Genomic DNA, 57,671 nt, shown 5'->3' with positions numbered 1-57,671 from the left:
GCTAACGGTATTAAAGCCAGGCGTAACAGAGCTTGAGATGGCACTTGAGATGGAAATCTTCATGCGTAAAAACGGCGCAGCATCAAGTTCCTTTGATACGATTGTTGCGTCAGGTGAACGCTCTGCGTTGCCACATGGTGTAGCAAGTGAACGTGTCATTGGAAGCAATGAGTTTGTGAAAATGGATTTTGGTGCGTTGATGATGAACGGATATTGTTCTGATATTACGAGAACTGTCGTGATGGGAGAACCAACCGCTAAACATCGTGAAATCTATGACATTGTGCTGGAGGCCCAACTACATGCACTAGATCAACTACGTCCAGGGATGACTGGTCGTGAAGCGGATGCACTATGCAGAGATATTATTAGTCGTTATGGCTATGGAGATCAATTTGGTCATAGTACGGGTCATGGACTCGGAATGGAAGTTCATGAAGCACCAAGATTGTCTAAGCTGAGTGATACCATTTTAGAGCCTGGTATGGTTGTTACTGTGGAACCAGGAATTTATATTCCAGGTTTTGGTGGCGTGCGGATTGAAGATGATGTTGTCATCACCGAGTCAGGAATGCGTAGACTAACCGAATCGAGTAAAGAATTTACAATTATTAAATAACAACAATAGTTAATCTAATAACATATGTTGGTTAAATTATTTCAGGGAGGTTCTCTTATTGATTTCAGTTAATGATTTTAAAACAGGTTTAACAGTAGAAGTAGATGGTGATATTTTTACAGTTCTTGATTTCCAACACGTAAAACCAGGTAAAGGTGCGGCATTTGTTCGCTCTAAATTAAAAAACCTTCGTAATGGTAACACCGTGGAAAAAACTTTCCGTGCAGGTGAAACGATTGGACGTGCAATAATTGAAAACCGTGAGGTACAATACTTGTATGCAAGTGGTTCTCAACATGCATTTATGGATAACGAAACTTATGATCAATTTGAATTAAGCGCGGACCAATTAAAATGGGAGCTTAATTTCTTAAAAGAAAATATGAATGTTAAAATTGTTAGCTATCAAGGCGAAATTCTTGGTATTAACCTTCCTAACAGTGTTGAATTGGCAGTTGTTGAAACAGAACCAGGTATTAAAGGAAATACAGCAACGGGTGCAACTAAAAATGCTAAAGTAGAAACAGGCTTAAACGTACAGGTTCCTTTGTTTATTAATGAAGGTGATGTGCTTATTATTGATACACGTGAAGGCAAATACGTTTCTCGTGCATAGGAAGTAAAAGCTTTGGTCATCCTCCTCCATCTTTTGCGGATGGAGGAATTTTTTTTGAAAATGATTAACACAGGTTCATGCTTTCGTATTATACTAGTTTAAAGCGTTACTTAACTAAGCGTATATTTGTATTGGGCAATGATGATTAGGAGGGTCTAACTTGGCTTTATATGTTATGAAGTTTGGTGGTAGCTCAGTAGGTACTATAGAGCGGATGAAACGAGTAGCAGAACGTATTGTTGAAAAACAAGATGAAGGACATCAGGTTGTTGTTGTTGTATCTGCTATGGGAGATACGACAGATGATTTAATTGATCAAGCAAAACTACTGAACGCAGAGCCAATGGCGCGTGAAATGGATATGCTGATGACGACAGGCGAGCAAATTTCAATGTCTTTACTATCCATCGCAATTGGTGCTCTTGGACGTCAATGCGTTTCCTATACAGGTTGGCAAGCAGGCTTTCGTACAGAGCCAGTTCATGGCAAGGCACGGATTACAGATATTGTGCCAACTCGCGTTGTATCAGCACTTGAAGGTGGTAACATCGTTATCGTTGCCGGCTTCCAAGGCATGACGGAGGATGGAGAAATTACAACGTTTGGCCGTGGTGGCTCAGATACAACTGCTGTTGCACTAGCTGCTGCAATTTCGGCTGACTTCTGCGAAATTTATACAGATGTAGATGGCATATATTCTACAGATCCACGTATGGTTCAGCATGCACGTAAGCTCAAGGAGATTTCTTATGATGAAATGCTAGAGCTTGCCCATCTAGGTGCGGCTGTGCTTCATCCACGTGCTGTGGAGTATGCGAAGCATCATCAGGTCTGTCTCGTCGTAAGATCGAGCTTTAATCATAATGAAGGTACTGTTGTGAAGGAGGAAGTTAGTATGGAGCAAGGCGTTGTTGTTAGTGGGATTGCATATGATAAAAATGTAGCTCGAATTAGCATTTTGGGGGTTTCCCATGTTCCGGGCGTACTTGCCAAGGTGTTTGGCTCTCTTGCAGAAGCGGACATCAACGTAGACATTATTGTACAAAGTGGAGACTTGGAAGGTAAAGCTGACTTCTCCTTTACGACCACGCTATCCGACCGCAAAAAGGCACTTGAAGTGATCCAAGGTATTGCATCAGAGGTTAATTTTAGCGAAGTGACTTCTGAAGAGGATTTGGTCAAAGTTTCCATCGTTGGTGCAGGCATGATTAGTCATCCAGGTGTGGCTGCACAAATGTTTGATGTCATCTCCAAGCAAGGCGTTAATATTAAGATGGTGAGTACTTCTGAAATTAAAACATCCTGTGTTATTGAAAGTGATAAACTAAACGAGGTTGTTATTGCACTTCATACGGCTTATGGATTGGATTCAGAGAGTGAGGCATATGTTGGTGGGCCTAAGGATCGCCGTTAGTTAGACTGGTGAATTATAGTTAAAGAGATAAAGGCGCTCACACAGAAGGTTCTTACGATTTCATTAACAGATATTCTTTTGAAAAGTGTAGCTCTAAATAAAATTATGGTTGCAATAATGGAGATGGAAGCTACGAAACAGAGGGTTCTTACGATCGTTCTTAAAACCAGATTCCTTTTACACAACTTAATGGTTGCAATCCGGTTTTAAATACGAACGTTTCACTTCTCCAGAATCCCTCTGTTCCTTCGCGAGTTAGGGTATATTTTGCAACTATTAATTTTAATAAATGAGCCACTACATTAAGATGAGAAATCTATTTTTAAAAGCAAGTTTCTCCAGAATCCATCTGTGCTCGCTTTGTATCTCATAGAAGTAAAATATAATTTTGAGGTCGCCTAAAGAACGGCGAACCTTATAAAAAGGGATTTTATTATTAGTGAATAATAATGAAGTTCCTTTTTTTTGTTCGTATTTGTTGTACAAGCAGGTTTAGTTTTAATTACGAATGCCCGATTTTCCACAATCTCCTTGGGCTTGCTTCGTATCTCATAGAAGTAAAGATAATCTCGAGGTTTGCCTTTTGGAAATGGTGAACCTCATAACATGGCACCACATTATTATTAAACAATAATGTGGTGCTTTTTTGGGTTTCCCCCAATTATAGCAAAGTAAAATTAGCGAAGAGGCAGAGGGATTGTGGAGAAGCGGAGCGTCCACCTTTAAAATCCTGATTTCTACATCTCTATAAGTACAAACAAAGAAATCAGGATTTAAGAGTGGTCGAAGCAACCCTCTGACTTGCAGCTCTTTGCTTAAAATAAGTCTCTTAAATTTACATATTGCTAGATTTAGAGTCATAAACGCGAAGTACAAGCATACAAATGAGATATAACCAAACATTATTTATCTAGTTTTGGTTGGAAGCTTAAAGTATAGGGGGAAAAATGATGAGCCTAAGCTGGTTATCCTTGTTTCCCGATCACATCCAGAGTATGCTTCGTTCTCTTCCCTCTTCGCTTTTGGATGAAATTGAGGAGATTCGTCTTCGAGAGGGACGTGCCCTTGAGGTGAATGCGGGTGGACACTTTTATTATTTGACAGCAAAAGGAGAGGTGACATCGAAGCCAGAGCATGCATATCGACCCAGCCGCAAGGATAGTAATACCCTGCTTGATCTCATTACCAATCATTCTTTATACACGATGGAGGAGGAACTAAGACGGGGATTTATTACCATCGCAGGGGGTCACAGAGTTGGTTTATCTGGTAGAACAGTTCTAAGCGGCGGACAAGTTGCTCATTTGCGAGATATTAGCGGCTTTAATGTCAGAGTGGCAAGAGAAGTGCAGGGGGTGGCAGATCATTTACTCCCTAAGTTGCTTGATTTTAAGCAGAAAAGCATCAATCATACTTTAATTATTTCACCCCCACAGCAAGGGAAAACAACGATGATTCGTGATTTGGCTCGTCAAATCAGTTATGGAACTTGGCGACATCCTAAAGCACAGTGGCAAGGGCTTAAAGTAGCGGTCATTGATGAACGTTCTGAAATTGCAGGCAGTAAACGAGGTGTTCCTAGCTTTGATGTTGGGCCAAGAACTGATGTAATGGACGGTTGTCCAAAGGCTGAAGGTATGATGATGATGATTCGCTCGATGTCTCCAGATGTACTCATTGTAGATGAAATTGGGCGCAAAGAGGATATTGAGGCTCTGATTGAAGCATTACATGCTGGAGTACGAGTCATTGCTACTGCACACGGTTCAAGTGTGGAAGAGCTACAAACAAGACTTAAAGCTGTTTCAAGCTTAGGAAGTGACTTTTTCAAAGCTTATGTGGTCCTTAGCCGCAAGGGAAAGGCGATTACGTACAAGCTATGGGATGACAAGGGTAGAACGATGCTGAACTATGACGATGTGCAAAGAGGCAAAGAATATTATGGCTAAAATGATAGGGGCTACATTAATTATTTTGGCAGCAACATTGGCAGGCTGGTATAAAGCACGACAATATGCCAACAGACCAAGGCAAATTCGCCAATTAATCGTAGCGTTAAAACGCCTAGAGACAGAAATTATGTATGGCTTTACACCTCTACCAGATGCACTCAGGGTCATTGCCAAGCAGCTAAAACCTCCGCTACAAAGTATTTTCGAGCACGCAGCGGGTGGGATGGATAATCACAATTCAACAGCACAACAAAGCTTGCATACTGCAATTTCACAGTATTGGGGACACACAGATATGAGGTCAGCTGAAAAAGAGATTATGGTTCAGCTCAGCTATACCCTAGGTACAAGTGATCGAGCGGATCAGGCAGGACATATTACTGCGGCAATCTCTCAATTGCAGCATGAAGAGCTTCAGGCTCGTGATGAACAAGTGCATTATGAAAAAATGTACAAAAGCTTAGGATTGTTAAGTGGAATTTTAGTGGTCATTTTGTTGTACTGACCTCCACATTTTACATCCTGACTAGATGGTGAGGTGCCAAACAATGAACATTGAAGTAAACGCAATATTTCAAATTGCAGGAATCGGCATAATTATAGCGATGATCCATACCGTATTGAAGCAGATGGGCAAAGAAGATATGGCACATTGGGTTACACTCATTGGTTTCGTTGTTGTCCTATTTATGGTCATACGAATGCTGGACAGCTTGTTTCAGGAGATTAAATCAATTTTCTTGTTCCAGTAGGTGGATAATCAGTGGAAATGATTCAGATTGTTGGACTAGGCTTAATTGCGACAATACTCATTTTAGTAATAAAAGAACAAAAGCCGTTATTTGCCTTTCTGCTTGCGATGTGTACAGGCATCATCATTTTTTTATACTTGGTCGAAAAAATCGGTGGCATCATTAGTGTATTGCAGAAGCTAGCTGAATCAACTGGGGTTAACATGGTTTATCTCAAAACCATTCTAAAAATAATTGGAATTGCTTATATTGCTGAATTTGGTGCACAAATTGTACGAGATGCTGGACAAGAGAGCATAGCCTCAAAGATTGAGTTAGCAGGAAAGGTGCTTATTATGGTATCCGCTGTTCCTATAATCAGCATCATAATCGAAACAATCATGAAGCTATTGCCTACCTAGAAGGGGATGAGGTAATGAAATTATGGAAAACGAAGCAGCTTCATTTACCACTACTCTTGATTATTCTAGGTGCATTAACACTATCATTGCTACTCCCCTTTCAGGTAAATGCAAAGGATACAGATGGAAAAGAAGTGAATTGGAAAGAACGACAAAGCAATGAGCTAAAGACAGATGAAGTTGAAACCTACTGGGATAGCTTGATGAAGGAATACGGTGGTTTTTTCCCTGATCAGCAGCTCCCTTCATTTAAAGACATGTTGATTAAGGAAGGTCAAGGATTTGATTTAAAGTCAGTTTTTTCTGGCTTGATGAAATATATGTGGCATGAGGTGTTATACAACGGTCATATTCTTGTCACCATCATTTTATTGTGTGTGTTCAGTATGATCCTTGAAACGCTACAAACCGCATTTGAACGTAAGCAAGTTAGTAAGGTTGCCTACTCCATCTGTTATATGGTTATTTTGGTGCTTGCTATCAATAGCTTTCATGTTGCAATTTCTTATGCTAGTTCAGCGATAAGAGCTATGGTTGATTTTATGATTGCGATGGTGCCGCTGCTGTTTATGCTCCTAGCTTCGATGGGCAATGTCGTAACGGTGACGATTACACATCCCTTTGTCGTGTTTATGGTGCATACCGTAGGAACATTAGTACACACCATTATTTTTCCATTGTTGTTCTTCTCGGTTCTCCTTCATATCGTTAGCTCGCTGTCAGACAGGTACAAGGTGGATCGGCTTGCTGATCTACTCAAAACAGTCAGCATGGGGTTGCTTGGAGTTTTGCTTACGGTTTTTTTAGGAGTAATTTCGGTCAGAGGGTTTACAGGCTCAGTTACAGACGGAGTGACACTTAGAGCTGCGAAATATTTAACTGGAAACTTTGTTCCAGTCGTTGGCAAGTTATTTGCAGATGCGACGGATACAGTAGTATCCGCTTCACTGTTAGTCAAAAATTCAGTCGGAATTGTTGGCGTCATTATTTTGTTGTTCTTATGTGCTTTTCCAGCCATCAAGATACTAATTTTAGCACTAATATTTAATCTAGCTGCTGCTGTGTTACAGCCACTTGGTGATTCTCCAATTCTAACTTGCTTAGAAACCATCGGTAAAAGTATGGTGTACGTATTTGCGGCACTTGCCGCGGTTGCGATGATGTTTTTTCTAGCCATCACGATTATGCTAACCGCCGGAAATATTACGGTGATGATGAGGTGAGCAGAAATTGATATAGTGTCGCTTGTTTAGGGATGGTGAACGTTATGACCTTGCTTTCACAATGGCTAAAAGAAATTATTTTTATCATCTTATTTGCAGTATTTATTGAACTATTGTTGCCTAATCGTTCAATGGAACGATATGTAAAATTTGTGATTAGCTTATTGATTCTGCTGACCTTACTGTCACCGATTATGAAGTTATTTACAGATCAAACAGAGAAAAAAATTGAAGTTGCTTTAACCGGTGGATTTGATGAGGAAGATGGGAATGTACAGGCAGAGACGAAAAAGATTTTAGCTGAGGGGAATCAACTTCAGAAGAAACGTGAGCAAGAAGTTATGGCTTGGACAGGGGAAGAAATTGCAAGGCAAATGAAGGAGCAACTCAAAAATGTGACAGGGCAACCGATTAGCCGAGTAGCAGTAGGATTAACAAACTTAGGAAATAAAAAAGAAACAACAATTACCTCAATCGAGGTAGTGATGGGGAGCAGTCTTCAGGTACAATCTGAGCCGATAGTCGAGCCAGAGCAGTCCAAACAGTCAAGTCAGCCAAATCAGCCAAATCAGTCAGAGCGCTCAGAGCAATTAGAACAACCACAACAATCAGAGTCATCAGAAATAACAGGGGGGGCAACTCAAAACACTTCGCCAGACAAAATACAAAGTGTAGAGATTCCTGCAGTTAAGCAAATTGAAATTGATATTAGCTCATCTCAAAAAGATGAGAATGCTGGAGAACACAAGAAAGAACAAAGACATAACAAGCCATTAACTATTAATCAAGATCAAGGCACTAATCAGGGCACTAACGATGAAAAAATGAAGCAGATGAGCGATAAAATAAAAAGCTTTTTACAGGAGCAATGGGGGATACAAAGAAACGTCATTTCTGTTGTGGTGGATGAGGCAAATTTTAAGGAATAAGGAGGTGATTTGATGCCAAAGTGGTGGAATAAGCTAGAAGCATTTATTAGCTCAGGAGGAAAAAATGAAAATGGAAAAAGGAAACTAAATACATTCCGTTTGCTTATATTAATCGCCTTAATTGGTATGGCTATTATGTTATTTAACTCCTTTGTTCATGTGAAAAAGATAGATCCAGAAGGAGAAGGACGAGAGCCGCCGGTGCTTCAAAATATAACAACCCCTAATTTAAGTGATGCTGATACGAGTACAAGTCCTTTTGATGATATTGAGCATTCGCTCGAAAATAAAACAAAAGAAATTTTGGAAAAAATAGTAGGTGTAGGTGCAGTGGATGTTCTTGTCACAATTGATTCTACTGAAGAAGTCATTGTCCAACGTAATGTTAAGGACAGTCAAGAGGTGACGGAAGAAACAGATGCAGGTGGAGGAAAACGCAACATTACGCAATACACAAAAGACGGACAAATCATGACTTATGAGGTATCAGGTAATCAACAGCCGATTGTAACTAAAAAGGTAAAGCCTAAGGTTCGTGGTGTGTTGGTCGTAGCTAGAGGAGCAGAAAATGATACGGTAAAAGGTCTGATTGTAGATGCAGTTGAAAAAGGATTGAATGTTCCAGCCTTCAGAATCTCTGTTGTGCCTAGGAAACAATCACAATAAAACAAAGAAATTAAATAAAAGGATTCTAAGGAGGAAGTATAGTTATGAAATCTAAAAGACAAACAATTTGGTTGGTATCCATGCTTAGCTTAATGGTCATTTTATCTGCTTATTATTTGTTTACAGAGGATTCAAGCCAAAATGCTTCAAAACCAGTAGAGGGCGAGCAAGTTGTGAACATGCAAAATCCAACAGACCTGAAATTGTTCCCAGATTCAGCACCATCTAGTCAAGATGTTACCATTTCTGAAGTAACGTCTGAAAATGGTTCTTCTACAGGTGCAATTAAAGATGACAAAGAGCAGCCACAAACTGAAGTAAAGGATAATAATGAACCATCAGGCGAAAAAGAACAAACAGGAGAGAAACAACAAAACGGACAAGTGACCGAACCACAGGTCAAAGATGAAGATGTTTTAAAGCAGCTTGAAAGCCAAGGTACAACTAAACTAGATCAACTTACCGCTTATCAGCAAGAAAGAAGTCAAACCAATGCTAAAAGAGTAGATGAGCTTTTGAAAAAAATTAATGATGGAAAATCACTAGATGAGTCAGCAGTTGCTCAAAAGGAACTAAGAGTGTTAGAGGAAAATGAAGAAAAAATTAATGGTATTGAAGAGCGCCTACAACAACAATATGCAAATGCTGTAGTTACTGAGGACAATAATCAATATAAGGTCGTAGTCGCAAGTGAAAAGCTTGAAGCAAAAGATGCAGTAAACATCGTAGACCTTGTTATTAAAGAATTAGGTGTTTCTCAAGATAAAGTAAGTGTGCAATATGTGAGTAAATAATAAATAAATAATAAGCATGAGGGGGGAGAGTACATTACGGAAACGTGTTCGTTCCTTAGTGACTCTCTTCTTTTCTTTTAAAAATGTCTAATTTTAAAGGGTGCAGGTCATTTCCCAATTGAATCACCTGGATTAGAGCAGCTTAATAAAGCTGTGCTTTCGTTTTTGCAAAGGATTGAGCTTGGTGAGTTTTCAAATATGTCTTAGTACGTATAGAATGCTCCACTCTTTCTATTTTGATTGATTGTGATATAATACATAAAGTTATGTTACAAAAAAGGCCAAGGCTTTGCTGATTTAAAGCTGAAGGAGTGAATAATAATATGCTAAAGCTAAGTGAAATTAAAGAATTGATTGAATTAGTAGACAAATCAACATTACAGGAATTGGAAATTGAAAATGAAGGAAGTCGCTTGAGTATTCGCAAAGCTTCTCCGCAATTTGCGCCAGTGATGACACAACCGATGGTGATGTCTCCCTCAGCAGGTTTAAATATGCCTGAGGTCACTGTGAGCGAAGTAAATACAAGTGGCAGTGCAGGGGAAACGACTGTAGCAACTCCAGACACCTCTCATTTACATACCATTGTTTCTCCGATGGTAGGTACTTTTTATCGTTCATCTTCACCTGATGCAAATCCTTTTGTGAATATCGGGGACAAAGTAGGAGACAAAACGACGGTATGTATTATTGAAGCCATGAAATTAATGAATGAATTAGAAGCTGAAGTGAAGGGCTCCATAGTTGATATTCTTGTGGAAAATGGTCAGCTTGTAGAATATGGACAACCTCTATTTCTGGTGAAACCGGAGTAATTACCAAGGAGGGTGTGTAAACAGATGAAATTTCAGAAATTGTTAATTGCCAATCGTGGCGAAATTGCAGTTCGTATTATCAGGGCGTGTAGGGAAATGGGGATTTCCACTGTTGCAGTATATTCAGAGGCTGACCGTGACTCCTTACATGTTAAATTAGCGGATGAGGCCTATTGTATTGGACCCACCTTATCTCGTGACAGTTATTTAAATTTAACAAATTTGATGAGTGTTGCCACTTTAACCGAATGTGATGCTGTCCACCCTGGTTATGGGTTTTTGGCTGAAAATGCTGACTTTGCTGAAATCTGTGCTTCCTGCAATATTACTTTTGTTGGACCTTCCCCTGAAGCGATTACTAAAATGGGGGATAAGGCAGTAGCTAAGCAAACGATGCAGGAGGCAAATGTTCCGGTTATCCCTGGTTCAGATGGCTTGATTCAAGATTTGGATGAAGCTATTATGATTGCAAGACAAATTGGATATCCTGTCATTATTAAGGCAACTGCTGGTGGTGGCGGTAAAGGAATTCGTATTGCTGAAAATGAAGAAAGCTTAGTGAAGCAGATTGAAACTGCTCAGCAAGAAGCTCAAAAGGCATTTGGTAATGCTGGTGTTTACCTAGAAAAATACTTGACTGGAATGAAGCACGTTGAGATCCAAATCATTGCCGATAAGCATGGTAATGCGGTGTATCTCGGTGAGCGTGATTGCTCCATTCAACGTCGTCGCCAGAAGCTAATTGAGGAAGCTCCTTGTCCTGTTCTTTCTGCTGAAAAACGTAAGGAAATGGGAGAAGCAGCTGTTAGAGCGGCTTTGGCGGTAGACTACTCTGGAGCGGGTACACTGGAGTTTTTGCTTGGACAAGATGGACAGTTTTATTTCATGGAAATGAATACTAGAATTCAAGTTGAGCATCCCGTAACTGAAATGGTGACAGGAATTGATCTCATTCAAGAAATGATTTCTGTTGCAGAAGGCAACCCACTTTCCTTTAGTCAAAATGAAGTTGTGCTAGATGGATGGTCGATTGAATGTCGTATTAATGCAGAGGATCCATTCCGTAACTTTATGCCTTCTCCGGGTAAAATTGATTTTTACCTTGCACCTGGTGGTCCAGGAGTACGAGTCGATAGCAGTGCATATCCAGGGTACACGATTTCTCCTTATTATGACTCAATGATTGCGAAGCTGATCGTATGGGGAAAAACGCGTGAAGAGGCGATTACAAGAATGAAGCGCGCCTTAGCTGAATTTGCGATTGAAGGCATTCATACTACGATTCCGTTTCACCAGAAATTGCTTGAGCACCCTGCCTTTTTAAGTGGTAATTTCGATATTAAGTTTTTGGAAGAAAACGAAATTTAGAAAAAACCTCTTGGTTTGTCATAATGAACCTGAAATGATATAGTATGTATAATAAGTGCGCTTGTCTAAGAAGGATTTGTAAAGTCTAGCGTCATACTTATTGAGAGGTGGATGATTGAAATGAGTACAGTATCTACTGAATTTGAACGTACAGACATTGGTGAAATTCAGATTGCACCTGAAGTCATTGAAGTGATTGCTGGTCTTGCAACCGTCGAGGTAAAAGGCGTTGCTGGTATGAGTGGTGGCTTTGCAGGTGACATTGCTGAGCTTCTTGGCCGTAAAAATTTGGCTAAAGGGGTAAAGGTTGAGGTAGGACAACGTGAAGCGGCTGTAGACGTTTCTGTCATTATTGAGTATGGAAATCGAATCCCTGAGGTAGCAACTGAGATTCAACGTAATATTAAACGCTCGATTGAAAATATGACTGGACTAAATGTGATTGAAGTGAACGTACATATTCATGACGTGATCTTCAAAACGGCTGAAAAGATCGAAGAAGCAGAAGTAAACCACAGGGTAAAATAAATGAATGCATCTATAAACCCCCGACCTTGAGTCAGGGGTTTACTACACTTTTCACTTGAACTAATGAAGGAGGCTTTACCTCTCGTGGCTAAAATTGTAGATCGATTGTTGCTTTTCCTTTACAGCTTATGCATTGGAGTCATCTCGATAGCAGCAATTCTTTTATTAACTAATGTTGTGACTATATCCTATGAATCAAGTTCAAAAGATCCTGTGTTTGTTGGGATGATTGCAGCAGCTTCTGTACTGTTTTTGCTTAGCTTACGTTTCCTGTACATTTCTATTAAGCGTGATCGTAATGCTGGTAATTCCATTGATCAACGTACAGAATATGGAGATATTCAAATTTCGGTGGAGACGATTGAAAACTTAGCTTATAAGGCAGCGGCAACTGTACGTGGGGTGCGCGATATTAAGACAAGAATTCGTATCACTGAAGCAGGGCTTGAGATCAAAGTAAGAGCATTAGTGGATGGAGAAACCCCTATTCCTGACGTAACAGAGGAAGTACAAAGACAAGTGCATGATTACGTTAAAACAACGACAGGTATTCCTGTTGCTTATGTATCTGTATTTATTGCTAATCTTGTGCAATCATCCCCGATGATTAAAAGTCGGGTTGAATAGGAGTGAATCACCCTATGTTATGGAGGCAAATTAAAGAAAGTGGCTTAGGCCGTCTAATCGGGCTTGGCGCTGGATTGTTTTTCTTCCTTATTTATGTCTTTTTTGGATTTTGGAACATGCTGTTTTGTGCCCTGCTATTATACATTGGTTATATAGTGGGTAAACGTAAGGACTTGGGCGAAGAAAATCTAATTTCATTGGGCACAATACGGAATTGGTTAGAGAGACGCTATCGTCCATTTAAATAATTCCTGTGATATGCTTTTTCCTAAAAAAGAGCTATGCTTTTAATTTGCCCATTTTGTGGAGAGAGTATGTCAGAGGATTTTTTTGTCTTTAATCTCTAGCATTTTTGCACACTATCAAGGAGGATTTACATGAAACGACGGTTAGCAAGAGAAATTGCGATACAAAGCTTATATCAAATGGAAATGAATGAAGTGGAAGCAGAGGAAGCCGTAGTGATGCTCCTTACAGAAGCATCTGAGGAAAATGAGTCCCAGGTTGAATTGTCTGATGTAAGTAAAACAAAGGAATTTGTACTTGAGCTTGTTAATGGGGTTGCGAATAACAAACTCGCGATTGATGAGCTATTAGTGGATTACTTACAAAATTGGAATTTAGATCGTTTATCTAAAGTAGACCGTCAAATTTTAAGACTAGCTGTTTATGAAATGGTATTTCGGGACGATGTACCGGGCAAGGTTGCTGTTAACGAAGCAGTAGATTTAGCGAAGCATTTTGGCATGCCAGAGTCAGGTAAGTTTGTTAATGGTGTGTTAGGTAAGCTGATTGGGGATTTAGATGAATTAAAATCTAAAGTCGTGAAATAATCGAGAGTTTTACAAAAGTAAAAATAAATATAACTTAAATTAAGAGTGACAGATTGAACTAACTTCACTGCTGTTTCACTGCGCTCAAAAAGGAGAGAAATGACATGTCGGCAGCTATTATTAATGGGAAGCAAATTTCAGAAGAGATTCGTAATTCGCTCAAAAATGAAGTAGAGCAATTAAAAGGTCAAGGGCTTACACCAGGACTTGCAGTTATTTTGGTTGGCGAAGATCCAGCTTCTGGAGTTTATGTGCGTAATAAGGAAAAGGCATGTCATGATTTAGGTTTTTACTCAGAGGTACATCGTTTGTCAGCGAATACAACTGAGGAAGAGCTTCTTGCTTTAGTGGACAAGCTAAACCATCAACAGGATATTCACGGTATTTTAGTGCAATTACCATTACCTTCACATATTCACGAGAAATCAGTGATCGATGCGATTTCTGTGCATAAGGACGTCGATGGCTTCCATCCGATTAACGTTGGTAATTTGGTCATCGGGGATGATAGCTTGCTGCCATGTACCCCTGCGGGTGTAATTGAGTTGATTAAACGTGCAGGTGTTGAGATGTCAGGCAAACATGCCGTTGTTATTGGACGCAGCAACATTGTGGGTAAGCCTGTGTCACTACTACTACAGCGTGAAAATGCAACTGTAACAATGTGTCATTCTAGAACGAACAACATGAAGGAAATTACAAAACAAGCAGACATTTTAGTTGTAGCAATAGGACGTGCTAACTTTGTAGATGCTTCTTTCGTGAAGCCTGGGGCGGTTGTCATTGATGTTGGGATGAACCGGCTCGATAATGGCAAGCTAGCTGGAGATGTTGATTTTGAGAGTGTAAAGGAAGTATCAGGCCCGATTACACCGGTTCCAGGTGGAGTTGGTCCAATGACCATTACGATGCTTATGCAAAATACAGTTGTTGCTGCAAAAAGACTACACCAACAACGTTCATAAATAATTAAACAAGGAGGGGTTCTCGTGGAGCAACGCATTTATTCCATCAAGGAATTAAATCGTTACATTCGGATGAAGCTGGAATCTGATAACGTGTTGTCGGAAGTGTGGATTCGAGGCGAGATCTCCAATTTTACGCATCATTCTAGTGGACATATGTATTTTACGCTTAAAGATGCCGATAGCAGAATCAAAACAATTATGTTTGCTTCTCACAATCAACGTCTACCCTTCATTCCTAAGGAAGGTACGCGTGTGATTGCTAAAGGGAATGTGTCTGTATATGAACGTGATGGACAATATCAATTTTACGTGACACAGATGCAGCCCGATGGTGTGGGTAGCTTATATTTGGCCTATGAGCAGCTTAAAAGCAAGCTAGAATCGGCAGGATGGTTTTTACCTGAGCGTAAAAAAGCTATCCCTCGTTTTCCCAAGGTGATAGGCGTTGTCACATCGCCTACTGGGGCAGCTGTTAGAGATATTATAACTACCTTAGAACGCCGTTATCCAAGGGCAAATGTTATCTTATACCCTGTGCTTGTGCAAGGGAAAGGAGCGGCTCCTTCCATTGTTAAAGCCATTAAGGCGCTTAACGAGTCGGCGGAGGCGGATGTGTTAATTGTAGGGCGTGGTGGTGGATCACTGGAGGAGCTATGGGCGTTTAATGAGGAGATTGTGGCACATGCCATTTATCATTCCTCTATTCCCGTGATTTCTGCAGTAGGTCATGAAACGGATTTTACAATCGCAGATTTTGTGGCTGATTTGCGTGCAGCAACACCAACTGCAGCGGCAGAGCTCGCTGTTCCGCATCAAGCAGAGCTGATGGCTGTAATTAAGCAACGGCAAAATATGCTTTATCGGCTTGTACAATCCAAAGTTGAGCAAGCTCAAGCTTCCTTGAAGCGTGTCCAGCGTTCACCTGTTTTAGTTCATCCAAAGCGAAGCTTAACACAACATATTGAACGATTAGATGCGCTACAAGCAAGATCAAAATATTTAATTCGGAATTATATTTCACTTCAAAACTCACGTCACAGACAGATACATCATCAATTGCTTCGTTATCATCCTGCACAAACCTTTATGAACGTAAAACATCGACATACTGAATTGACACGTCAGTTAGGGCAAGGCATGGAGCGGATTATGAGAGAGCACAAACAACGTTTAGGTGGTGCAATTCGGCATTTAGATGCACTTAGCCCGCTAAAGGTAATGGAGCGAGGATACAGCCTTGTGTATGATCAGCAAGAGGAGAAGTTGATTAAATCAGTTGATGATGTTCATCTTGGTGATCTCATTACGGTTAAAGTTGCAGATGGTGATTTGAGCTGTCAGGTTTGGGGAATGGAGCCTAAACCTAATGAGAAAGGAGAACGCAATGGAACAGGAAATTAGCTTTGAAGAGGCAATGAATAAGCTGGAGCAAATTGTATCTCAATTAGAAGCAGGAGATGTCCCATTGGAGCAGGCAATTGAATTGTTTCAGACCGGGATGCAGTTGTCCCAAATTTGTGGAAGCAAGTTAACAGAGGTTGAGCGTAAAATAGAAATGATTGTAGAGCAAGAGGGACAAACTCAGAAAAGACCGTTTATATTAGAAGGCGGGGAATAAAATTGACTAGTTTCATTCCTTTAGAACAATATATGAAAGAGATTGAAATGAAACTTGTAGATTCATTTTCGACCTCGGTTCCCGAGACTTGGAATATACCAGCTTCATTAAGAGATTCAATGGAATATTCTTTGCTTGCGGGTGGGAAAAGGTTACGTCCATTGCTAGTAATAGCGGCCGCAGAGGCTATTGGGGGACAACGTGAGGCTGCAATCCCCATTGCTCAGGCAGTAGAAATGATACACACGTATTCCTTAATTCATGATGATTTACCAGCGATGGATAATGATGATTTTCGTAGAGGGAAACCTACAAATCATAATGTGTTTGGAGAAGCGATGGCAATTCTTGCAGGAGATGGCTTACTCACACATGCCTTTCATCAAATTGTCCAAGCTAGTCGCTTGCACAATGTACCTGCCGAGGCCACTTTAGATATTATTGAGGAATTGGCTATATTTGCAGGCCCTTCGGGTATGGTAGGGGGACAAGTTGCAGATATGCAAGGGGAACAAGGGATTACTGATCTTGAGACGTTACAATATATTCACCAGCATAAAACAGGTGATTTAATCGTTTTCTCTCTAAAGGCGGGAGGACGTGTTAGTGGAGCGTCTGAAGCGCAGCTTGCTGCACTAGCTAAGTTTGGTCAATGTATTGGACTTGCTTTCCAAATTCGTGATGATATTCTTGATCTTGTTGGCGATGAAGGAAAGCTTGGCAAAAAGGTTCAAAGTGATGTGAAGCAAGAAAAAGTGACTTATCCATATTTTATCGGTTTAGAGGCTTCACAGGCTGAATTAGAAAGATTAACGCTAGCAGCAAAAGAGGCAGTAAGTGATGGAAGTATCCCCTTCCCTGAACGTTTGCTTCAAATTGCTGATTTTTTAACTCATCGAGATCATTAATGTTTTATTGATTTTTCGTTTTTATTGTATTCATGTGATATAATGAAGGCTATTATCAACAAAGAGAAATCTAATTTATGGGAAGCGGGGAATTTTCAATGCTGCTTTCACAAATTAATGAACCCAGCGACTTGAAAAATTTTACTACGGAGCAACTTGTTCCATTAGCTGCTGATATACGTCAATTTCTAATTGAGAAGTTATCGGTGACAGGTGGACATCTTGCCTCTAATTTAGGTGTCGTTGAATTGACACTAGCGTTGCATTATTGCTACGAAAGTCCACGGGATAAAATTATTTTTGATGTAGGGCACCAAGCGTATGTGCATAAAATATTAACGGGCCGAATGGATCGTTTTGATACATTACGTAAGTCAAATGGATTGTGTGGCTTTGTGAAACGTTGCGAAAGTGAGCATGACGTGTGGGAAGCAGGTCACAGCAGCACTTCTCTTTCCGCTGCCATGGGTATGGCATTAGCACGTGATCTCAAGGGTGAAGACAACAGTGTAGTTGCCGTTATCGGAGATGGCGCGCTTACAGGCGGAATGGCATTTGAGGCGTTAAATCATATTGGACATGAGAAAAAAAATATGATGGTTGTTTTAAACGATAATGAAATGTCGATTGCGCCAAATGTAGGTGCAATGCACAATTATCTTAATAAGCTACGCTCTGATCGCAATTATTTGCGAGCCAAAGGTGAAGTAGAGCAATTCCTTAAAAAAATTCCTGCCATTGGTGGAAAGCTTGCTAAAACAGTAGAGCGGTTTAAGGATAGTTTAAAATATTTAATGGTTTCTGGTATTTTGTTTGAGGAATTAGGGTTTACTTATTTAGGTCCTGTAGATGGTCATGATATGGAAAGCTTAGTTGATATTTTTACTCAAGCTAAAAATGTAACAGGACCTGTGCTTGTACACGTACTGACGACAAAAGGGAAGGGATATACGCCTGCTGAGAAGGACTCTCATAAGTGGCATGGCATTTCTCCTTATAAAATTGAATCAGGCCAGGTATTAAAAGCAGTTGGTAACATGATGTACACTGAAGTCTTTTCTCAAACGTTGATGGAGCTAGCTGAGCAGGACCCACGTATTGTTGCCGTGACCCCAGCGATGCCAAGTGGTTCTGGTTTAGTTAAGTTTGCTGAAAAGTATCCTAATCGGATGATTGACGTTGGGATTGCAGAGCAACATGCGGCTACATTATGTGCAGCGATGGCGCTTGAGGGAATGAAGCCGATTTATGCGGTATATTCTACCTTCATGCAACGTGCTTACGATCAGATTGTGCATGATATTTGTCGCCATAATGCGAATGTAATGTTTGCCATTGACCGCGCTGGCTTTGTAGGTGCCGATGGAGAAACACATCAAGGTGTATATGACATTGCTTTTATGCGTCACATCCCAAATATCGTAATCATGATGCCAAAAGACGATAATGAGCTACGGCATATGATGAAGACCGCACTTGATTATAATGATGGACCAATTGCCTATCGCTATCCACGTATTAATGTGCCTGGCGTGCCTTGGGATGAAGAGCTAAAAGCAATTCCAATTGGAACTTGGGAAACATTAGTGTCAGGAGAGGAAATTAGTATTTTAGCGGTGGGCCCAATGGTCGAAGTCGCTAAAGCAGCCGCAGAAAGTCTAAAGCGGGATGGAATTTCAGTAGAGGTTGTCAATGCACGTTTCCTTAAGCCTTTAGATGAAAATATGCTTACAGAATTGGCGCACCGTCGGAATAAACTTATTGTGCTTGAAGAGGCCTCACAAGCGGGAAGCTTAGGTAGTGCTGTGTTGGAGTTTTATGCAACGACAGGTATAACGGGTGTGGATGTTTCGTTAATGGGTATTCCTGATGTATTTATTGAGCATGGTACGATTAAGGAGCAACGAGAGGAAGTAGGTCTTACCGCTGAATCCGTTATAGAACTCATAAAATCATCCCGTCTAGGTCATCGTAAGTATGTGAAGCAGGTCAAACCTTCTTAAATATTGTTTGAACGTTGTTGTACGTTAAAGTCAGGAGAGTCTTATGTCAGTTCCAAAAGAACGTATTGATGTATTGCTGGTAGAACAAGGGTATTTTAATAGCAGAGAAAAGGCAAAGGCAGCCATAATGGCTGGTCTTGTCTTTGATGGACATGAACGCATTGAGAAGCCAGGAACTAAGGTGCCTAGAGATATTGCATTATCGGTAAAGGGCGCGATCCATCCTTACGTTGGTCGTGGTGGTCTTAAGCTTGAAAAGGCAATCAAGGCGTTTGACTTAAATATGCAGGATGCTGTTATGCTAGATGTTGGTTCCTCTACTGGAGGATTTACAGACTGTGCCTTACAGCATGGTGCAAGCTATGTATATGCCATAGATACAGGGTATAACCAATTAGATTGGTCATTACGGAGTGATGAGCGTGTAAATGTCAAGGAGCGGACTAATTTCCGCTATATGACTCCATCTGATCTTGATGGACCAGATCCAAACTTTGCAAGTATTGATGTGTCTTTTATTTCCTTGAAAATTATTATGCCTCCATTACTTGAATTGCTGAAGAAGCCTTCGCATATTGTTGCTTTAATTAAGCCGCAGTTTGAGGCTGGCCGTGAAAAGGTTGGTAAGCTTGGGGTTGTAAGAGACGCTAAGGTACATGTACAGGTGCTTGAAGATATTTTAGGCTTTGCTGTTCATTTAGGTTTTGCTCTGCATCACGTTACTTTTTCACCGATAACAGGTGGAGAGGGGAATATTGAATTTTTGGCTCATTTTTCATTAAATGAAGAGGAGAATGCAAACCTACCCTCTATGGAATTTAGTCAAATTCAAGTTGTCGCTAGAAAAGTAGTGGAGGAAGCACATCTCCAGTTTAGAGGAAATCCATCTTAAATTAAGGTGGATTTTTTATTGGTTGAAAAAAGAACAAATGTTCGCTATAATGATGAAAACATGTATATTTACTAATTTTATCTTATAATTGTGTTAAGGATAAACAGGAGGTAGGTTCTTTTCGTCGAATTAATGGTTGAGGTGATTTGAGGTGAGACTAAACACTGAAAATTTACTGATGATCATTTTTACATGTTTTTTACTTTATTTGATTTATTATGGATTACGTTCTTGGCTCAACAAACCAATTTCTATAGGCTCACATTGGAAATTCGAATTTAATGATGAGATTATAGATCACCCTGCTGTCACTTTATTAGAGGAACATGGTTATGAGGTCGTTAGCGATAAGATGAAGGTTCCCCTTACATTTGATGTGAATGGGAAGGAATTACACAGTCGTATATTTATAGATTATATTGTGACTAGACATCAGCAATATTATCTTGTACGGACCTCTAAAGAAAGACTCAATATGGAGTGGACAGGGAGTGGAGTAAGGAAGGAATTATTGCCTTATTTACTTCTCTATCCCGAGTGTGCGGGTGTGTTATTTGTAGATTTAGAGCGTAATGAAATCAAAGTGGTTAAATTAACTAGTAATGAAGATGATGAGGAATAAACCTAAGTTAAACATAATTGGAGGATAAAATGAAGGGTCAAAGGCATATTAAAATTCGCGAAATTATTGCAAATCAAGAAATCGAAACACAAGATGATTTAGTATCATCACTAAGAAATGCTGGTTTTCAAGTTACCCAAGCTACAGTATCAAGAGATATAAAGGAATTAATGCTAATTAAGGTTCCAACGGATGAAGGAAAATATAAATATTCTATGCCAACCGCACAACGCTATAATCCTGTACAAAAACTTCAACGTGCTTTAGTGGATAGCTTTGTTAGTATTGATCACACTGGTAATTTGGTTGTAATTAAGTGCTTACCAGGAACTGCAAATTCTGTAGCTGTTCTCATTGATAACATGGAATGGTCAGATTTATTAGGTACTATTTGCGGAGACGACACGATATTAATGATTTGCAGAAACGAAGAGTATAGTGAATTTATTATTAATCAAATTATGGGTTTCATTTCATAAGTAGCTTGCGGTTGGTGTTAGTGAAAGGAGTTGCGCTGTCTTGTTAGTTCATTTATCTATTACTAATCTGGCAGTGATTGAAGCGGTTGAAGTTGACTTTCATCGTGGCTTTCACGTGCTTACAGGTGAGACAGGTGCAGGGAAATCGATCATTATTGATGCGTTAGGCTTAATTGCAGGTGCAAGAGGATCTGCTGATTTAATACGTTATGGCTGCGAAAAGGCTGAGATGGAAGCTTCTTTTGATTTAGATGAAGGTCATATTGTCTGGCACATTTTAGATAACCTCGGGATACGTGCAGAGCGCAATGAACTACTCATTATTCGGCGTGAAATTAGTCAACAAGGAAAAAGCACAGCAAGAATAAATGGACAGCTTGTTAATTTATCCATGCTCCGTGAAGTTGGAGAAAGTCTCATTGCTTTGCATGGTCAACATGATCATCAAAATTTGCTGCGCTCAGAAAGACATCTCGGCTTGCTTGATGCTTATGGTGCAGAGGCGATTAATCCTGTTAAACAGCAATATCAAGAAATATTTAAATCCTTTATAAAAGTAGATAAACAATTTAACGAGTTACGTAATACGAATCAACAATCGTTACAGATGCTCGACCTATATAAATTTCAGCTTGAAGAGATTGCAGCGGCGGGACTAAAAGAAGGTGAGCAAGAATTACTTTCAGAAGAAAAGCTAAAACTAACCCATAGCGAAAAAATGATGGGTGCAATTTCTGAAGCTTACCAGTTATTGTATGGAGCTCAGGGCTTGGATACGATAGCAAGGGCGGTATCAAGAATGCAGGATATTTCCGCATTTGATCAAAAGGTAATCGGACCCATTGTAGAGCAGCTTCAATCCGCTTTTTATCAATTAGAGGATGCTTCTTATGCTTTACGTGATTATCGTGAAAATATTGAATTTAACCCTTCGCGCTTAGATGAGGTAGAGGATCGATTAAACTTGATTTCATCATTACGCCGTAAATACGGGGATAACATAACTGATATTTTAAGCTATTACGAAAAAATTAAAGCGGAAGCTTATGCGCTTGAAAACAAGGATGAACTGTTGGATCAGCTCCAATCAGAGCGAGACAAGCTGATGATTGAGTTAATGCAGCAGGCGATGGCTTTGTCAGCGATACGTAAGAAGAAGGCTGAGCAGCTAGCGCAGGAAATTGAAAATGAGCTTAAAGATTTGCAAATGAATAAAACAGTATTTCAAGTACAATTCCAAATGAGTCAAGATGTAGCTACTGGTACAGAATGGCAAGGTCAAAAAATAAAACCATCCAAGCACGGTTTGGATATTGTTGAGTTTTTAATTTCTGCTAACCCAGGAGAACCGCCTCGACCTTTGAGTAAAATTGCCTCAGGTGGAGAGCTTTCTCGTATTATGCTGGCATTAAAGAGCATTTTTGCAAAGCATGAATCGATACCTGTGTTGATATTTGACGAAGTAGATACAGGAGTGAGTGGACGAGCGGCACAAGCGATTGCTGAAAAGCTATATCGTTTATCTAATGGTTGTCAGGTGTTCTCCATTAGTCATTTACCTCAGGTGGCTTGTATGGCAGATGAACAATACTTAATCGAAAAAATGATTCAGGATGAGCGTACGGTCACTAAGGTGGAAGCTCTGTCAGGTGATGGCAGAATACTGGAACTTGCACGTATGCTCGGAGGCGTAGAAATCACAGATAAAACGTTACAGCACGCACAAGATATGCTTCATTTAGGTATGTCACAAAAGGCTTCTTTTAGCATGGCTGAGTAATCATTGACAGTCATAAAACAGAATTCGGGGGGTATCTTATAGGTACGCAATTGGCGACCACCTTTTCGTCAAGCGAAAGAAGCAAAGGGAGCGTGACAGCCATTGAACCACAATCTCAAGAAAAGATTATCCGGTCTTTTACTTGCTTTCTTCTTTTGTTTAGCAAGCAGCATGTTGCTTAAAACTGCTTCCCCCTTATTTTATGATGAAATCCGCCTCGTTGAAGGCGAAAATCATCAGCTTACACTTGCTTTACCCGTTCAAACTGAAGTGACAGTGGATCATCCTGATGTTGTTAAGCTAAATGATCGCAGTGATGTCACCTCATGTTTCTCCACAGGAGGCCCTGTAACATTATCTTCATTAAATAGTGGCCAAGCAGAGCTTGAAATGAAGCTGTTTGGACGATTACCTTTCAAAACGGTCAAGGTAAATGTTGTTCCAAATCTAAAAGTAATCCCAGGTGGACAAACTATTGGCGTTAAAGTTAAATCTGCCGGTATTTTAGTTGTGGGACATCATCAAGTGTCAACAAAAAAGGAGAAGATTTCTCCTGGAGAGTTAGCTGGCATTCAGCCAGGCGATCTAATTACCCATATTAATGGAGTGTTATTAAAGGATGTACAGCACGTTGGTAAAATTGTGGAGTCGTCGGCTCCAAACAAGCAACCTTTAAAAATTACTTACAAGCGTGAAGGCAAGGTGTATCATACAAAGCTGTCACCTGCATTTGACAATGAAGATCAGGCATGGCGACTGGGGTTATACATTCGTGATTCCGCTGCGGGTGTAGGAACCTTAACCTTTTATGACCCAGAGCATCAGGTATATGGTGCATTGGGACATGTTATAACAGACATGAACACTCAAACACCCATCGTAGTAGGTAGTGGAGAAATTTTAGAATCCAGTGTGACCTCGATTTCCAAAAGTGAAAGTGGGGAGCCGGGTGAAAAAAGAGCTCATTTCTTAAAAGAAGGTAAAGTTTTAGGTAATATTGAGCGGAATACTCATTTCGGTATTTTTGGTAAAATGGAGTCAAATCCAAGCCATAGTGTTTATCAGCAACCCATTCCAGTCGCATTTGCGGAGGAAGTGAAGGAAGGACCTGCTGAAATTTTAACTGTAGTTGAAGGACAAAAGGTTGAACGTTACAAAATTGAGGTTGTTCATGTCTCTAAGCAAAACTCACCACAAACTAAAGGAATGGTACTTCGTATTACTGATCCTAAATTGATTCAAAAAACAGGCGGAATTGTGCAGGGGATGAGCGGCAGTCCAATTATTCAAAATGGCAAGCTCATTGGAGCAGTAACACATGTATTTGTGAACGATCCTAAATCAGGTTATGGCTGTTTTATTGAATGGATGCTACAGGATGCGGGTGTAGTTAAAAATCAGAGCCAAAATACAGTTGCAAATCTTAAGGCGAGCTAATCGCCTTAAGATTTTTTTTGTTTAATTTTTATTAAGCTAAAATCCTTTAACAATAAAATAATACCTAAAAATGTCGAATGATCACGAACTAAATCACATGCTGTTGATAAATATTTTATTATAGCTCAACCTCAAAAAAAAATAAAGAAAAATAATTTTCGACAGGAGGAATTTACCTTTGGCTGTCGAATCCTTAATTTAGAGAAAATAAAAGAAAATTTTTCTAATTTTAAGGAGGAAGTTGTCAGTGCAGAAAATTGAGGTGTTATTAGCGGACGATAATCGAGAATTTACTAACTTGCTTGCAGAATATATATCGGAGCAGGACGATATGGTTGTCACAGGGATAGCATACAATGGCGAAGAAGTATTAGAGATGATCGAAAATGCAGACAAAATTCCTGACGTTTTAATATTAGACATTATCATGCCGCATCTGGATGGACTTGGTGTATTGGAACGTTTACGTGATATGAACTTGTCTCCACAACCCAAGATCATCATGCTGACAGCTTTTGGTCAAGAAAACATTACGCAACGTGCAGTTCAATTGGGCGCTTCTTATTACATTTTGAAGCCGTTTGACATGGAGGTATTATCTAATCGGGTTCGTCAGCTTGTAGGTGTCAGCCAAAGCCTTACGTTAGGATCAACAACATCATCCTCCTACACAAAAGCTAACATCGTTCCTTTAGGAAAAGGAAAAAATTTAGACGCTAATATTACTGCCATCATACATGAAATCGGAGTTCCTGCACATATTAAAGGATATCAATACTTGCGTGAAGCCATCACAATGGTGTATAACAATATAGAAATTTTAGGTTCCATTACAAAAACATTATATCCCGCCATCGCTGAGAAATTTAAAACTACACCTTCTCGTGTAGAACGTGCGATAAGACATGCCATTGAAGTTGCATGGACAAGAGGCAACATCGACTCCATTAGCCACTTGTTTGGCTACACCATTAACATTAGTAAGTCCAAACCAACTAACAGTGAGTTTATTGCGATGGTTGCTGATAAGCTCAGAATTGAGCATAAGGTGTCTTGAAAGTCATTGGATACAAATAAAAAGGGTAATGACTAAAAAGGTTATTTCAAACAATAAGATAGTTAATAATACGTTCACTTTTCGAGAATTTTCTCGTCTGGGTGGGCGTATTTTTTATTTACTATAACTAGTGACACAAATTCAATACATTATATTGGAAAATATTGTGGTTGTATTACAGCTTTTAATGTAAAATGAAAGCGACATGAATAGAAGTAAAAATACATAATTATAAGGTGGTCTATTTTACATGTTAGTGATGGGTATTATTGGTGGAATTTTTGGAATTCTTAGCTCGATTTTAGCTATGATTGTTGGAGGATTAGGTTCGGCAATTTCTATAGATGGAGCTGACGAAGTTATCGTACAGGGTTTTATTGCGATGTTGTTTAGCATTTTAGGTATTATTGCAGGTGCAATCTCTAAGAACAAACCCAAAATGTCAGGATGGTTATTGCTTATTTCAGGCGTAGGTGGCTTTATTAGCATCGCTTTATTTTATATAATTTCAGCTATACTTTTTATTGTAGCTGGTTTTATGGGCGTTTCATCAAAGCAAAATACTGTACCTGCTGATAGATCAAGAGGGATGTGAGTTTATTTCTTGAAACTGATGTATTTTTGAAATAACTTAAAGGATGTGCATGTATGAAGCGTAAACATAAGATAACTTTTGTTATATTAAGTATTATTTTGCTTGCTATAGTACTAACACCAGTAATTTATGTACAAGCGAATAAAATCATATATGCACATCGGGTAACTCAATATTTATTAGGAGAAAAGAAATACACTAAAGATGAGATTGAAGAAGTTCGTGGGGTATGGGGGATTAAGTTGCCACCATTTTATGCTGTAGTTAAGTTTAAGGATGAGCCAGATGTTGAGTACATATATTTTGCACATAACAGCGTATTTCAATTTGCCTACAAGATCACAGAAGAGGGTTTGAAAAAACAACTAACTGAGAAACAATTAAAACACTTTGATCCGAAAAACTGGTAAATTATTAGATTGAGAAAATTACTGTCTAGAGTCACTTACATATGGGAAGGGGAACATCATGATCATTAACGATAAACAATTTCAAGCAAAAGGTCTGCACTATTGTATTCGGTCTGCTACCCCAAGTGATGCAAAAGAATTGTCTGAGTTGAGATTACAGCTTGATGGTGAAACAGAAAATCTTGATCGGGAAAGCGGAGAAGCTTTTATTGATGAAGCAGCATTTAAACAATTAATAGAGGCCGATACAACTGGATCAAGAAACTTATTTTTAGTAGCTGTTGTGGATAATGTAATTGTTGGCTTTTCAAGGTGTGCTGGAACGTACCTCAAAAGATTTTCTCATAAAGTTGAATTTGGTGTATGCGTATTGAAAGAGTTTTGGGGATATGGAATTGGAAAAAACCTCCTAACACAATGTATTGCTTGGGCTGACTCTAATAATGTTAAAAAAATAACGCTAAGTGTTTTAGAAACTAATACAACTGCAATTGAGTTATACGAAAGATTCGGATTTGAAATCGAGGGTATTTTAAAAAATGATAAGATTTTATCTGACGGAAAATTTTATAATACAATTTTAATGGGAAGATTTAATAGTAACTAATAATAAGTGGAACACCGGCACAACTAAACCGTACTGTACTCAAACCCATAGTCTCGCTCCACCTTGCAAATTCTCGTTTTATACGTGGCGTACCATTCCGATTTCCCTTTTTGTTGTGCAACCAAATGTCTTTCGTTTTGTTTCCACTTCTTTATTGCTTCGAGAGAGTCCCAATAAGAAACGGTAATCCCCACCTCTTCTCGTGCGCTCTCCATCCCTAAGAACCCTGCTTGTTTACAGGCTAGATTGAACATCTCTTCCGCCATTTCACCGTAACCATGATCTCCTTCTGTTCGTTCCGAAGTGAAAATGACTGCATAATACGGTGGTTGTGGTGTTTTTGCTATTTCGCTCATAGTAACTCCCCTTTTATAGTTTTTTTATCAAAGTACTCATTATAGAATGAAGGTCACTTGTTGTAAACTTTAAAATTTTTATTGATAATTTTTAATATGAACTAATGAACTGATTTTTTACATAAAAGTGAAATGATAAAAATGTTATAAAAGACTTAATCGTGAATTGGAATTGTTACCTACGACCTAATTTATGGATAATATGATTGATTGTGGTTGGAAAGGGTTATTATCTTTATGCAACTAAAAACAACCAAAAGGAGTGTTTTATTAATGAACATGAAAAAAACGTTGTTTAGTTCCGTACTATCTTTAGCACTTTTAGTAACAGCAGCTCCAGCCTTCGCAAGTGAAGGAAATGTAAGCTCAGCTTCCTCATCAACAGCAGGAATTACCTCCAATGTGACGATTCAAAAAATTGAAACTAGATATATCTATCGCTCTGTAAATCAGTTTGCGAGTTCCTTCGTAGAAGGTGGAGTGACTTGGTATTTAAAAGGAGTTACGTATGAGCATAATCGATATGTTGCTCGCTACGAAGGCCATGTGTCTTAATTTTATATATTGTATTGGCTAGAATAATATAATTGATACTAAAATGCCCAACAGCGTTGTGTCACAACGGAGGTTATTCCCCTAAGTGAGACATCGTTGCTTGGGCTTTATTTACATTTTTAAAAAATCTATATACCCCAGAACGGTAATCCCAACATCATTCTCGTGTGTTTTCCATCCCTAGAACCCAGCATGCTTAGAAGCTAGATTGAACAACATTTAATATTTCTTCCGTAATTGCAACATAACTTTTTGTATTAATTACTGCAAAAGACTTAATATGGTTATTTCGTATTACTTCATATTACCTAATTTATGGATAATATGTTTTGTTGTGGTGGAAAGAGGTTACTATTTTTATGCAACATAAAATTACTAAAAGGAGTGTTTTATCAATGAACATGAAGAAAACGTTATTTAGCTCAGTCCTTTCTCTGTCACTACTGGTATCAGCAGCTCCGGCATTTGCAAGTGAGTCAAGTGTAAGTGTGAATCCTTCTCCATTACAGGTTCAGTCGGAGAAGTCAGATGTAACCACGCAGGCTATTTATTATCGATATATATATAATTCAGTAAATCAATTTGCTAATTCTTTTACTGAGGATGGGATTACGTGGTATTTGAAAGCCATCACTTATTCTAACGGTCAATATATTGGTCACTATCAAGCAAATATTTAAATTTGATATCTTTAAAATCTTAAAATAATCTTAAAATTACTAAAAGGAGTGTTCAGTTGATGAATGTAAAAAAAATATTGTTCAGTTCAGTGCTTACTTTATCAATGATGGTATCAGCAGCTCCAGCTTTTGCAAGTGAAGGTCAGGCAGCTCCTACTAATTCAGTTGTGAGAGCTGAGATTTCACCACAAGCGATTATAAATAGAACTGTACCTAATACCGTAAATGTGTTTGCGAACTCCTTCACTGAAAATGGAGTTACTTGGTATCTGAAAGGTATTTCCTATTCAGGTGGCATGTATTACGGGCATTATCAGGCTAATATCTAAAATTAAAGTTTTAAAATTGATAGTCTAAGTAATTTCAGTAATAAATATGTTAATAGTAAAACACCACATGTTAATCTAGTTTTTAATGATGACTAAATCATTGAGCTAATTAACAGTGGTGTTTTTTATTTTAGCTTCAAAATTGTAGCTTTAATTCGATTCGCTTTCGTTATTTTAGGAATGTTATAATAGGACAGGAATTAATGTGTTTTTAAAGTCTAACTTATTCGGAGGAAACAAAATATGAGTCTTGATCAAGGACTGGACTTAGCTAAGTTTGAGGCAATGTTAGAGGATGAGGTCATGTTGCCAGAACATAAGAAACTGGTTAGTGAGTTATTATCTCAAGCCCAGCAGCTTCAAGCAGAAAATGGACGGTTACGTAAGGCGGTGCTTTTTCATTCTCAAAAGGGCTCGCGTATGTCTACGAAATTAAAGGATGCATTATATGAATAATGGATTTGAACCATAATATTGAATACTAGTTAACACGTATGTTTCATATATGAATGTAATAGATTATGAATGAAAACGATGGAGGTAGGAGAATGTCAATCACATGTGATGTAGCTATTCTTGGTGGTGGTACAGGAGGATATGTTGCGGCGATTCGTGCAGCACAATTGGGGAAAAACGTAGTTATTATTGAGCAGGATAAATTGGGTGGAACATGTCTTCATCGAGGTTGTATTCCTAGTAAGGCGTTATTACGTAGTGCGGAGCTATATGCGCAAATGAAGGAAAGCATCAAATATGGGATTGAAGCAACAGGTGTAGAGCTTGTTTTTCCTAAGGTACAAGAACGCAAGCAAGGCATTGTAGATCAGTTACATAAAGGCATTCAATATTTAATGAGTAAAAATAAAATTCAGGTTATTCATGGCAAAGGTCGAGTGATTGGCCCCTCTATTTTTTCGCCAAAAAGCGGTGCGGTTGCAGTAGAGCTTGAAGATGGGGAGATGGAAACGGTGGTTTCCACTAACCTGATTATTGCAACGGGCTCTCGTCCAAGACAACTTGGAGGATTATCACCTGATGGTGAATACATTTTAAGCAGTGATGAGGCACTTGAGTTACAAGAGCTTCCGTCATCGATGATTATTATTGGTGGTGGCGTGATTGGCGTTGAGTGGGCTTCTTTGCTTAACGATTTTGGCGTGAAAGTAACCTTGGTGGAGGCGGCTGAGCAGCTCCTTCCTAATGAGGATGAAGAAATCGCAAATGAGCTCCGTAAGGCATTACAGAAAAAGGGCGTAACGATTTACACTGGTGCGATGATAAATGCTTCATCTTATACGGTTCAAGAGGGTAACGTACAGCTCACAGCTAGACATAAAGAAAAAGAAATCACACTGCATGGAGACAAGCTATTAATCTCTATTGGTCGTGAAGCAAATGTAGATACCATCGGAATTGAAAACACAGATATTGCCCTCGAAAAAGGATTTATTAAAGTAAATTCAAATATGCAAACTACGGAGCCCCATATTTATGCGATTGGCGACTGTGTTGGTGGCTTACAGCTCGCTCACGTTGCGAGTCATGAAGGTGTTGTGGCTGTAAATCATTTGGCGGATCAACATGGACACAAGTTTAATAGTTTACATGTTCCACGCTGTGTATATAGTGCACCAGAGGTGGCCTCATTAGGATTAAGTCAACAGCAGGCGGTAGCGCAGGGATATGAGGTGAAGGTAGGTAAGGTTCCATTTGCGGCAATCGGCAAGGCTTTAATTCAAGGTGAAAAAGACGGTTTTGTTAAAATTGTTGCAGATGCTAAAAGTAATGATATTCTAGGCGTTCATATGATTGGGCCTCACGTTACGGAGCTTATAAATGAAGCCGCATTAGCCCAAATTTTAGATGCAACACCTTGGGAAATTGGACAAGTTGTATTTGCACATCCGAGTCTTTCTGAAATTATAGGAGAAGCTGCGCTTGCTGTAGATGGAATGGCAACTAGTGTTTAAAATGAACATTTTCTTTTTTTGGCAAAAAAGCGTATACTGGTATCAGGTACTAATTTAGTACCAGGTTTTAAGATGAGACAATAAAGATTCTATTCAATTAAAATCTCTTTAATCTTTTATAATTGAAGGAGGGAACTCCCATGAATGTAAAAAGTGTGACAGAAGCAACGTCAAGACATAAGCAGCTTGGTTTATCTGATGCTGAGGTTGTAGACATGTACAAATATATACTGCTCGCTCGTAAATATGATGAACGAAATCTATTGCTACAACGTGCGGGGAAAATTAACTTTCACGTTTCAGGGATTGGGCAAGAGGTTGCACAAGTAGCGGCAGCTTTTGCTTTGGATCGGGAGAAGGATTACTTTTTACCTTATTATCGTGATTATGGGTTTGTGCTTAGTGTAGGGATGACGTTACGCGAACTCATGTTATGTGCTTTTGCCAAGGCAGAAGATCCTAATAGTGGTGGGCGGCAAATGCCTGGACACTTTGGAAGTAAGAAGCTACGTATTGTAACCGGCTCTAGCCCTGTAACAACGCAGGTTCCACATGCTGTAGGTGTAGCTTTGGCTGCTAAAATGAAAAAACAAAAACTCGTGTCATTTGTTACGTTTGGAGAAGGCTCAAGTAATCAGGGTGATTTCCACGAGGGCTTGAATTTTGCAGGTGTGCAAAAGCTGCCTGTTATTGTGATGTGCGAAAATAACCAATATGCAATTTCTGTGCCAGTAAGCAAGCAATTAGGTGGACGTGTTGTTGATCGTGCTGTAGGATACGGCATGCCTGGTGTACGTGTAGATGGCAATGATGCACTTGAAGTATATCGTGTCGTCAAAGAAGCACGTGAGCGTGCCATTGCAGGTGAAGGGCCAACCTTAATCGAAGCGATGATGTATCGTCTTTCTCCTCACTCTACGTCAGATAATGATCTGGCTTATAGAACGAAGGAGGAAGTAGACGAGAACTGGGCGAAGGACGGGATTCCTAAGCTGAAGTCTTATTTAGTGGAGTGTGGACTATGGGATGAGGAGCAGGAGGAAGCCTTGGTGAAGGAAATTCAGAAGCAATTGAAGGATGCCATTGACTATGCTGATGCTGCGCCATTTCCTAAGCCTGAGGATACATTGCTACACGTATATGGTGATAGTGAGGGGGATCAGTAATTATGCCAGTGATGGAATATATCGACGCAATCCGGCTTGCCATGCAGGAGGAGATGCAGCGTGATGAGAACGTATTTGTAATGGGTGAGGATGTTGGTGTTAAAGGTGGCGTATTTACAACAACCAAAGGCTTGATTGAGCAATTTGGCGAGGAACGTGTCATTGATACCCCCCTTGCAGAATCTGCGATTGCTGGTGTAGCGATTGGTGCCGCCATGTATGGTATGAAGCCCATTGCTGAAATGCAATATTCTGATTTTATGTTGCCAGCGACGAATCAAATTATTAGTGAAGCTGCTAAAATCCGTTATCGCTCTAACAACGATTGGACTTGTCCACTTGTTGTGCGTGCGCCGATTGGTGGGGGGATTTTTGGGGGGCTATACCACTCCCAATGTGCGGAGTCGATCTTTTTTGGAACACCGGGCTTAAAAATTATTGCGCCTTATTCAGCTTATGATGCAAAAGGCTTACTGAAGGCGGCAGTTCGTGACCCTGATCCTGTTCTCTTTTTTGAAAATAAAAAATGCTACAAGCTTATTAAAGAAGATGTGCCTGAGGATGATTACATCGTACCTATTGGGAAAGCGAACCTGCTTCGCGAAGGGGATGACATTACGGTAATTAGCTACAGCTTACCCCTTCATTTTATTATGCAAGCGGCAGAGGAGCTGGAGAAAGAGCAAGGAATTACGGCGCATGTGCTAGATTTGCGTACACTTCAACCGCTTGATCGTGAAGCGATTATCGCTGCGGCTAAAAAAACGGGCAAGGTACTGATTGTACATGAGGACAACAAAACAGGTGGCGTAGGTGCAGAGGTGTCTGCCATTATTTCTGAAGAATGTTTATTTGAGCTTGATGCACCGATCAATCGTTTGTGTGGTCCAGATGTTCCTGCAATGCCGATTAGTCCGCCAATGGAAAAGTTCTTTATGCTCAACAAGGATAAAGTGAAGGAAGCTATGCTACAGCTAGCGCTGTATTAAGCAAGGAGTGAAAATGTGATGTTAAAAAGCAAAAACCTAGTAGATGTTGTCATGCCTCAGCTCGCAGAATCTTTAGTATCGGCTACGATTGCCAAGTGGTTAAAAAAACCAGGGGATAATGTTGAGGAATATGAACCGATTTGTGAGGTCATCACAGATAAAGTCAACGCAGAAATTCCGTCTACGATGGACGGGGTTATGGGCGAAATTTTGGCAGATGAAGGGCAAGAGGTTGCAGTTGGACATTTGATTTGTCGGATTGAAGTCGCAAGTGAAGAGCAAGGACAAATGAATCAAGGCATTGATCAAGGTCATAGTCAAATCAATGTAAGTGAACAAGTCAGCATGAACAACCAAGTGAATGTAGGAAACCAATTAAATGTGAACAACAATGTTGGTGGAAGTGACAACTCAGCGTTGCGTGGACGTTACTCCCCTGCAGTATTAAGTCTTGCAGCAGAGCATGGGATTGCGTTAGAGCAGCTTCAAGGCTCTGGATTAGGTGGAAGAATTACACGTAAGGACGTGCTTAATTACATTAAGTCTGGTGCATCTACATCGTCGCAAAGAGCTACATCGTCAACAGCAACAGCACCATCTGCATCAATCAGCTCAGTGCCTACTGCACCTGCTAACCCTACACCAATTGCTGTTGAGCAGCCTAAGGTAGTGCCAGTGCGCAATTCTGGACTTCATTTATCTGAAACGCCTGCCATCCCTAAAATTGAAGTGGAGGCTGGCAATCGTTCTGAATACTTGATTGATGTCACACCAATTCGTAGTGCAATTGCAAGAAATATGCGTCAAAGTGTATCGGAAATACCGCATGGCTGGATGATGATCGAGGTAGACGTTACGAATATGGTACAGCTTAGAAATAAGCTAAAGGATGACTTTAAGAAGAAGGAAGGTATTAATTTAACATACTTAGCCTTTATGATGAAGGCAGTTGTGAGTGCGATTAAGGATTATCCAATTATGAACTCCGTGTGGGCTGTGGATAAAATTATCGTAAAACGCGATATTAATATCTCCTTAGCGGTTGGGACAGAGGATTCAGTGTTAACCCCTGTCATTCAAAAGGCAGATCAGAAAAATATTGCAGGCTTAGCAAGAGAAATCGATGATTTAGCAAGCAAAGTTCGTGCAGGCAAGCTAAAACTGGATGATATGCAAAATGGGACATTTACGGTGAACAATACAGGTTCATTTGGCTCCATTTTGTCTCAGCCTATTATTAACTACCCGCAGGCGGCAATTTTAACCTTTGAATCGATCGTGAAGAAACCGGTCATTATTAATGATATGTTAGCAATTCGCTCGATGGCGAACTTATGTTTGTCATTGGACCATCGTATTTTGGATGGCGTCATTTGTGGGCGGTTTATGCAACGTGTGAAGGATAATATCGAGGGCTATACTTTAGACACACAGGTGTACTAATTGATGCTCTAAAAAACAAAAAAAGTGAAATAGAGCGTAGTTATCCCGTCTCTTTCACTTTTTTTGCGTGTTTTAATCTTAAATTCCTTTTAGGTTAAGTACATATCATTATTTGGTTTTGCTTATCTAAATAGGAGTGGTTCTAATAACGCAAGTAATGAAGAGCCAACCATGGCAAATAGCATAATGTAAACGACGATTTTAAATGTTTTTTTAGACATATCTGGTTCTCCTTTAATTATTAACATTCTTATCATATTAACCTAAATTTCCGTAGGAGGAAAGTACAATGATCATGAAGGAACGAGTAATTGGAAAATTTCTGGAGCTTATTGCAATTGATAGTGAAACAAAAAATGAACGAAATATTGCAGATGTATTAAAAAAACAATTAGCTGACCTAGGATTAGAAGTCATTGAGGATGATTCCTACAAAAAAACTGGCCATGGTGCAGGTAACATTATTGCAACGTTAAAGGGTGATGGAACAAGCAAAGCAGAGCCGATCTTACTCACTTGTCATATGGATACGGTCGCGCCAGGTAATGGCATTAAAGCGATTGTTGGTGAAGATGGCTGGATTCGTAGTGATGGCACGACAATTTTAGGTGCGGACGATAAAGCCGGTTTAGCGGCTTTGTTCGAAGTGATTCAGGTCATTCGTGAGAACAACCTTCCCCATGGACAAATTCAATTTGTGATTACCGCGGGTGAGGAATCAGGTCTACAAGGCTCACGTGCATTAGATGCTAAATATTTGGATGCAAAGATGGGCTTTGCGATTGATTCTAACGGTGAGGTGGGAACGATATGTGTCGCTGCCCCAACGCAAACACGTGTGGAGATTGAGATTTTTGGCAAGTCAGCACATGCGGGGGTCAATCCAGAGGATGGAATTAGCGCTATTCAGGTCGCAGGTAAAGCGATAGCCCGTATGAAGCTAGGACGTATTAGTGACGATACTACCGCGAATATCGGAAAGTTTGAAGGTGGTGGGGCGACCAATGTGATCCCTGACTATGTCAAACTATATGGTGAAGCTCGTAGCTTGTATCAAGATAAAGTGGAAGCACAATTAGCTTCTATGAAGGAAGCAATGGAGTCTGCTTGTCAGGATTTTGGAGCACGTGGAGAGTTTACGAGTGAAATGTTTTATCCTGCTTTTCATTTAGAGGATGATGCTCCTGTTGTACAACTAACTAAACGTGCGGCTACTAACCTTGGACTATCTGGCGCGACGTTCGTGTCAGGTGGAGGTAGTGATGCTAATGTATTTAATGGGTTAGGGATTCCTACAGTCAATCTTGCTATTGGTTATGAGGATATTCATACGACAAAGGAACGAATCAAACAAGACGATATCGTAAAAATTACAGAGCTTTTATTAGAAATAATTAAGCAAACTGTACAGTAATTGAACGTCCAATAAAGAGAAAAATCTACAAAACCCGAGAAGCTAATCATCATAATTAGGCAATCGGGTTTTTAGCTTTCCTGTGATCTTGTGTATGCCAGTCCGTTGCATCAACAATTTGAATGCATTTTGTTAGGTGAGCGATATACGTATTAATTTTGTCCACTTCTTGGGGTGTTGGATGATAGAGCTCAATTCTACGATGCAAATTTTGTATGTTTTCATGAAGAGATGATGAGGCTAAAGCATAATAAGCCTGACCTGCATGTGGATGACGAAGGGTCAAAGTCTCAAAGAGCCGAGAAGCTTCACCGTAGTTGCCATCATCATAGGCGATTACAGCCTTAATCCAAGTGAGTAGGAAATAAGCATAGCTATGGATGTTTTGCTCAATCTGCTTTATTTTGCATTCATATTCTAGTAGTTTTTGCTTCACAAGCTCCGTATAGCCATGTCTATACAAAGCATCAATATAAACGCTATACATGTATTCGCATGGATCAAGGGCAACGAGATTTTCAGCCTCAGAAAATTGCTGTGAAGTAACATATTGCTCTATCAAAATGTCAATGGGTATAGACTTGTTATCGTTAGGCTCTGGAACAACGTGCAAATGCACTTGCTTCGCTTTATTCATGGTAGCCTGCCACCTTAGCCTCTACTGTGCCTTGAATGGCTACAACATCCCTTAATAAAACATCAGCCTGATAGTTTCGTAGCCATTGCTTTAGCATAATACGGATTTGCCAAGCCTTTCCTTGCAACGTAAGCTGACCATTACCAAAATATGATTTCATGACAAGCCTCACTCCTTTAACATAGATTTGCTATAATAACACCATATGATCATGGTGGACAGGTTATGTCTTAAATAAACTATCTTTTTAACATAAATTAATAGATTACTATTTTGCGCGCTGTAATGCGTTAGGAGGAAGTTAATTGAAAAAATCATCGTCATCCCCACTTAATGAAACAACAATATCAACAGAATCTATTTTTAAGGGGAAAGTCATTTCGTTGCAGGTGGATACTGTACAATTACCAGATGGTAATCAAGCGACACGTGAGGTTGTGAAGCATCCAGGGGCAGTATCGGTGCTTGCTGTACATGAAGGACGCCTATTGCTGGTCGATCAATTTCGTCAGCCAATGGGACGTTGTGAGCTGGAAATTCCCGCAGGCAAGCTAGAAAAGGGTGAAGACCCGATGGAAGCGGCAAAACGGGAGCTACAAGAGGAAACGGGGTATACCTGTGGGAAGATTGAACCTCTACATTCTTTTTATACTTCGCCTGGGTTTGCGGATGAAATTATTCATTTATACATTGCTTCTGATTTACAAAAAGGGGAAATGTCTTTAGATGAGGATGAATTTTTAGAAGTATATGAAGCCACATTAGAGGAATGTGAGGCTTATATTGCAGAGGGACGAATTGCAGATGCGAAAACGATCCTTGCGGTGTACGCGTGGAAGCAAGGTTTACTGGATAAAGAAAATAAAGGATTGTGATCATGATCGAAAATCTCAACGAAGATCAACAAGGGCAACATGAGGATGAACATTTACATGTACATGAGCATCAAAATGAAGAACTACTTTCTCCTTATTATGCAGATATGCATATTCATATTGGGTCTACCTCCCAAGGTCAAGCCGTTAAAATAAGTGGCAGTCGTGATTTGACCTTTGAAAATATTGCAAAAGAGGCCAGAGATCGCAAGGGGATTCATTTAGCTGGCATTATTGACTGCCATGCCCCTGGCGTTCAATACGATATTCAGTCTTTACTGGATTCTGGCGAAATGACAGAGCTTGAGGATGGGGGGATCTCCTATCAAGGCACGACCTTGTTACTTGGAAGTGAGCTTGAATTTCGGGAGCCAGGGATGGGGCCTGCACATGTGCTTGTCTTTTTCCCTTATTTTTCGGATATTGTTGCCTTTACAGCATGGTTAAAGCCTTTGATGAAAAATGTCAATTTAAGCTCACAGCGTGTTCATGCACCAGTACTAGATATCCAAAAAGAGGTATACAGTCGAGGTGGGATGATGATCCCTGCCCATATCTTTACGCCTCATCGTAGTATTTATGGCACGTGTGCAGATAAAATGAGTAATGTGCTTGATCCTAAGCTACTGCATGGGGTGGAGCTAGGCTTAAGCGCGGATCATGATATGGCTGGACTCATCAGTGAACTCGATGACTATACGATTTTAACAAACTCAGATGCCCATTCACTTAAAAAAATCGGTAGAGAATACAACAAGCTTTTGCTACAAAAGCCAACGTATTTTGAATTTGAAAAAGCTTTACTTCGCCAAGAGGGTCGAAAGGTGATCGGAAATTATGGTCTGAACCCGAAACTAGGCAAATACCATCGCACGCATTGTACACAGTGTGGCAAAAATATGGATGAAATTGGCGTTAAGGGTGAGTTGTGTCCAGCTTGTGGCAGTAAAAAAATCGTAACGGGTGTGATGGATCGGATATTAAGTATTGCAGACCGTAAAACACCCAAGCTTCCCCCACATCGCCCACCTTATCACTATCAGATTCCTCTGGAATTTATTCCAGGCTTAGGTCCCGCTAAGCTTCGTCGCTTACTAGAGACCTTTGGCACTGAAATGACAATTTTGCATGAGGCATCTTATAAAGAGCTGGATACGATTGTAGGAACTGAGCTAGCAGGTTACATTTGTGGTGCAAGACGTGGAGAGCTTGTCGTTTCTGTTGGTGGTGGTGGCGTTTATGGAAAAGTTCAACGCATGGAGCAGGCACACAAATAATTTTCTAAATCTATATTGATATTGTTTCGCATAATTGGCATAGCAAGACAAGCCTAATCATAGTTTGATATATGGACTAGTAAATGCATTAGTAAAGCATTATTAATAGTACTAGCTATCGCAATTGAACTATGAAAGGAAGTCTTCCAATTATGCTGAATCATTTTCGCCATACGTTAAAGGATCAAACCGCATTGTATGTGTTTGTGTCAGTGCTGTTTTTAATGGGTGTTATTTTTGGAGCCTTGCTTGTGAATGCGTTAAGTTTAGAGCAGCAGCAGGATTTATCGAGATATTTAAGTAATTTTTTTACCTCCATATCGCAAGGCGGGACGGAATATGAACAGCTTCCATTTGCAAAAGTGGCTGCCCTACATTTGAAGTGGTTAGGCTTAATTTGGATTTTAGGATTATCCGTCATTGGTTTGCCAGGTATTTTTGTGTTGGATTTCTTTAAAGGTGTGTTAATTGGCTTTACAGTAGGCTGTTTAGTGGGTCAATTCAGCTGGAAAGGACTCCTATTTGCCCTCATAGCGGTTGCACCACATAACCTGATTGTAATTCCTGCTCTGTTAGCAGCCAGTGTAGCAGCAACTAGCTTTTCACTTGGGATTATCCGAAGTCGTATTTTAATGAAGCTACCTAACCACAATCATTCCTCTTTACTATCGTATTGTAGTATTATTTTGTTGATGGCGGGTGTCATTTTAATTGCGGCTTGTTTTGAGACCTGGGTGACGCCAATGCTGATGAGACTCGTGGCTTGAGTTCTAGTAAAATATTGACTTTGTTGATTCACTCCCCATATAATGAAAGAAGTGGTTTAAGATTATGCGGCGATTCCTTGGGGAGGGAGAACATGGAAGCAAAGATCGAGAAAATCAAGCAACAGCTGCAATCCCACGGTTACAAGTTGACACCCCAGCGGGAAGCCACGGTAAGGGTATTGCTCGAAAATGAAGAGGATCATCTCAGTGCGGAAGATGTCTTTATGCTTGTAAAGGATAAAGCTCCTGAAATCGGGCTTGCAACCGTTTATCGGACTCTTGAGTTGCTTAGCGAACTACACGTAGTTGAAAAAATTAATTTTGGTGACGGCGTAGCAAGATATGATCTAAGAACAGACACGTCGAAGCATCACCACCACCATTTAATTTGTGTGCAATGTGGAGCGATGGATGAGATTCGTGAGGATTGGCTTGGCGAGCTTGAAGAACGCTTAGATAAAGAATTTAACTTTACAGTATTGGATCACCGCCTTGATTTCCATGGTGTGTGTCATCGCTGTAATGCTAAGAACAAAGAATCAGAGAAATCCTAATAAAGACGTATTAATAGTATATTTTTTACGAATAATTGAAGATAAGGGCTGTCCTGCTTACATTAGAGGGCGGCCTTTTTATGTCTATATTTTAATGCGTGATGGGTGCGGAATTACTTACTATTATCGGGTAACAAATTGAATATAAATGGATATGATTATGTTATAATTGAAAGGAACATATTCTCACTACAGAAACGATATACTAAATTAAAAGCAAAGTATATGTAGTGGGGGAAGAGAGCATGATTATTTCAGTACGAAAGCTAGTACGGTTTTGCAAATACACTATTATTTTTATGATGCTTGCCTATTTTTTGTACAAACTATTAGGTGTCATCGATATTTATTTGTTACCTGTGGATAAGTATCGTGTGCCAGATGGTTCAGCGGTGAAGGTGTTTCATATTGAGCAGGATGGTGTGTCAGGGGTTGATAAAATGTCTGAGCGCTTAAAGTTATTTTTTTGGTATGGGGAGTAACCTTGCCTAAGGAGGGAAGAGGCATGGAGCAGGCGGTAGCCTCCTTTATTACGTATGTGGAGGAAACAAAAGACTTACGCGGAGCAACTTTAGAGTCATATGAAAGAGACGTTAAGCAATTTCTTGCCTTTTTGCAGGAAAGGGAAATTCATCATTTAGAAGAAGTGACACGTACTAGCATTATGCTGTATTTCTCTACGCTAAAGGAACGAGGAAAAGCGCCAGCAACCATTACACGAGCTTCAGTTAGCTTAAAGGCATTTTTTCAATATTTACTTGCGACGCGAGTAATTAATCAAGATCCCTATGTCAAGGTGGACACGCCTAAGCATGACAAGAAGCTTCCTCACATTTTAAGCATTGAAGAGATAGACAAGCTACTTGCTATGCCAGATGTGACGACAGTATTAGGTTTACGTGATAAGGCTATGCTTGAAATGTTGTATGCAACAGGCTTACGAGTATCGGAGCTAAATTCCATTAAAGTGCAGGACATCGATTTAGATTATGGTTTTGTACGAGGGGTGAGCAGTGCTGGCAAAGAAAGAATTATACCAATTGGCTCAGTTACGGTAAAATGGATACAACGTTATATGAAAGAAGCATTGCCTGTCTTACATAAGGAAGGGACAAGCAGTCATTTGTTCTTGAACCGTCAAGGACAGGGGATCAGTAGACAAGGCTTTTGGAAAATGTTAAAAAAGTATGGGAAGGAAGCTGGACTTACAAATGAACTGACCCCCCATACGTTAAGACATTCCTTTGCTTCGCATTTGTTAGAGCGGGGTGCTGATATTCGTGCAGTGCAGGAGATGCTTGGGCATTGTGATATATCAACAATTCAAGTGTATTTACAGCGCTCGAAGCAAAATTTAAAATCCGTGTATGACTCCTTTCACCCGCGGGCAAAAGAAAATGAAGAACTACACAATGAGGAGTGAAGAAAAATGGACAAGCAAGTTCCTTTTAACAAAATTACGGTGGTTGTATTAGATAGTGTAGGGATTGGCGAGTTGCCTGATGCACCGAAATACGGCGACACTGGCGCACATACATTAGGTCATATTTTAGAAAAGGTACCAAATGTAAAGTTGCCTCACATGCAGCAGCTTGGTCTTGGAAATATTGCTCCATTAGCACAAATTACACCTGCAGATCAGCCAAGTGGCTATTACGGTAAAATGGCAGAAATCTCTGTCGGTAAAGATACGATGACTGGTCATTGGGAGTTAATGGGACTCAAGGTTTCTACTCCTTTCCAGACGTATCCAAACGGCTTCCCGCGTGACTTAATCGCGCGCTTTGAGAATGAAACAGGACGTAAGGTGATTGGAAACAAGCCAGCGTCAGGTACAGAGATTTTGGATGAGCTAGGTGCAAAACATATGGAGACAGGTGCGTTTATCGTCTACACCTCCGCAGATAGTGTGTTCCAAATTGCAGCGCATGAAGACGTGATTCCTCTAGATGAGCTCTATCGTGCCTGTGAGATCGCACGCAAGCTGACACTTGAGCCTGAATACTCAGTAGGACGTGTCATCGCTCGGCCGTTTGTAGGTTCACCAGGTGATTTTAAACGTACGCCTAATCGTCATGATTATGCAGTGAGCCCACCTGAGCCTACCTTGTTAAACAGCCTTAAAGCTGCGGGTAGAGATGTGATTGCAGTGGGTAAAATCAATGATATTTTTAGTGGTGAAGGGATTACGAGAACGTATCCAACAAAAAGTAATCTACATGGCATTGAAAAAACAATTGAGCTAATGAAGGAAGACTTTAACGGGTTGTTGTTTACGAATTTGGTTGATTTTGATTCTCTATATGGACACCGCAGAGATCCAGTTGGTTATGCGAAGGCATTGGAGGAATTTGACGCTCATCTTCCAGAAATGTTGGCAAGTGTGAAGGAAGGCGAAATCCTTATTTTGACTGCTGATCACGGAAATGACCCGATTCATGCAGGAACTGATCATACACGTGAATATGTACCTTTATTAGTATATAGCCCTTCTTTTAAAAGTAATGGAAGTCTTGGGGTAAGAGGTGCTTATGCTGATTTGGCAGCGACGATTGCTGATAACTTTGGCGTACATGCTAGTAATCATGGAAAGAGCTTTTTGCGTCAGCTTGTTTAACAAATTACGAGCGAAAACCAATACTTTTGCAAAGCAAAGCAGTATATCGGAGTAACCTAAGATTTTGAGTAATGGATTTAGTGTAAAATAATAAAGTCATGGAAGAGGAGAATACACGATGTCAACGTCAATGAAAAAAATGATGTCTGTAGCGGCAGCATATATTACGGAGAAATCAAAAATGACACCAAAGGTTGGACTCATTTTAGGGTCTGGTTTAGGGGTTTTAGCAGATTATATGGAAAATGCCGTTACGTTAAAATATGAGGATATTCCTTACTTCCCAACTTCAACTGTAGAAGGTCATGCAGGAGAGTTGCTTGTGGGTGAACTAAAGGGAGTACCTGTCATTTTAATGAAGGGACGCTTCCATATGTATGAAGGTTATGCGCCTGAAATTACAGCTTTCCCTGTACGTGTCATGAAGCAATTAGGCGTGGAGCGTGTCCTTGTGACGAATGCCGCAGGTGGCGTAAATCTTGAATATGAGCCAGGAGATCTAATGCTGATTTCTGATCATTTGAATTTGACAGGCAAAAGTCCACTTGTGGGCACAAATGAAAGTGAAATTGGTCCACGCTTCCCTGATATGTCTGAAGCATATAGCAAGGCACTTCGCCAAATGGCGCACGAGGTAGCGGCTAGCCAAGGCATTACTTTAAGAGAAGGGGTTTACGCTGGAATGTTAGGCCCTGCTTATGAGACACCAGCAGAAATTAGAATGCTTCGTACGTTAGGTGCAGATGCGGTAGGTATGTCCACTGTAGCTGAAGTGATTGTAGCTAGTCATGCAGGTATGGAAGTGTTAGGGATGTCTTGTATTAGTAACATGGCAGCGGGTATTTTGGATCAGCCATTGTCCCATAGTGAAGTAATGGAAACGACCGATCGAGTACGTGAAACGTTCCTGAACTTAGTATTGGCGATTGTTCCTAAGCTACAATAAAGACTTAGAAGCTATATTTCACATACACAATAAACATGCTGTAATTTATAAGCAAAGGCTATGACGATCTTTTCCCAAGCGGTCTATAAAGACCAAAGGGAACTAAGATCGTTGTAGCTTTTTTGTGTTTAGAGGAATAAACTTCCTTTTTTTCGTTCATACTAGATGGGAGAATGAATGTCGAATGTGAATGAGGAGGATGGTTTCATGAAAAAGCTGATGTTGACATGGCTTTCAGCCTTGCTATTACTTATGCCAATGACAGGTGTAGGTGCATTTGCGGAGGAAGCTTCTCATGAGGACAACTTGGTTGTTGCTGAGCAAGCACGGTCTGCTATTTTAATGGATGCAGATACAGGTACAGTTATATATGAGAAGAAAAGTCATGATAAATTGCCACCAGCGAGCATTACGAAGGTGATGACCATGTTATTAACGATGGAGGCCGTAAGTAAAGGTGAGTTGAAGCTAACCGACTTAGTTACAGCGAGTGAATATGCTGCGTCTATGGGTGGCTCTCAAATCTTTTTGAAGCAAGGGGAGCAAATGACCGTAGATGACCTACTAAAGGGTGTAGCGATGGCTTCGGGCAATGATGCTTCTGTCGCATTGGCTGAGCATATTGGCGGGTCTGAGAAGGCATTTGTAAAAATGATGAATGAGAAAGCCGCTGAGCTTGGACTTAAGGATACTCATTTTGAAAATTGCAATGGCTTACCTAAAGACAATCATTATAGCTCTGCGCACGATATTGCTGTGATGAGCAGGGAGCTATTAAAATATCCTGAAATTATTAAATATACAGGGGCTTATCAGGATCACTTACGTAAAGATTCAGAGAAGCCGTTTTGGTTAGTAAATACAAATAAACTCGTTCGCTTTTATGATGGTGCGGATGGACTAAAAACAGGCTATACATCCGAGGCTAAGTTTTGCTTAGCGGCTACAGCATCACGCGATGGAATGCGTTTAATTGCTGTCGTTATGGGTGAGCCGAATACAAAAACACGTAACAGTGAGGTTACAGCATTGTTTGATTATGCCTTTTCTCAATACCGCCTGCAGCCGATTTATAAGAGTGGTGAAGTGATTGGGAAGGTACAAATAAAAAAGGGACAGCAATCTGAGCTACAACTAGCTGCAAGCAAGCCGATTCAAATTTTACTTAAAAAAAGTGCTGGCAATGCGGCGATCACGCATAAGCTCGTTGTGCCTGATCAGCTTGCTGCTCCTGTAAAAACAGGACAAGTTGTTGGGAAGCTTGTTATTTATCAAGAGGACAAGGTGCTAAGAGAATTTGATTTAACCGCGGCCAATGATATCGGTAAGGCAGGCTGGTGGACTTTGTTCAAACGTACGACGGCACGCTTGTTTTTTGTAGATTGATAGCAGTTTTCTTCTAGTTTTGTCAGGGGGAAGGAATCAAAGGACAAGGCGTAGAAATGTGTGTTCATGCGTAAGAGAGGAGAGTGAACATAACGTGAACTTGCAAGTTGAGATGGTAAGAAATCGTGAAACACTCATTGTCCGTTTAAGCGGAGAATTAGATCATCACACTGCGGATGAGGTGCGGATGCGGATGGATGAGGAATTGGCGAGAGGTGGCTGTCGTCATCTAGTATTAAGTCTTAAATCGCTACAGTTTATGGACAGCTCTGGTCTAGGTGTCATTTTAGGAAGATATAAGCTGATTAAGCATAAGGGTGGAAGAATGGTGTTATGTGATGTGAATCCATCTGTGTATCGTTTATTTGAAATGTCAGGCTTATTCAAGATCATGTCTATTTATGAAAATGAGAATACGGCGTTGTCTGAACTGGAGGTGGCATTATGATGAACACAGCAGAGCGGAACTTTATGACTCTGCAATTTGCTGCCAAGTCAGAAAATGAGTCTTTTGCTAGAGTAACGGTAGCTGCATTTGTATCTCAGCTTGACCCAACAATGGATGAAATTACGGATCTAAAGACAGTCGTATCTGAAGCGGTGACGAATTGTATTATTCATGGCTACGATAGCAATCCAGAAGGTATTGTGACCATCTCAGCCGAGATTATTAACGATACAGTGACCTTAACGATTGAAGATAAAGGAAACGGTATTGAAGATTTGGAGCTGGCCAAGCAGCCGCTATATACTTCCAAGCCTGAGTTAGAGCGTTCAGGCATGGGCTTCACCATTATGGAAAACTTCATGGATGAGTTTGAGGTTTCCAGTCAAATTGGTGGAGGTACGTCAATTCGGATGAAGAAAGTGATTGTATCCAAGAAAGCTTTGTATAATTAGGGGTTGGATCTATGGATGCTGATGTGAAGCAAACCTCAAGGGAGTTTCTAGACGATAATGAAGTGAAAAGATTGATTGCGCTCAGTCAATCTGGTGACAGCGGGGCTAGGGATCGTCTAGTGAATTGTAATATTCGATTAGTGTGGTCGGTCGTGCAACGGTTTATGAATCGTGGATATGAGCCAGATGATTTATTCCAAATTGGCTGTATTGGCTTATTAAAATCCGTGGACAAGTTTGACCTGAGCTATGATGTGAAGTTTTCAACCTATGCGGTTCCGATGATTATCGGAGAAATTCAGCGCTTTTTACGTGATGATGGAACACTGAAGGTGAGCCGTTCCTTGAAGGAAATGGCGAATAAGGTTCGTAAGAAGCGAGATGAGCTATCTAAAACGTTAAATCGTTTGCCTACCATCGGTGAGGTAGCGCATGAATTAGGTGTCACACCCGAAGATGTCGTGTTCGCGCAGGAAGCAAATAAACCGCCAACCTCGATTCACGAAACTGTATTTGAAAATGATGGGGATCCGATTACATTAATGGATCAAATTTCAGATGAATCGCAGGAGCGTTGGTTTGAAAAGCTAGCCTTGCATGAGGCAATTACGGGCTTGTCTGATCGAGAGCGGCTTATCGTTTATTTAAGGTATTATCGCGATCAGACGCAATCTGAGGTCGCCACAAGACTTGGCATATCTCAGGTTCAGGTGTCTAGACTTGAAAAGAAAATTTTGCAAAGCATCCGAGATCAAATTGCACAATAAAATGATATTTACTTAAACCTCTTTCTTTATTCGAAAACTACGGTTTTCTTATAGGGATGGGGGTTTTTGCTTTTTCAGGAGCAATGGAGTTGTAAAGTGAGAGTAAACGACTACTTTCTTTGGCATACTATGGTCATTATGTCTGACTGTGACTGGATATTAGGTATAAGGAGGTAGTTTCAAACATGAGTGATGAGCACAAGGAGTATGGTGGACAGGAGCAAGAGCAGGGGAAGCATGATTCTGATTTTCCTGATTTTATGTCTACGATCGTGCCAGAGAGTCAAGAAGATAAATATCAGCACGATGGTGTTCAAGATGAAGATAGGCAGGGAAATAAGAATAATCAGAACAAGGAAGAGGATATACAACATAATAATCAAGATGAAGACAATGGGAAAAAAGCAAAAGGAGCTGAGGAGGAACAAGGTCAAGAAGATAAAAAGGCTTCAGATCAAAAGGATGACAAGCTAAAGCAAAAAATCGAACAGGAGCACTCTGATACGATCGAGGAATCGGTCATATATTGGCAAGGGAAAGATGTCATCAGCACGGAGCTTGCAGTAACGAAAAAAACGTTAGAGCAAGTCGTTGGTCTTGGGCAAAGCTTTGACATGGAATTTAGAGAAATGACGTTTGGTCATGTAAAGACAGGACTATTTTATATTACAGGCTTCGCCAAAGATGAAAGTATGCAGGAAATTTTAAAGCGACTCACCTATTTGCATTCCGATGATTTGTCCTATGATGTTGTACAGGATTTCTTTGAATTGTATATTCCTCATATTCAAGTCAAGCTTGCACCTAAGTTAAGTGGTGTCGTAAACCAAGTGCTTACAGGCATGAGTGCGATGTTTATTGAAGGTGAAGAGCAGGCCATCGTTATGGACACACGCTCTTATCCTGTCAGAGGACCTGAGGAGCCTTCGCTAGAGCGTGTTGTACGAGGTTCAAGGGATGGCTTTACCGAAACCCTATTATCTAACGTGGCGCTGGTGAGGAGACGTTTACGCGATCCTGGGCTGAAATTTGAAGTGATGACCGTGGGGCGTAGAACACGGACGGATGTCTGTTTGGCTTATATCGATGATATCGTGGACAAGGTACAAGTGGATGCAATTCGTGACAAAATTCAAAGTGTAGATATAGATGGGCTTCCTTTGGCGGATAAGCAATTAGAGGAAACGATTATTAATAAAGGCTGGAATCCGTACCCGCTTGTGCGTTATTCCGAGAGACCAGATGTCGTTGCCTCGCATATTATGGAGGGAAGGCTCACTGTTTTTGTGGATACTTCGCCAAGTGTCATGATTATGCCAACGACCTTTTTTGATCTATGTCAACATGCAGAAGAAAACCGGCAAACGCCATTTATGGGTACGTATTTAAGATGGGTACGTTTCTTGGGGATTTTTGCATCACTGTTTATATTGCCGTTGTGGTTATTGTTAGTAACTCATCCAGAACTTAAGCCACCGATGCTTGATTTTATTGGACCTCAAAAAAGTGCGCATATCCCGCTTATTATGCAATTTCTGCTTGTTGAGCTTGGAGTGGATCTTCTGCGAATGGCGGCAGTGCATACACCAACCCCGTTAGCCTCTGCGATGGGCTTAGTTGCAGCGATTTTAATCGGGAATATAGCCGTTGAGACAGGTTTGTTTGTTAATGAGGTTATTTTGTATATGGCTGTGGCAGCGATTGGGATGTTTGCGACACCAAGCTATGAGCTAGGGCTGGCAAATCGGATAGTACGGCTAGGCTTGCTCATTTTAGTGGCGTTGTTTGATGTGACAGGCTTTGTGGGAGGGATCACGTTATTTGTTGTGTTGTTAACGGTGCACAGATCATATAATTCCTCTTATTTATGGCCGTTTATTCCGTTTAATGCAAAGGCAATGAGTGCGATTCTTTTCCGCGTTCCAGTGATGACTTCCAAGAAACGTCCATCCTTTAACAAAGCGCGAGATAACACCAGAATGCCTGCAAAAGAATAGCTAGTAATGTTTGAAAACAGGACCTAACATAGCTTGTCATACAAATAATCCAAATGATGCTCTGAAAAATCCATTTTTCAGTTGGCAAGATGTTTGCTATACTGTTGTAAAATCGTAAAAAGTGGAGGCTTGCATAGATGCATTTACATGGAACTAGTAAAATTAATGAAAAATCACACTTAGAGATTGGTGGATGTGATACAACCGAATTGAAGGAAACCTATGGTACGCCTTTATATATTGTGGATGAAGCGTTAGTTCGTCAAAGATGTCGGGAGTATATGGAGTCGTTTCGTGCTTCAGGCTTAACCTTTCAGGTTGCTTATGCAAGTAAAGCATTTTGCGTAATGGCAATGTGTCGTTTGGTTGAGGAAGAGGGGCTTTCTTTAGATGTCGTTTCAGAAGGAGAACTATACACAGCAATTCAAGCTGGCTTCCCAGCAGGCCGCATTCATTTCCACGGAAATAATAAGACACCTGAAGAGCTAGAGATGGGGATTAAAGCAGGGATTGGCTGTTTTGTAGTGGATAACTTTGTAGAAATTCATATGCTGCAAGGAATTGCTGCTGAGCATGGGGTAACTGTAAATGTATTGCTTCGTGTTACACCAGGGGTTGAAGCCCATACACATGAATATACGGCTACAGGACAAACGGATTCTAAGTTTGGTTTTGATATTGGTAATGGGTCTGCGTTTGAAGCAGTAAAACAAGCAAATGAAAGTCAAAACCTAAACTTGTTAGGTATTCACTCTCATATTGGCTCTCAAATTTTTGAGGTGGAGGGCTTCCAATTGGCAATAGAGCGTGTAGCTAGCTTTGCAGGTGAAGTGAAGGCACAGCTTGGTATTAGCTTCAAAGTGGTTAACTTAGGTGGAGGTTTTGGTATTCGTTATACCGAAGGAGATACGCCTCTACAGGTTACTGAATATGTGAAGGCAATTACTGACGGTGTGAAGCAACATTTTGGTGCAGTATACGATACATTGCCTGAAATTTGGGTAGAGCCAGGTCGCAGTATTATTGGTGATGCAGGCACAACCTTGTACACCGTAGGTACGCACAAAAATATTCCAGGTGTACGCAAATATGTAGCGGTAGATGGGGGAATGACAGACAACCCACGTCCTGCGTTGTATCAATCTAAGTATGAAGCGCTATTAGCAAATCGTGCACAAGATGATAACGAAGAAACCGTCTCCGTGGCAGGAAAATGCTGTGAGAGTGGAGATATGTTGATTTGGGATCTCGAATTGCCTAAAGTGGAAAATGGGGATCTGCTTGCAGTAGCATGTACAGGAGCGTACAACTATTCTATGGCAAGCAACTACAACCGGATTCGTCGTCCTGCCGTAGTATTCGTTAAGGATGGCGAAAGTGATGTTGTTGTAAAAAGAGAATCGTTAGACGATATTGTCTTAAATGATGTGATTCCGGCGCGCATTGCGAAGCAGGCTCAAAAAATTTAACATGACTGGTTGACGATACGTGAGGGAGCGCTATGTCAAGAGGGTTGTTGCGACCGCTGTTAAAACTAAATTTCATATGATTAGAGTTATATAGTTGAAAAAATTTATTTTTAAAGGCGGACACTTCGTTTCTTCACAATCCCTCTTTCCTCCGCTTGACTTTCGTTAGTCAACCACTCATTTATAAATTAAGCCTTACACATAAGTGGAAAGATAAAAAAGCTAACATTTCTTATCCAATGCAGGAGGAGTACTCTATGCATGTAGGAAGAGAGTGTTAGCTTTTTATTAGTTATTAGTTTGTTAACGATTAATTGTTATTTGTTGATATTGCTTATTATTGCATATTGCTAGTTCATCAGAGTTAGTGTTAGTTTGAGATTGTATTTTTGATGGCCTCTGCTAAGCCCTCAGGGTTTTCCCATGTCATGGAATGGCTTGTGTCTTTTAAGATTTCAACCTTGATGCCATGCTGTTGTAATTCATTTAGTTCGTCTTCCTCAGGTAGGGAGTGCTCACCAATGATAAATGACTTTGGACAAGTTAAATCATAAAATATTTGTCTCCATGAAGGTGTTTGTCCTTCTACAGCAGATTTGCTTGTCACATACACTGCTTTGGGTGCGCAGACTGAGAAGCTGGCTGCCCATAATTCATTACCATTATGTCTATTGTTCTCTAAGATGGTGTTAAAGCCATGACTTACAAAATCCTCATAGGAATAGGCTGCAATTGATTTACTTGTAAAGCCACCGCCAGCATCTAAATTAGCTTCGCCTAAAATAACGGCTTCGATTTGCTCCTCGCATAGCTTGGCTAAGCTTAGTGCAACCGAACCACCGATGCTATGACCAAATAGGATAAACTTTTTTAAATTTAAGTGTGTAATGAGTTCAAATAAATAATTTGCATGCTCTTGAATGGTATAGCTAAAGTCTTCGGGTTTATCACTATAGCCATTACCAAGCAAATCAATAAGAATACGACGGTGTGCAATTAGCGGTTCCTGTGCAGCTAGGTTAGGATAATCAAATGATCCCGCACAACCTAATCCATGAATAAATATAATCGGTGTCTCTGTCCCAGGTAAATCATGATATCTTAAACGGTAGCCTGAGCTTGGAATTTTAAATGTTTTCATTTTTAATTAATCCTCTCGATCATCTGTAATTATAATTGTGCAAGATGGTATTTCGCCACGAATGGAACAAGCTACCAGTCCCTGTACTTAGAATTATAACCTGTAATATTTTAAATTTACAATATATTTTACGCCTGCTCAGATTTGGTGACTAAATAAAGACAAACTAAGCTGTTTTTCATGACGTACTTTGCTCTTAAGTCGATTTCATAGTACACTGTAATAGTGTTTTTTAAAGACAAACAAATTAAGGAAGTGACCGATATGAAAAAAGGGAAGATCGTATTAGAAAAAGGCGGCGAGGTAGAAATTCAATTTTTGCCTGAGGAAGCACCAGGAACTGTAGCTAACTTTGAAAAATTAGCAAACGAAGGTTTTTATAACGGACTTACGTTCCACCGCGTTATCCCAGGTTTTGTAGCACAAGGTGGTTGCCCACATGGTACAGGTACTGGTGGTCCTGGTTACACTATTAAATGTGAAACTGCAACGAACACATCTAAGCATGAGCGTGGCGTGTTGTCTATGGCACATGCAGGTAAAGATACAGGCGGTAGCCAATTCTTTATCGTGTACGAAGCACAACCACACTTGAATGGTGTACACACTGTATTTGGTAAAGTAACCTCTGGTATGGAGCTTGTAGACGGCATTAAAGCAGGCGACAAAATGAAAGAAGTTACGGTTTGGGACGAAGCGTAAGTTAAGTTTAAGTTCATAATGGACAAGCAGGATAAGCTCTTTGGGGCTGCGTTGATCTTTGGATCACGTAGCTCGCTAAGGGCTTTTTTAATGAGAATAAATTTGAGAATACCAAGAAGTGATGAGCAGCGGTAAAATAAAGAGTAGCTTAAAATAATATTAAATAAGGCTCAACATGTTAATCAGCGCTTGATAATCTTTGGGGTGGGAGGCTACGTAGCAGAGAGTGGTTTCAACCGCTGTTAAAGTCCCACTTTTTTATAACCTATTTTAAAATGATAAAAGTGGGACTTTAAAGGCGGACGCTATCGCTTTTCCACCATCTCTCTGCTCCTCCGCTTCGGTAGCCTATTGTCAAACACTGATTTTGAGATTGAGCCTTATATAATAATGCTTAATTTTTAAGTTATCTAATATCATGAGAGAGGTCAGGTGTACTAATGAAGCAAAATATATACGATAATCCGGAGTTTTTTGAAAATTACCATCAGCTTCGAGCGTCAAAAATTACGTATAATGATTTTGTGGAGCAGCCCGCTTTAAAGTCATTATTACCTGATCTAACTGGAAAAAGGGTGCTTGATTTAGGTTGTGGGTATGGAGAAATGGCACATTATTGCATCAACCATCATGCGGATCACGTAACGGGTGTGGATATATCAGAGAAAATGTTAGCGCTTGCAGAAAAACATTCTAATATCACTTTTATTCATTCGGCTATGGAGGATTTACAATTTGAACAAGGGGAATTTGATCTCATTATAAGCTCATTAGCGTTTCATTATGTGAAGGATTTAGATGACCTAATGGGACGTATCTCAAGCTGGTTGAAGCCCGAGGGGCAGCTTATATTTTCCACCGAGCATCCTGTTGTTCTTGCTTCTAAAGCGCAAGCCAGATGGATCACCAATGAACACGGTGAAAATCTGTATTGGACACTGGATAACTATAAGGAGGAAGGGGAGAGGTCGCAGTTTTGGAAAGTAGATGGAGTGATTAAATATCACCGAACCTTATCAACATTAATTAATGTGCAAATCGCACATGGATTACGTATTGAGCAGGTGTTAGAGCCTGAGTCGATCCGAGAAGGAATAGAGAAAAAGCCTAATTTGGTAAATGAGGTGCGTAGACCTTCGTTTATTTTGTTTAGGGCAGTGAAGGGGTAGGAACATCTATATATGTATAAGCTCGGTTTTTGAGCTGAATTTTCATATTTAAAAAGATTACTGATTAATGATTAAAGAGGGAAGACCTCTCTTGGAATTGATATTTTGATTACTTAATTCTACAAGAGAGGAGCTTCCTTTTTACTGCATTCAATTTGCATAAGATTAATTACGATTGATAGATTGATACGTTGGCAATAGAACTGGAGTAGTTAAAACATAATAATCATATTTCTGTTTCTTGATCCACCTATACGAATTACGCAAGTTAAGTCCACAGCATCTCTTTGTCTTATGCGTATTTGACTTTCTAAGTTCTTTTCTCTGGTCACTCTAATTTTCATTGAGCTAGGTAAGTCTGGTCTGTTGATTCTAATCATGCTGTTAGTATCAGATGCTATGTTAATCACAATATGACTATTCATATCGGTTGCATGAACAACATCAATAACAGAATTCATAAACTTACTTTCTCTTACAAATAAAGAACTTGGCATATCCTCGTGATACATGACACTAAGCATACCTACTAAATCTGGTCTATTTATAGTTATAGAAGAGGATAGTGCTTTTATTTCTTGTGCTTGTATTATGGAATATAAATCAGCATTACCTTTAGCTTTTACATCAATAAAACCTGATAGATCAGGTCTGTTTACAGTTAATGAAGAAGATAATGTTTTGTATTCTCTTGCTTGAATTACAGAATTTAAATCAGCTTGACCTTTAGCTGTTATTTTGATCATACTTTGCAAGTCAGGTCTGCTGATTGTAATTGAAGAGGCAAGAGGTGCTTCTAACTCTTTATTTATCAGAATTGTTGAATATAAATCTCCTCTTCCACTTCTATATTCAGAAATAATAATTTGAGAAGGCAAATCAGGTCTACTAATCTTAATCAAAGAGTTGTTATCTTCCCATCCCTTTTGTCTGATTGTAATTGTAGATTTTAATGCCATATTATTATCTATCGTGAACCTAGAATATAAATCAGGTCTGCTAATTGTGATACAACTGTTATTATCCCTAGCACCTTTTTCAATTACTTTAAATGAACCATTTAAATCTCTTTTGTCACCTATAGTTATAAATATGCGTGATTGTAAATCTGGTTTACTCACCGTAATTTGTGAACTAATATCTTTAGCCATAGGCGCTTCGTATCTATGAATGTAGATACTAGAATATAATGGCGTTTGCCCAATATCACTATGTATATTGATTTTTGAGCGCATTTCTTTTCTACCAGCACCGTAAATAAAAATTTTACTTTCTGGTTCTGAGCGTCCAATGCTATAAATTTTTGAGGTAATATATCTAACAATGAGTTCAGGTGGATGAGGTGATTCTCTTGTCATTAGATAATATCTGTTGTCATCCTCTGTAGATATAATTACTCCATAATTATCTAGCTCATTATTCACCCATCTCTTTGCGACATCCAAAAAGTCAAATTCAATATAGCGTTCTGTAGTATTGATACTGTACCCATTATCTTTTAATACTTCTATACTACGTGGTCTATTAGCATCAGTAACGCCCATTTCACGCCAAATTGTGTTAGGTTGTCCTAATTGAATATTTGCACCATGAACAAAAGTAGTATAATAAATTCGTAATTTTGCACTTTTAATTATTTTTAAGTCTGGAATCGCAAGATTTAAGTCCTCAAATTTTAAAAATGAATAAAAGTCTTCATTATTACTATGTCCAATCATCATACTCTTTGTATCGCCATAGTTAATCGTTCTTAAATCTTCTCTGTTTCTTGTTGTAGCATCTTCAATAGAACTTAAAATTACGGTCTCTTCTGGTGCAGCCATTAAATTAAATGAGCCTTTAAATCTATTATGCGGATAAACACTAAACATGCTATACATTTCGTTGATTGAAATTGTATCTATGGTTGAATCCATGTCTGCATAATCAGAATAAACAATTTTAATTCGTGATGTTAACTCTTGCTTTCTTGTTACTCTTATCGTTATTGTAGAATGTAAGTTTGCACTTTTTCTTTGATAGATCAGGATTTGAGAGTCTAGGTCTTCAGGTTCTTCTCTAAATAATCTAAAGACGCCTTTAAACCTGTTTGCTAAGTCATTTTTAATATGTATCTCACTTGAAATATCATTTACTTCATTCATTTATCTATACACTTCCGATCTCATTGTATTGAGATAAATCGTTATACTGGGTCTGCATTTGCCCGAACTTCAAACTCACCATTTGGATTAGCAGGTGCTTCAAGATCAGTAGAGATACGAACATATAATGTGAACTCATCATCAGGATTAAAAAACATATTAAACAGCAAGGGGTCTTCAGCTACAAAAGGGTTATTTGTTCGAGATAATTCAATTCCTACACCTTCAGGCAACTTATCCTTCATCACATTTAAAATTAAATTCTGAACTTGAACGCCCATTTGATTTTTCACAATAACCTTCTGTTCTAATGTAGTTTGACCTGCAATAATATCTCCAAACTCTAAATTTCTTAATATTTCCCCAAATGAATTCGAAAGATATTTTCCTTTTTCATCCTTAAACATGATGCCTGAATAGGTTCCAATAAATGGAGGTGGCTCCCAAAAGTCTGTTTCTCCCCAACTATCCTTGAACTCCACTCTAATTAGATTCTCTTTTTCAAAAATAATGTCTCTTTCATTAATGTTGAGGGAAATGTTTACAGGTGGAGCATTTAATCGTGTGAACTCACCGCTTATTGGGTAATATGGCTCCCCATTCAAAAGTACTCGATATTGCACCTTCGTTAAATCTTCGTCACTTAATGTGCCAGTTAGTTTATTCCCACCAAATTGTAGATCAATTGTGGCAGTTGTATTTAAAACGTAAAAGGCGACATCGTTAAACTTAATATCCTCTTGGGGAACAAGGCTGCGATATGAAATATAATCAATACCGATGGGTTGATTCAAATGTTTGGTTTCTTCTATGTAATAAGCTAATTTGATATTACCGTTTGGTTGAGCCTTAATTTGATGCTCAGGGATAGCGTTAAATGTTTGATATCTCATTCCATCCTTAATGACATTTTGAGAACTTATAATATTTACATTTTTCCATTGATCTAACCCTTTAGAATAGGACTTCCATGTGGCTCCATCATCAAAGCTAATAATAAATCGAATAATACCAACGTTATTAGAATTAATTAAATGTGAAATAAAGCCTCTGATTTCCCCTAAGTAAGCAAATGATTGAGGTGTTATCACCAATTGACCTAATGGTAAAGCTTCTACATTTAAAGCTAATGTGTCACCTTCACTCAAATCCTCACTATAGGTCACCACGTCAAAATCTCCCTCTAACTCATCGAGTGGGGAGTAGTTGGCTGTAATATTTAATTTTGCTTCGTTTTTGTCAGGATCATCAGTGTAATATAATACATCCACCTCATCACCAAGCTCATCATAAATCGTGAAAGGTTCTGTTTCCAAAGTGATAGAGGATTCAGTCTGATTGGGATCATCAGTGTATTCAATGACACTAATCGTCTTATCTTCCCATTCTTCCGCAAGAGTGAAAGGGGTGGTCGTGATGTTAAAGCTTGCTTCACTTTTGTTAGGATCATCTGTGTAGTAGCAGAGTTCTACATCGCCTTCAAGCTCCTGCCAAGCGGATTCAGGAATGATGGATAAGTCATCCATTCCGTAGTCTAGGTAGTCTTGTTCGGTTGGTGGGGAGGGAAGGGAGTGCCATTGGTTGTTGGTGTAGTGTTTGTAGGTTGAGTTATGGTGGATTAGGGATCTTTTGTCAGGTATTAATTCAAACAGTTCTAATTCTTCTACATGCGAAATACTTGATCCACCATTTGATGTGTAGTTTAACCTATATATCTTAAAATAATCCTTATTTGATTCGTTAATAATATATTCTTTTGTTTCTGGAGTAAAATCTTTCCAATTTTGATTAACCTGAGTGTCTAAAACAGTCCAATTAGCTCCATCATTTGAGCCTTCAAAAGTCCACGTTCTAGGCACTCTATTACTAACATTACTACTTCCTATTTGTTTAATTGAATATTTTTTAATTATAATTTTATTCAAGAATTCATAACCCAAATAACCAATACCACCTGAACCTGATGCACTACTCCAAGCTGTTCCAATTCTATCAAAAGCTCTCCATGCATCCGCAGCACCACTACTAGCAAAAGCTCTACCATTAGGAGCAGTATTGGATGTCATTTTAGGAACTGCTGTTTCTGTACTTATATATGCCAAATTTCAACTCTCCTTTCTATAATAACTATATATTAATTATTTAAATAACTACATAAAAGAACCATTTCATTTACAAGTCTTGATAGTTATTCAATCACCGCACTTCTAATTGGAATCTTACTTATATCTATTCTTTGCTTAAATACTTTACCTGAACCTAATTCAACGTTGTCTTGAACAATATATCTTCGTTCTAATATTTTAGATGTGGTTAGATCGATGGAAGAATCTTTTTTCATACCATAATTGATGAAGTTTTGTTCTGATTGGTTAGGAAGGGCTGACAGTTTAGGCGGTGTATACTCAAACATTTTCAACTCATTAACTGCTGTGAAGTTTGCTCCATTGTTAGCTGTCCAATTTAATCTATACATCTTATAATTATCAATTTTACTAATATCGATAA

At 39.6% G+C, this 57,671-nt stretch carries 64 protein-coding genes (2 of these 64 cut by a window edge); 56 read left to right on the top strand and 8 right to left on the bottom strand.

Translation table 11 applies throughout. From position 1 onward, the window contains the following. The 31 genes from ABE099_RS09100 to ABE099_RS08950 all read left to right on the top strand — a co-directional run. Positions 1-619: the 3' portion of a M24 family metallopeptidase gene (locus tag ABE099_RS09100; RefSeq protein WP_430029514.1), read on the top strand. It extends 458 nt beyond the left edge of the window; 619 of the gene's 1,077 nt are visible here — the last part of the coding sequence; the start codon falls outside the window, past its left edge; the stop codon is at positions 617-619. Between the two features lie 58 nt (positions 620-677). Then, positions 678-1,235, top strand: coding sequence for an elongation factor P (gene efp / locus ABE099_RS09095; RefSeq protein ID WP_210090214.1), 558 nt, complete (start codon positions 678-680; stop codon positions 1,233-1,235). A 160-nt stretch (positions 1,236-1,395) separates the two neighbouring features. Continuing rightward, complete coding sequence (locus ABE099_RS09090) at positions 1,396-2,649, top strand: aspartate kinase (RefSeq protein ID WP_430029512.1); 1,254 nt, start codon at positions 1,396-1,398, stop codon at positions 2,647-2,649. A gap of 950 nt (positions 2,650-3,599) precedes the next feature. Further along, positions 3,600-4,598: a stage III sporulation protein AA gene (spoIIIAA, locus tag ABE099_RS09085; protein WP_430029509.1), complete on the top strand. Its 999-nt coding sequence runs from the start codon at positions 3,600-3,602 to the stop codon at positions 4,596-4,598. Next, positions 4,591-5,106 (top strand): stage III sporulation protein SpoIIIAB, encoded by a 516-nt coding sequence (gene spoIIIAB / locus ABE099_RS09080; RefSeq protein ID WP_430029506.1) that lies wholly within the window; start codon positions 4,591-4,593, stop codon positions 5,104-5,106. The genes spoIIIAA and spoIIIAB overlap by 8 nt, the downstream gene beginning before the upstream one ends. A gap of 43 nt (positions 5,107-5,149) precedes the next feature. Beyond that, positions 5,150-5,353: a stage III sporulation protein AC gene (gene spoIIIAC / locus ABE099_RS09075; protein ID WP_209858749.1), complete on the top strand. Its 204-nt coding sequence runs from the start codon at positions 5,150-5,152 to the stop codon at positions 5,351-5,353. Positions 5,354-5,364: 11 nt separating this feature from the next. Then, complete coding sequence (gene spoIIIAD, locus ABE099_RS09070; RefSeq protein ID WP_430029504.1) at positions 5,365-5,754, top strand: stage III sporulation protein AD; 390 nt, start codon at positions 5,365-5,367, stop codon at positions 5,752-5,754. Between the two features lie 14 nt (positions 5,755-5,768). Further along, the gene (gene spoIIIAE / locus ABE099_RS09065) at positions 5,769-6,977 is read left to right on the top strand and encodes a stage III sporulation protein AE (protein WP_430029502.1); all 1,209 of its coding nucleotides are present in this window, start codon (positions 5,769-5,771) and stop codon (positions 6,975-6,977) included. A gap of 44 nt (positions 6,978-7,021) precedes the next feature. Further along, positions 7,022-7,906: a stage III sporulation protein AF gene (gene spoIIIAF, locus ABE099_RS09060; protein ID WP_430029500.1), complete on the top strand. Its 885-nt coding sequence runs from the start codon at positions 7,022-7,024 to the stop codon at positions 7,904-7,906. A gap of 12 nt (positions 7,907-7,918) precedes the next feature. Beyond that, the gene (gene spoIIIAG, locus ABE099_RS09055; RefSeq protein ID WP_430029498.1) at positions 7,919-8,572 is read left to right on the top strand and encodes a stage III sporulation protein AG; all 654 of its coding nucleotides are present in this window, start codon (positions 7,919-7,921) and stop codon (positions 8,570-8,572) included. 44 nt (positions 8,573-8,616) lie between these two features. Beyond that, complete coding sequence (locus tag ABE099_RS09050) at positions 8,617-9,366, top strand: SpoIIIAH-like family protein (RefSeq protein WP_430029496.1); 750 nt, start codon at positions 8,617-8,619, stop codon at positions 9,364-9,366. Positions 9,367-9,689: 323 nt separating this feature from the next. Continuing rightward, positions 9,690-10,181 (top strand): acetyl-CoA carboxylase biotin carboxyl carrier protein, encoded by a 492-nt coding sequence (accB, locus tag ABE099_RS09045; RefSeq protein ID WP_430029494.1) that lies wholly within the window; start codon positions 9,690-9,692, stop codon positions 10,179-10,181. 24 nt (positions 10,182-10,205) lie between these two features. Next, positions 10,206-11,549, top strand: coding sequence for an acetyl-CoA carboxylase biotin carboxylase subunit (accC, locus tag ABE099_RS09040; RefSeq protein ID WP_430029492.1), 1,344 nt, complete (start codon positions 10,206-10,208; stop codon positions 11,547-11,549). Positions 11,550-11,669: 120 nt separating this feature from the next. Further along, a complete protein-coding gene (locus tag ABE099_RS09035) occupies positions 11,670-12,077 on the top strand; it encodes an Asp23/Gls24 family envelope stress response protein (RefSeq protein WP_210090224.1) in 408 nt (135 codons plus the stop codon). Positions 12,078-12,161: 84 nt separating this feature from the next. Further along, complete coding sequence (amaP, locus tag ABE099_RS09030) at positions 12,162-12,704, top strand: alkaline shock response membrane anchor protein AmaP (protein WP_210090225.1); 543 nt, start codon at positions 12,162-12,164, stop codon at positions 12,702-12,704. 14 nt (positions 12,705-12,718) lie between these two features. Next, the gene (locus tag ABE099_RS09025) at positions 12,719-12,952 is read left to right on the top strand and encodes a DUF2273 domain-containing protein (protein WP_210090226.1); all 234 of its coding nucleotides are present in this window, start codon (positions 12,719-12,721) and stop codon (positions 12,950-12,952) included. A gap of 129 nt (positions 12,953-13,081) precedes the next feature. Beyond that, positions 13,082-13,537 carry a transcription antitermination factor NusB gene (gene nusB, locus ABE099_RS09020; RefSeq protein ID WP_430029490.1) on the top strand — a complete coding sequence of 152 codons (456 nt, stop codon included), beginning with the start codon at positions 13,082-13,084 and terminating at the stop codon, positions 13,535-13,537. 104 nt (positions 13,538-13,641) lie between these two features. Then, positions 13,642-14,502: a bifunctional methylenetetrahydrofolate dehydrogenase/methenyltetrahydrofolate cyclohydrolase FolD gene (folD, locus tag ABE099_RS09015; RefSeq protein WP_430029488.1), complete on the top strand. Its 861-nt coding sequence runs from the start codon at positions 13,642-13,644 to the stop codon at positions 14,500-14,502. A gap of 72 nt (positions 14,503-14,574) precedes the next feature. Then, complete coding sequence (xseA, locus tag ABE099_RS09010; protein ID WP_430030554.1) at positions 14,575-15,906, top strand: exodeoxyribonuclease VII large subunit; 1,332 nt, start codon at positions 14,575-14,577, stop codon at positions 15,904-15,906. Next, positions 15,890-16,123, top strand: coding sequence for an exodeoxyribonuclease VII small subunit (gene xseB, locus ABE099_RS09005; protein WP_430029486.1), 234 nt, complete (start codon positions 15,890-15,892; stop codon positions 16,121-16,123). The genes xseA and xseB overlap by 17 nt, the downstream gene beginning before the upstream one ends. 32 nt (positions 16,124-16,155) lie before the next feature. Continuing rightward, a complete protein-coding gene (locus tag ABE099_RS09000) occupies positions 16,156-17,031 on the top strand; it encodes a polyprenyl synthetase family protein (RefSeq protein WP_430029484.1) in 876 nt (291 codons plus the stop codon). A 98-nt stretch (positions 17,032-17,129) separates the two neighbouring features. Then, positions 17,130-19,034, top strand: a complete 1,905-nt coding sequence (gene dxs / locus ABE099_RS08995; RefSeq protein ID WP_430029482.1) for a 1-deoxy-D-xylulose-5-phosphate synthase — start codon at positions 17,130-17,132, stop codon at positions 19,032-19,034. Between the two features lie 43 nt (positions 19,035-19,077). Next, complete coding sequence (locus tag ABE099_RS08990; RefSeq protein ID WP_430029480.1) at positions 19,078-19,926, top strand: TlyA family RNA methyltransferase; 849 nt, start codon at positions 19,078-19,080, stop codon at positions 19,924-19,926. Positions 19,927-20,104: 178 nt separating this feature from the next. Then, positions 20,105-20,548 (top strand): hypothetical protein, encoded by a 444-nt coding sequence (locus ABE099_RS08985; RefSeq protein WP_430029478.1) that lies wholly within the window; start codon positions 20,105-20,107, stop codon positions 20,546-20,548. 29 nt (positions 20,549-20,577) lie between these two features. Then, positions 20,578-21,027, top strand: a complete 450-nt coding sequence (gene ahrC / locus ABE099_RS08980; protein WP_430029476.1) for a transcriptional regulator AhrC/ArgR — start codon at positions 20,578-20,580, stop codon at positions 21,025-21,027. A gap of 40 nt (positions 21,028-21,067) precedes the next feature. After that, complete coding sequence (gene recN, locus ABE099_RS08975) at positions 21,068-22,807, top strand: DNA repair protein RecN (protein ID WP_430029474.1); 1,740 nt, start codon at positions 21,068-21,070, stop codon at positions 22,805-22,807. 102 nt (positions 22,808-22,909) lie between these two features. Next, positions 22,910-24,244, top strand: a complete 1,335-nt coding sequence (gene spoIVB / locus ABE099_RS08970) for a SpoIVB peptidase (protein WP_430029471.1) — start codon at positions 22,910-22,912, stop codon at positions 24,242-24,244. Positions 24,245-24,491: 247 nt separating this feature from the next. After that, positions 24,492-25,301, top strand: a complete 810-nt coding sequence (gene spo0A / locus ABE099_RS08965; protein ID WP_430029468.1) for a sporulation transcription factor Spo0A — start codon at positions 24,492-24,494, stop codon at positions 25,299-25,301. A gap of 250 nt (positions 25,302-25,551) precedes the next feature. After that, complete coding sequence (locus ABE099_RS08960; protein ID WP_430029466.1) at positions 25,552-25,896, top strand: DUF4064 domain-containing protein; 345 nt, start codon at positions 25,552-25,554, stop codon at positions 25,894-25,896. 53 nt (positions 25,897-25,949) lie between these two features. After that, entirely contained in the window at positions 25,950-26,306 is a 357-nt protein-coding gene (locus ABE099_RS08955; protein ID WP_430029464.1) for a DUF3139 domain-containing protein, read from the top strand. Positions 26,307-26,364: 58 nt separating this feature from the next. After that, positions 26,365-26,913 carry an N-acetyltransferase family protein gene (locus ABE099_RS08950; protein WP_430029462.1) on the top strand — a complete coding sequence of 183 codons (549 nt, stop codon included), beginning with the start codon at positions 26,365-26,367 and terminating at the stop codon, positions 26,911-26,913. A 23-nt stretch (positions 26,914-26,936) separates the two neighbouring features. Here the strand turns inward: ABE099_RS08950 and ABE099_RS08945 are convergent, their stop codons facing one another. Then, positions 26,937-27,269: an antibiotic biosynthesis monooxygenase family protein gene (locus ABE099_RS08945; protein ID WP_430029459.1), complete on the bottom strand. Its 333-nt coding sequence runs from the start codon at positions 27,267-27,269 to the stop codon at positions 26,937-26,939. Between the two features lie 273 nt (positions 27,270-27,542). On the opposite strand from ABE099_RS08945, the gene ABE099_RS08940 reads away from it, so the two are divergent. The 8 genes from ABE099_RS08940 (at position 27,543) to ABE099_RS08905 (ending at position 34,401) form a co-directional block, all read left to right on the top strand. Beyond that, the gene (locus tag ABE099_RS08940; protein WP_430029457.1) at positions 27,543-27,824 is read left to right on the top strand and encodes an LCI fold-containing protein; all 282 of its coding nucleotides are present in this window, start codon (positions 27,543-27,545) and stop codon (positions 27,822-27,824) included. Between the two features lie 395 nt (positions 27,825-28,219). Beyond that, positions 28,220-28,504, top strand: a complete 285-nt coding sequence (locus ABE099_RS08935) for an LCI fold-containing protein (RefSeq protein WP_430029455.1) — start codon at positions 28,220-28,222, stop codon at positions 28,502-28,504. Between the two features lie 59 nt (positions 28,505-28,563). Continuing rightward, positions 28,564-28,833 carry an LCI fold-containing protein gene (locus tag ABE099_RS08930; protein ID WP_430029453.1) on the top strand — a complete coding sequence of 90 codons (270 nt, stop codon included), beginning with the start codon at positions 28,564-28,566 and terminating at the stop codon, positions 28,831-28,833. A 243-nt stretch (positions 28,834-29,076) separates the two neighbouring features. Then, on the top strand, positions 29,077-29,289 hold the full coding sequence (locus tag ABE099_RS08925) for a hypothetical protein (RefSeq protein ID WP_430029451.1): 213 nt from the start codon (positions 29,077-29,079) through the stop codon (positions 29,287-29,289). A 92-nt stretch (positions 29,290-29,381) separates the two neighbouring features. Next, complete coding sequence (lpdA, locus tag ABE099_RS08920; RefSeq protein WP_430029449.1) at positions 29,382-30,803, top strand: dihydrolipoyl dehydrogenase; 1,422 nt, start codon at positions 29,382-29,384, stop codon at positions 30,801-30,803. Positions 30,804-30,943: 140 nt separating this feature from the next. After that, positions 30,944-31,969 carry a thiamine pyrophosphate-dependent dehydrogenase E1 component subunit alpha gene (locus ABE099_RS08915; RefSeq protein WP_430029447.1) on the top strand — a complete coding sequence of 342 codons (1,026 nt, stop codon included), beginning with the start codon at positions 30,944-30,946 and terminating at the stop codon, positions 31,967-31,969. A gap of 2 nt (positions 31,970-31,971) precedes the next feature. Next, the gene (locus tag ABE099_RS08910; protein ID WP_430029445.1) at positions 31,972-32,958 is read left to right on the top strand and encodes an alpha-ketoacid dehydrogenase subunit beta; all 987 of its coding nucleotides are present in this window, start codon (positions 31,972-31,974) and stop codon (positions 32,956-32,958) included. 18 nt (positions 32,959-32,976) lie between these two features. Continuing rightward, positions 32,977-34,401, top strand: a complete 1,425-nt coding sequence (locus tag ABE099_RS08905; protein WP_430029443.1) for a dihydrolipoamide acetyltransferase family protein — start codon at positions 32,977-32,979, stop codon at positions 34,399-34,401. 122 nt (positions 34,402-34,523) lie between these two features. Here the strand turns inward: ABE099_RS08905 and prli42 are convergent, their stop codons facing one another. Beyond that, a complete protein-coding gene (gene prli42 / locus ABE099_RS08900) occupies positions 34,524-34,622 on the bottom strand; it encodes a stressosome-associated protein Prli42 (protein WP_210090249.1) in 99 nt (32 codons plus the stop codon). A gap of 68 nt (positions 34,623-34,690) precedes the next feature. On the opposite strand from prli42, the gene ABE099_RS08895 reads away from it, so the two are divergent. Next, a complete protein-coding gene (locus ABE099_RS08895) occupies positions 34,691-35,815 on the top strand; it encodes a M20/M25/M40 family metallo-hydrolase (RefSeq protein WP_430029440.1) in 1,125 nt (374 codons plus the stop codon). 55 nt (positions 35,816-35,870) lie between these two features. Here the strand turns inward: ABE099_RS08895 and ABE099_RS08890 are convergent, their stop codons facing one another. Beyond that, positions 35,871-36,452 carry a hypothetical protein gene (locus ABE099_RS08890; protein WP_430029438.1) on the bottom strand — a complete coding sequence of 194 codons (582 nt, stop codon included), beginning with the start codon at positions 36,450-36,452 and terminating at the stop codon, positions 35,871-35,873. Beyond that, on the bottom strand, positions 36,445-36,612 hold the full coding sequence (mciZ, locus tag ABE099_RS08885) for a Z-ring formation inhibitor MciZ (RefSeq protein ID WP_430029436.1): 168 nt from the start codon (positions 36,610-36,612) through the stop codon (positions 36,445-36,447). The genes ABE099_RS08890 and mciZ overlap by 8 nt, the downstream gene beginning before the upstream one ends. A gap of 145 nt (positions 36,613-36,757) precedes the next feature. Here mciZ and ABE099_RS08880 point away from each other — a divergent pair, with 145 nt between their 5' ends. From ABE099_RS08880 to lysA, 14 genes are all read left to right on the top strand, one after another. Beyond that, a complete protein-coding gene (locus ABE099_RS08880; protein ID WP_430029433.1) occupies positions 36,758-37,327 on the top strand; it encodes an NUDIX domain-containing protein in 570 nt (189 codons plus the stop codon). A gap of 107 nt (positions 37,328-37,434) precedes the next feature. Continuing rightward, positions 37,435-38,604, top strand: coding sequence for an endonuclease Q family protein (locus tag ABE099_RS08875; protein WP_430030551.1), 1,170 nt, complete (start codon positions 37,435-37,437; stop codon positions 38,602-38,604). 155 nt (positions 38,605-38,759) lie between these two features. Then, positions 38,760-39,371, top strand: a complete 612-nt coding sequence (spoIIM, locus tag ABE099_RS08870; protein ID WP_430030548.1) for a stage II sporulation protein M — start codon at positions 38,760-38,762, stop codon at positions 39,369-39,371. Positions 39,372-39,463: 92 nt separating this feature from the next. After that, the gene (locus ABE099_RS08865; protein ID WP_430029430.1) at positions 39,464-39,925 is read left to right on the top strand and encodes a Fur family transcriptional regulator; all 462 of its coding nucleotides are present in this window, start codon (positions 39,464-39,466) and stop codon (positions 39,923-39,925) included. A 245-nt stretch (positions 39,926-40,170) separates the two neighbouring features. Beyond that, on the top strand, positions 40,171-40,407 hold the full coding sequence (locus ABE099_RS08860) for a DUF4227 family protein (RefSeq protein WP_430029427.1): 237 nt from the start codon (positions 40,171-40,173) through the stop codon (positions 40,405-40,407). Positions 40,408-40,430: 23 nt separating this feature from the next. After that, entirely contained in the window at positions 40,431-41,348 is a 918-nt protein-coding gene (xerD, locus tag ABE099_RS08855; RefSeq protein WP_430029425.1) for a site-specific tyrosine recombinase XerD, read from the top strand. Between the two features lie 6 nt (positions 41,349-41,354). Continuing rightward, positions 41,355-42,542, top strand: coding sequence for a phosphopentomutase (locus ABE099_RS08850; RefSeq protein WP_430029423.1), 1,188 nt, complete (start codon positions 41,355-41,357; stop codon positions 42,540-42,542). Between the two features lie 118 nt (positions 42,543-42,660). After that, complete coding sequence (locus tag ABE099_RS08845; RefSeq protein ID WP_430029421.1) at positions 42,661-43,488, top strand: purine-nucleoside phosphorylase; 828 nt, start codon at positions 42,661-42,663, stop codon at positions 43,486-43,488. Positions 43,489-43,695: 207 nt separating this feature from the next. Then, complete coding sequence (locus tag ABE099_RS08840; protein WP_430029419.1) at positions 43,696-44,874, top strand: D-alanyl-D-alanine carboxypeptidase family protein; 1,179 nt, start codon at positions 43,696-43,698, stop codon at positions 44,872-44,874. Positions 44,875-44,968: 94 nt separating this feature from the next. Continuing rightward, positions 44,969-45,322 (top strand): anti-sigma F factor antagonist, encoded by a 354-nt coding sequence (gene spoIIAA, locus ABE099_RS08835; RefSeq protein ID WP_210090261.1) that lies wholly within the window; start codon positions 44,969-44,971, stop codon positions 45,320-45,322. Further along, positions 45,322-45,774, top strand: coding sequence for an anti-sigma F factor (gene spoIIAB, locus ABE099_RS08830; RefSeq protein WP_430030545.1), 453 nt, complete (start codon positions 45,322-45,324; stop codon positions 45,772-45,774). The genes spoIIAA and spoIIAB overlap by 1 nt, the downstream gene beginning before the upstream one ends. 11 nt (positions 45,775-45,785) lie before the next feature. Then, entirely contained in the window at positions 45,786-46,541 is a 756-nt protein-coding gene (gene sigF, locus ABE099_RS08825) for an RNA polymerase sporulation sigma factor SigF (RefSeq protein ID WP_210090262.1), read from the top strand. 185 nt (positions 46,542-46,726) lie between these two features. Continuing rightward, positions 46,727-48,538, top strand: a complete 1,812-nt coding sequence (locus tag ABE099_RS08820) for a spore germination protein (protein ID WP_430029417.1) — start codon at positions 46,727-46,729, stop codon at positions 48,536-48,538. A 137-nt stretch (positions 48,539-48,675) separates the two neighbouring features. Beyond that, positions 48,676-50,007: a diaminopimelate decarboxylase gene (gene lysA / locus ABE099_RS08815; RefSeq protein WP_430029415.1), complete on the top strand. Its 1,332-nt coding sequence runs from the start codon at positions 48,676-48,678 to the stop codon at positions 50,005-50,007. Positions 50,008-50,377: 370 nt separating this feature from the next. Here the strand turns inward: lysA and ABE099_RS08810 are convergent, their stop codons facing one another. Continuing rightward, positions 50,378-51,148 (bottom strand): alpha/beta fold hydrolase, encoded by a 771-nt coding sequence (locus ABE099_RS08810; RefSeq protein ID WP_430029413.1) that lies wholly within the window; start codon positions 51,146-51,148, stop codon positions 50,378-50,380. 264 nt (positions 51,149-51,412) lie between these two features. Here ABE099_RS08810 and ABE099_RS08805 point away from each other — a divergent pair, with 264 nt between their 5' ends. After that, positions 51,413-51,850 (top strand): peptidylprolyl isomerase, encoded by a 438-nt coding sequence (locus ABE099_RS08805; RefSeq protein WP_430029411.1) that lies wholly within the window; start codon positions 51,413-51,415, stop codon positions 51,848-51,850. Between the two features lie 440 nt (positions 51,851-52,290). After that, positions 52,291-53,019 carry a class I SAM-dependent methyltransferase gene (locus tag ABE099_RS08800; protein WP_430029409.1) on the top strand — a complete coding sequence of 243 codons (729 nt, stop codon included), beginning with the start codon at positions 52,291-52,293 and terminating at the stop codon, positions 53,017-53,019. Between the two features lie 212 nt (positions 53,020-53,231). Here the strand turns inward: ABE099_RS08800 and ABE099_RS08795 are convergent, their stop codons facing one another. From ABE099_RS08795 to ABE099_RS08785, 3 genes are all read right to left on the bottom strand, one after another. Then, a complete protein-coding gene (locus ABE099_RS08795; protein ID WP_430029407.1) occupies positions 53,232-55,163 on the bottom strand; it encodes a DNRLRE domain-containing protein in 1,932 nt (643 codons plus the stop codon). A gap of 41 nt (positions 55,164-55,204) precedes the next feature. Then, positions 55,205-57,265 (bottom strand): hypothetical protein, encoded by a 2,061-nt coding sequence (locus ABE099_RS08790; RefSeq protein ID WP_430029405.1) that lies wholly within the window; start codon positions 57,263-57,265, stop codon positions 55,205-55,207. Positions 57,266-57,351: 86 nt separating this feature from the next. After that, positions 57,352-57,671, bottom strand: the final stretch of a protein-coding gene (locus tag ABE099_RS08785; RefSeq protein WP_430029403.1) for an SPRY domain-containing protein. It continues 946 nt past the right edge of the window; 320 of the gene's 1,266 nt are visible here — the last part of the coding sequence; the start codon falls outside the window, past its right edge; it ends in the stop codon at positions 57,352-57,354.

It is taken from the genome of Paenibacillus turicensis (genome assembly GCF_050461185.1).
Classification (GTDB): domain Bacteria; phylum Bacillota; class Bacilli; order Paenibacillales; family Paenibacillaceae; genus Fontibacillus; species Fontibacillus turicensis_A.
The sequence above is the reverse complement of the archived record's forward strand: the minus strand, read 5'-3'. Positions and strand labels throughout refer to the sequence as shown.

Coding starts and splice junctions, on each gene's coding strand:
- lysA (WP_430029415.1), top strand. CDS start 48,676: ATGCATTTACATGGAACTAGTAAAATTAATGAAAAATCACACTTAGAG.
- spoIIIAF (WP_430029500.1), top strand. CDS start 7,022: ATGACCTTGCTTTCACAATGGCTAAAAGAAATTATTTTTATCATCTTA.
- ABE099_RS08850 (WP_430029423.1), top strand. CDS start 41,355: ATGGACAAGCAAGTTCCTTTTAACAAAATTACGGTGGTTGTATTAGAT.
- ABE099_RS08905 (WP_430029443.1), top strand. CDS start 32,977: ATGTTAAAAAGCAAAAACCTAGTAGATGTTGTCATGCCTCAGCTCGCA.
- folD (WP_430029488.1), top strand. CDS start 13,642: ATGTCGGCAGCTATTATTAATGGGAAGCAAATTTCAGAAGAGATTCGT.
- lpdA (WP_430029449.1), top strand. CDS start 29,382: ATGTCAATCACATGTGATGTAGCTATTCTTGGTGGTGGTACAGGAGGA.
- ABE099_RS08800 (WP_430029409.1), top strand. CDS start 52,291: ATGAAGCAAAATATATACGATAATCCGGAGTTTTTTGAAAATTACCAT.
- dxs (WP_430029482.1), top strand. CDS start 17,130: ATGCTGCTTTCACAAATTAATGAACCCAGCGACTTGAAAAATTTTACT.
- nusB (WP_430029490.1), top strand. CDS start 13,082: ATGAAACGACGGTTAGCAAGAGAAATTGCGATACAAAGCTTATATCAA.
- ABE099_RS08955 (WP_430029464.1), top strand. CDS start 25,950: ATGAAGCGTAAACATAAGATAACTTTTGTTATATTAAGTATTATTTTG.
- ABE099_RS08940 (WP_430029457.1), top strand. CDS start 27,543: ATGAACATGAAAAAAACGTTGTTTAGTTCCGTACTATCTTTAGCACTT.
- ahrC (WP_430029476.1), top strand. CDS start 20,578: ATGAAGGGTCAAAGGCATATTAAAATTCGCGAAATTATTGCAAATCAA.
- ABE099_RS08985 (WP_430029478.1), top strand. CDS start 20,105: ATGATCATTTTTACATGTTTTTTACTTTATTTGATTTATTATGGATTA.
- xseB (WP_430029486.1), top strand. CDS start 15,890: ATGGAACAGGAAATTAGCTTTGAAGAGGCAATGAATAAGCTGGAGCAA.
- ABE099_RS08840 (WP_430029419.1), top strand. CDS start 43,696: ATGAAAAAGCTGATGTTGACATGGCTTTCAGCCTTGCTATTACTTATG.
- ABE099_RS08810 (WP_430029413.1), bottom strand. CDS start 51,148: ATGAAAACATTTAAAATTCCAAGCTCAGGCTACCGTTTAAGATATCAT.
- ABE099_RS08990 (WP_430029480.1), top strand. CDS start 19,078: ATGTCAGTTCCAAAAGAACGTATTGATGTATTGCTGGTAGAACAAGGG.
- prli42 (WP_210090249.1), bottom strand. CDS start 34,622: ATGTCTAAAAAAACATTTAAAATCGTCGTTTACATTATGCTATTTGCC.
- ABE099_RS08845 (WP_430029421.1), top strand. CDS start 42,661: ATGTCAACGTCAATGAAAAAAATGATGTCTGTAGCGGCAGCATATATT.
- xseA (WP_430030554.1), top strand. CDS start 14,575: ATGAAGCTGGAATCTGATAACGTGTTGTCGGAAGTGTGGATTCGAGGC.
- ABE099_RS08915 (WP_430029447.1), top strand. CDS start 30,944: ATGAATGTAAAAAGTGTGACAGAAGCAACGTCAAGACATAAGCAGCTT.
- ABE099_RS08935 (WP_430029455.1), top strand. CDS start 28,220: ATGAACATGAAGAAAACGTTATTTAGCTCAGTCCTTTCTCTGTCACTA.
- ABE099_RS08925 (WP_430029451.1), top strand. CDS start 29,077: ATGAGTCTTGATCAAGGACTGGACTTAGCTAAGTTTGAGGCAATGTTA.
- ABE099_RS08895 (WP_430029440.1), top strand. CDS start 34,691: ATGATCATGAAGGAACGAGTAATTGGAAAATTTCTGGAGCTTATTGCA.
- spoIIAB (WP_430030545.1), top strand. CDS start 45,322: ATGAACACAGCAGAGCGGAACTTTATGACTCTGCAATTTGCTGCCAAG.
- xerD (WP_430029425.1), top strand. CDS start 40,431: ATGGAGCAGGCGGTAGCCTCCTTTATTACGTATGTGGAGGAAACAAAA.
- spoIIIAE (WP_430029502.1), top strand. CDS start 5,769: ATGAAATTATGGAAAACGAAGCAGCTTCATTTACCACTACTCTTGATT.
- ABE099_RS08930 (WP_430029453.1), top strand. CDS start 28,564: ATGAATGTAAAAAAAATATTGTTCAGTTCAGTGCTTACTTTATCAATG.
- ABE099_RS09035 (WP_210090224.1), top strand. CDS start 11,670: ATGAGTACAGTATCTACTGAATTTGAACGTACAGACATTGGTGAAATT.
- ABE099_RS08860 (WP_430029427.1), top strand. CDS start 40,171: ATGATTATTTCAGTACGAAAGCTAGTACGGTTTTGCAAATACACTATT.
- mciZ (WP_430029436.1), bottom strand. CDS start 36,612: ATGAAATCATATTTTGGTAATGGTCAGCTTACGTTGCAAGGAAAGGCT.
- spoIIIAG (WP_430029498.1), top strand. CDS start 7,919: ATGCCAAAGTGGTGGAATAAGCTAGAAGCATTTATTAGCTCAGGAGGA.
- ABE099_RS08875 (WP_430030551.1), top strand. CDS start 37,435: ATGCATATTCATATTGGGTCTACCTCCCAAGGTCAAGCCGTTAAAATA.
- accB (WP_430029494.1), top strand. CDS start 9,690: ATGCTAAAGCTAAGTGAAATTAAAGAATTGATTGAATTAGTAGACAAA.
- ABE099_RS08795 (WP_430029407.1), bottom strand. CDS start 55,163: ATGAATGAAGTAAATGATATTTCAAGTGAGATACATATTAAAAATGAC.
- ABE099_RS08945 (WP_430029459.1), bottom strand. CDS start 27,269: ATGAGCGAAATAGCAAAAACACCACAACCACCGTATTATGCAGTCATT.
- accC (WP_430029492.1), top strand. CDS start 10,206: ATGAAATTTCAGAAATTGTTAATTGCCAATCGTGGCGAAATTGCAGTT.
- ABE099_RS08890 (WP_430029438.1), bottom strand. CDS start 36,452: ATGAATAAAGCGAAGCAAGTGCATTTGCACGTTGTTCCAGAGCCTAAC.
- ABE099_RS08910 (WP_430029445.1), top strand. CDS start 31,972: ATGCCAGTGATGGAATATATCGACGCAATCCGGCTTGCCATGCAGGAG.
- spoIIIAB (WP_430029506.1), top strand. CDS start 4,591: ATGGCTAAAATGATAGGGGCTACATTAATTATTTTGGCAGCAACATTG.
- spoIIIAA (WP_430029509.1), top strand. CDS start 3,600: ATGAGCCTAAGCTGGTTATCCTTGTTTCCCGATCACATCCAGAGTATG.
- ABE099_RS09050 (WP_430029496.1), top strand. CDS start 8,617: ATGAAATCTAAAAGACAAACAATTTGGTTGGTATCCATGCTTAGCTTA.
- ABE099_RS09000 (WP_430029484.1), top strand. CDS start 16,156: ATGAAAGAGATTGAAATGAAACTTGTAGATTCATTTTCGACCTCGGTT.
- ABE099_RS08865 (WP_430029430.1), top strand. CDS start 39,464: ATGGAAGCAAAGATCGAGAAAATCAAGCAACAGCTGCAATCCCACGGT.
- spoIIIAC (WP_209858749.1), top strand. CDS start 5,150: ATGAACATTGAAGTAAACGCAATATTTCAAATTGCAGGAATCGGCATA.
- sigF (WP_210090262.1), top strand. CDS start 45,786: ATGGATGCTGATGTGAAGCAAACCTCAAGGGAGTTTCTAGACGATAAT.
- ABE099_RS09025 (WP_210090226.1), top strand. CDS start 12,719: ATGTTATGGAGGCAAATTAAAGAAAGTGGCTTAGGCCGTCTAATCGGG.
- ABE099_RS08950 (WP_430029462.1), top strand. CDS start 26,365: ATGATCATTAACGATAAACAATTTCAAGCAAAAGGTCTGCACTATTGT.
- ABE099_RS08820 (WP_430029417.1), top strand. CDS start 46,727: ATGAGTGATGAGCACAAGGAGTATGGTGGACAGGAGCAAGAGCAGGGG.
- ABE099_RS08960 (WP_430029466.1), top strand. CDS start 25,552: ATGTTAGTGATGGGTATTATTGGTGGAATTTTTGGAATTCTTAGCTCG.
- ABE099_RS08805 (WP_430029411.1), top strand. CDS start 51,413: ATGAAAAAAGGGAAGATCGTATTAGAAAAAGGCGGCGAGGTAGAAATT.